The sequence below is a fragment of the Streptomyces sp. NBC_00691 genome (assembly GCF_036226665.1).
In the GTDB taxonomy this organism is placed as follows: Bacteria; Actinomycetota; Actinomycetes; order Streptomycetales; family Streptomycetaceae; genus Streptomyces.
Genome location: NZ_CP109007.1, coordinates 8,245,219 through 8,302,280 on the forward strand (window position 1 = coordinate 8,245,219; position 57,062 = coordinate 8,302,280).

The 57,062-nt window shown below is 69.7% G+C and carries 46 protein-coding genes and 7 pseudogenes; 29 read left to right on the forward strand and 24 right to left on the reverse strand.

Annotation, left to right across the window (positions count from 1 at the left end):
* Nucleotides 1-115: 115 nt before the first annotated feature.
* Entirely contained in the window at nucleotides 116-292 is a 177-nt protein-coding gene (locus OG392_RS36980; protein ID WP_329286899.1) for a CsbD family protein, read from the reverse strand.
* Nucleotides 293-563: 271 nt separating this feature from the next.
* Here OG392_RS36980 and OG392_RS36985 point away from each other — a divergent pair, with 271 nt between their 5' ends.
* From OG392_RS36985 to cutA, 3 genes are all read left to right on the forward strand, one after another.
* A complete protein-coding gene (locus OG392_RS36985) occupies nucleotides 564-725 on the forward strand; it encodes a hypothetical protein (RefSeq protein ID WP_055599699.1) in 162 nt (53 codons plus the stop codon).
* A 368-nt stretch (nucleotides 726-1,093) separates the two neighbouring features.
* On the forward strand, nucleotides 1,094-1,450 hold the full coding sequence (locus tag OG392_RS36990; RefSeq protein ID WP_329286902.1) for a PRC-barrel domain containing protein: 357 nt from the start codon (nucleotides 1,094-1,096) through the stop codon (nucleotides 1,448-1,450).
* Between the two features lie 322 nt (nucleotides 1,451-1,772).
* The gene (gene cutA, locus OG392_RS36995; RefSeq protein WP_329286904.1) at nucleotides 1,773-2,027 is read left to right on the forward strand and encodes a divalent cation tolerance protein CutA; all 255 of its coding nucleotides are present in this window, start codon (nucleotides 1,773-1,775) and stop codon (nucleotides 2,025-2,027) included.
* Nucleotides 2,028-2,109: 82 nt separating this feature from the next.
* Here cutA and OG392_RS37000 read toward each other — a convergent pair whose 3' ends face one another.
* From OG392_RS37000 to OG392_RS37015, 4 genes and pseudogenes are all read right to left on the reverse strand, one after another.
* The gene (locus OG392_RS37000; RefSeq protein WP_443055038.1) at nucleotides 2,110-4,320 is read right to left on the reverse strand and encodes an IPT/TIG domain-containing protein; all 2,211 of its coding nucleotides are present in this window, start codon (nucleotides 4,318-4,320) and stop codon (nucleotides 2,110-2,112) included.
* Between the two features lie 86 nt (nucleotides 4,321-4,406).
* Nucleotides 4,407-4,634: a helix-turn-helix domain-containing protein gene (locus OG392_RS37650; protein ID WP_443055039.1), complete on the reverse strand. Its 228-nt coding sequence runs from the start codon at nucleotides 4,632-4,634 to the stop codon at nucleotides 4,407-4,409.
* Between the two features lie 99 nt (nucleotides 4,635-4,733).
* Nucleotides 4,734-5,581, reverse strand: a pseudogene (locus OG392_RS37010) (IS5 family transposase).
* Nucleotides 5,582-5,869: 288 nt separating this feature from the next.
* A complete protein-coding gene (locus OG392_RS37015) occupies nucleotides 5,870-6,235 on the reverse strand; it encodes a DoxX family protein (RefSeq protein WP_329286908.1) in 366 nt (121 codons plus the stop codon).
* Between the two features lie 60 nt (nucleotides 6,236-6,295).
* Here OG392_RS37015 and OG392_RS37020 point away from each other — a divergent pair, with 60 nt between their 5' ends.
* From OG392_RS37020 to OG392_RS37035, 4 genes and pseudogenes are all read left to right on the forward strand, one after another.
* Nucleotides 6,296-7,177, forward strand: a complete 882-nt coding sequence (locus OG392_RS37020; protein ID WP_329286910.1) for a LysR family transcriptional regulator — start codon at nucleotides 6,296-6,298, stop codon at nucleotides 7,175-7,177.
* An 87-nt stretch (nucleotides 7,178-7,264) separates the two neighbouring features.
* Nucleotides 7,265-7,620: pseudogene (locus tag OG392_RS37025) on the forward strand (PRC-barrel domain containing protein).
* Nucleotides 7,621-9,132: 1,512 nt separating this feature from the next.
* A complete protein-coding gene (locus OG392_RS37030; protein ID WP_329286912.1) occupies nucleotides 9,133-11,553 on the forward strand; it encodes a glycosyl hydrolase family 8 in 2,421 nt (806 codons plus the stop codon).
* Nucleotides 11,554-11,660: 107 nt separating this feature from the next.
* Nucleotides 11,661-12,746, forward strand: coding sequence for an aldose epimerase family protein (locus tag OG392_RS37035; protein ID WP_329286914.1), 1,086 nt, complete (start codon nucleotides 11,661-11,663; stop codon nucleotides 12,744-12,746).
* Nucleotides 12,747-12,835: 89 nt separating this feature from the next.
* Here the strand turns inward: OG392_RS37035 and OG392_RS37040 are convergent, their stop codons facing one another.
* Nucleotides 12,836-13,921: an endo-1,4-beta-xylanase gene (locus OG392_RS37040; RefSeq protein WP_329286916.1), complete on the reverse strand. Its 1,086-nt coding sequence runs from the start codon at nucleotides 13,919-13,921 to the stop codon at nucleotides 12,836-12,838.
* 345 nt (nucleotides 13,922-14,266) lie between these two features.
* Complete coding sequence (gene xylB / locus OG392_RS37045; protein ID WP_329286918.1) at nucleotides 14,267-15,748, reverse strand: xylulokinase; 1,482 nt, start codon at nucleotides 15,746-15,748, stop codon at nucleotides 14,267-14,269.
* 201 nt (nucleotides 15,749-15,949) lie between these two features.
* On the opposite strand from xylB, the gene xylA reads away from it, so the two are divergent.
* Both xylA and OG392_RS37055 read left to right on the forward strand, forming a co-directional pair.
* Nucleotides 15,950-17,119, forward strand: coding sequence for a xylose isomerase (gene xylA, locus OG392_RS37050; protein WP_329286919.1), 1,170 nt, complete (start codon nucleotides 15,950-15,952; stop codon nucleotides 17,117-17,119).
* Nucleotides 17,120-17,205: 86 nt separating this feature from the next.
* Nucleotides 17,206-18,465, forward strand: coding sequence for an ROK family transcriptional regulator (locus tag OG392_RS37055; protein WP_329286920.1), 1,260 nt, complete (start codon nucleotides 17,206-17,208; stop codon nucleotides 18,463-18,465).
* 74 nt (nucleotides 18,466-18,539) lie between these two features.
* Here OG392_RS37055 and OG392_RS37060 read toward each other — a convergent pair whose 3' ends face one another.
* Entirely contained in the window at nucleotides 18,540-19,601 is a 1,062-nt protein-coding gene (locus OG392_RS37060; protein WP_329286922.1) for a LacI family DNA-binding transcriptional regulator, read from the reverse strand.
* A 152-nt stretch (nucleotides 19,602-19,753) separates the two neighbouring features.
* Between OG392_RS37060 and OG392_RS37065 the strand changes: the two genes are divergently transcribed.
* From OG392_RS37065 to OG392_RS37100, 7 genes and pseudogenes are all read left to right on the forward strand, one after another.
* Nucleotides 19,754-21,058: an ABC transporter substrate-binding protein gene (locus OG392_RS37065; RefSeq protein WP_329286923.1), complete on the forward strand. Its 1,305-nt coding sequence runs from the start codon at nucleotides 19,754-19,756 to the stop codon at nucleotides 21,056-21,058.
* 17 nt (nucleotides 21,059-21,075) lie between these two features.
* Nucleotides 21,076-22,023: a carbohydrate ABC transporter permease gene (locus OG392_RS37070; protein ID WP_329286924.1), complete on the forward strand. Its 948-nt coding sequence runs from the start codon at nucleotides 21,076-21,078 to the stop codon at nucleotides 22,021-22,023.
* Nucleotides 22,023-22,841, forward strand: a complete 819-nt coding sequence (locus OG392_RS37075) for a carbohydrate ABC transporter permease (protein ID WP_329286926.1) — start codon at nucleotides 22,023-22,025, stop codon at nucleotides 22,839-22,841. Before OG392_RS37070 ends, OG392_RS37075 begins: the two co-directional genes overlap by 1 nt.
* An 8-nt stretch (nucleotides 22,842-22,849) precedes the next feature.
* Nucleotides 22,850-25,228, forward strand: coding sequence for a beta-glucosidase family protein (locus OG392_RS37080; protein ID WP_329286927.1), 2,379 nt, complete (start codon nucleotides 22,850-22,852; stop codon nucleotides 25,226-25,228).
* A 65-nt stretch (nucleotides 25,229-25,293) separates the two neighbouring features.
* Nucleotides 25,294-26,580: an FAD-binding protein gene (locus OG392_RS37085; protein ID WP_329286929.1), complete on the forward strand. Its 1,287-nt coding sequence runs from the start codon at nucleotides 25,294-25,296 to the stop codon at nucleotides 26,578-26,580.
* A 57-nt stretch (nucleotides 26,581-26,637) separates the two neighbouring features.
* Nucleotides 26,638-26,792 (forward strand): annotated as a pseudogene (locus tag OG392_RS37090) (IS5/IS1182 family transposase); the annotation flags it as partial.
* Nucleotides 26,793-27,351: 559 nt separating this feature from the next.
* A pseudogene (locus OG392_RS37100) lies at nucleotides 27,352-27,474 on the forward strand (ATP-binding protein); the annotation flags it as partial.
* 10 nt (nucleotides 27,475-27,484) lie between these two features.
* Here OG392_RS37100 and OG392_RS37105 read toward each other — a convergent pair.
* From OG392_RS37105 to OG392_RS37655, 7 genes and pseudogenes are all read right to left on the reverse strand, one after another.
* Nucleotides 27,485-27,886: a hypothetical protein gene (locus tag OG392_RS37105; protein ID WP_329286930.1), complete on the reverse strand. Its 402-nt coding sequence runs from the start codon at nucleotides 27,884-27,886 to the stop codon at nucleotides 27,485-27,487.
* Nucleotides 27,887-28,086: 200 nt separating this feature from the next.
* Nucleotides 28,087-28,668: an NADPH-dependent FMN reductase gene (locus tag OG392_RS37110; RefSeq protein ID WP_329286932.1), complete on the reverse strand. Its 582-nt coding sequence runs from the start codon at nucleotides 28,666-28,668 to the stop codon at nucleotides 28,087-28,089.
* A gap of 97 nt (nucleotides 28,669-28,765) precedes the next feature.
* Nucleotides 28,766-29,905 carry an FAD-dependent oxidoreductase gene (locus OG392_RS37115; protein ID WP_329286934.1) on the reverse strand — a complete coding sequence of 380 codons (1,140 nt, stop codon included), beginning with the start codon at nucleotides 29,903-29,905 and terminating at the stop codon, nucleotides 28,766-28,768.
* Between the two features lie 194 nt (nucleotides 29,906-30,099).
* Complete coding sequence (locus OG392_RS37120; protein WP_329286935.1) at nucleotides 30,100-30,795, reverse strand: TetR/AcrR family transcriptional regulator; 696 nt, start codon at nucleotides 30,793-30,795, stop codon at nucleotides 30,100-30,102.
* A 43-nt stretch (nucleotides 30,796-30,838) separates the two neighbouring features.
* Entirely contained in the window at nucleotides 30,839-31,123 is a 285-nt protein-coding gene (locus OG392_RS37125; protein WP_329286937.1) for a hypothetical protein, read from the reverse strand.
* Between the two features lie 31 nt (nucleotides 31,124-31,154).
* Nucleotides 31,155-31,775 carry a low temperature requirement protein A gene (locus OG392_RS37130; RefSeq protein ID WP_329286938.1) on the reverse strand — a complete coding sequence of 207 codons (621 nt, stop codon included), beginning with the start codon at nucleotides 31,773-31,775 and terminating at the stop codon, nucleotides 31,155-31,157.
* A gap of 70 nt (nucleotides 31,776-31,845) precedes the next feature.
* A pseudogene (locus OG392_RS37655) lies at nucleotides 31,846-32,496 on the reverse strand (low temperature requirement protein A); the annotation flags it as partial.
* 256 nt (nucleotides 32,497-32,752) lie between these two features.
* Between OG392_RS37655 and OG392_RS37145 the strand changes: the two are divergent.
* From OG392_RS37145 to OG392_RS37165, 5 genes and pseudogenes are all read left to right on the forward strand, one after another.
* On the forward strand, nucleotides 32,753-35,503 hold the full coding sequence (locus OG392_RS37145; protein ID WP_329286941.1) for an AAA family ATPase: 2,751 nt from the start codon (nucleotides 32,753-32,755) through the stop codon (nucleotides 35,501-35,503).
* 129 nt (nucleotides 35,504-35,632) lie between these two features.
* Nucleotides 35,633-36,466 carry an alpha/beta fold hydrolase gene (locus OG392_RS37150; RefSeq protein WP_329286943.1) on the forward strand — a complete coding sequence of 278 codons (834 nt, stop codon included), beginning with the start codon at nucleotides 35,633-35,635 and terminating at the stop codon, nucleotides 36,464-36,466.
* 34 nt (nucleotides 36,467-36,500) lie between these two features.
* A complete protein-coding gene (locus OG392_RS37155) occupies nucleotides 36,501-36,974 on the forward strand; it encodes a Dps family protein (protein ID WP_329286946.1) in 474 nt (157 codons plus the stop codon).
* 14 nt (nucleotides 36,975-36,988) lie between these two features.
* A complete protein-coding gene (locus tag OG392_RS37160; protein ID WP_329286949.1) occupies nucleotides 36,989-38,134 on the forward strand; it encodes a serine hydrolase domain-containing protein in 1,146 nt (381 codons plus the stop codon).
* 409 nt (nucleotides 38,135-38,543) lie between these two features.
* Nucleotides 38,544-38,963: pseudogene (locus OG392_RS37165) on the forward strand (alpha/beta fold hydrolase); the annotation flags it as partial.
* Nucleotides 38,964-39,195: 232 nt separating this feature from the next.
* Here the strand turns inward: OG392_RS37165 and OG392_RS37170 are convergent.
* The 5 genes and pseudogenes from OG392_RS37170 to OG392_RS37185 form a co-directional block, all read right to left on the reverse strand.
* Nucleotides 39,196-40,164, reverse strand: a complete 969-nt coding sequence (locus OG392_RS37170; RefSeq protein WP_329287680.1) for an ATP-binding protein — start codon at nucleotides 40,162-40,164, stop codon at nucleotides 39,196-39,198.
* Nucleotides 40,165-40,238: 74 nt separating this feature from the next.
* Nucleotides 40,239-42,341 carry a Mu transposase C-terminal domain-containing protein gene (locus OG392_RS37175; RefSeq protein ID WP_443055040.1) on the reverse strand — a complete coding sequence of 701 codons (2,103 nt, stop codon included), beginning with the start codon at nucleotides 42,339-42,341 and terminating at the stop codon, nucleotides 40,239-40,241.
* Nucleotides 42,342-42,444: 103 nt separating this feature from the next.
* Nucleotides 42,445-42,792 (reverse strand): annotated as a pseudogene (locus tag OG392_RS37660) (TnsA-like heteromeric transposase endonuclease subunit); the annotation flags it as partial.
* A gap of 27 nt (nucleotides 42,793-42,819) precedes the next feature.
* Complete coding sequence (locus tag OG392_RS37665; RefSeq protein WP_443055041.1) at nucleotides 42,820-43,014, reverse strand: hypothetical protein; 195 nt, start codon at nucleotides 43,012-43,014, stop codon at nucleotides 42,820-42,822.
* Between the two features lie 234 nt (nucleotides 43,015-43,248).
* Nucleotides 43,249-44,646: a DNA-binding protein gene (locus tag OG392_RS37185; RefSeq protein ID WP_329286955.1), complete on the reverse strand. Its 1,398-nt coding sequence runs from the start codon at nucleotides 44,644-44,646 to the stop codon at nucleotides 43,249-43,251.
* 425 nt (nucleotides 44,647-45,071) lie between these two features.
* Here OG392_RS37185 and OG392_RS37190 point away from each other — a divergent pair, with 425 nt between their 5' ends.
* The 5 genes from OG392_RS37190 to OG392_RS37210 all read left to right on the forward strand — a co-directional run bounded on the left by OG392_RS37190 (nucleotide 45,072) and on the right by OG392_RS37210 (nucleotide 49,853).
* A complete protein-coding gene (locus tag OG392_RS37190) occupies nucleotides 45,072-45,326 on the forward strand; it encodes a hypothetical protein (protein ID WP_329286957.1) in 255 nt (84 codons plus the stop codon).
* A 311-nt stretch (nucleotides 45,327-45,637) separates the two neighbouring features.
* A complete protein-coding gene (locus tag OG392_RS37195; RefSeq protein ID WP_329286959.1) occupies nucleotides 45,638-45,955 on the forward strand; it encodes a helix-turn-helix domain-containing protein in 318 nt (105 codons plus the stop codon).
* Complete coding sequence (locus OG392_RS37200; protein WP_329286960.1) at nucleotides 45,942-46,460, forward strand: ImmA/IrrE family metallo-endopeptidase; 519 nt, start codon at nucleotides 45,942-45,944, stop codon at nucleotides 46,458-46,460. Before OG392_RS37195 ends, OG392_RS37200 begins: the two co-directional genes overlap by 14 nt.
* 652 nt (nucleotides 46,461-47,112) lie before the next feature.
* Nucleotides 47,113-48,117, forward strand: coding sequence for an SMODS domain-containing nucleotidyltransferase (locus OG392_RS37205; protein WP_329286962.1), 1,005 nt, complete (start codon nucleotides 47,113-47,115; stop codon nucleotides 48,115-48,117).
* Nucleotides 48,114-49,853, forward strand: coding sequence for a ThiF family adenylyltransferase (locus OG392_RS37210; RefSeq protein ID WP_329286964.1), 1,740 nt, complete (start codon nucleotides 48,114-48,116; stop codon nucleotides 49,851-49,853). Before OG392_RS37205 ends, OG392_RS37210 begins: the two co-directional genes overlap by 4 nt.
* A 197-nt stretch (nucleotides 49,854-50,050) precedes the next feature.
* Here the strand turns inward: OG392_RS37210 and OG392_RS37215 are convergent, their stop codons facing one another.
* On the reverse strand, nucleotides 50,051-51,184 hold the full coding sequence (locus OG392_RS37215; protein ID WP_329286966.1) for an SAVED domain-containing protein: 1,134 nt from the start codon (nucleotides 51,182-51,184) through the stop codon (nucleotides 50,051-50,053).
* Nucleotides 51,185-51,333: 149 nt separating this feature from the next.
* Between OG392_RS37215 and OG392_RS37220 the strand changes: the two genes are divergently transcribed.
* Nucleotides 51,334-51,618, forward strand: a complete 285-nt coding sequence (locus tag OG392_RS37220; RefSeq protein ID WP_329286968.1) for a hypothetical protein — start codon at nucleotides 51,334-51,336, stop codon at nucleotides 51,616-51,618.
* A 73-nt stretch (nucleotides 51,619-51,691) separates the two neighbouring features.
* On the opposite strand, the gene OG392_RS37225 is transcribed toward OG392_RS37220, so the two are convergent.
* From OG392_RS37225 to OG392_RS37235, 3 genes are all read right to left on the reverse strand, one after another.
* Nucleotides 51,692-51,913 (reverse strand): hypothetical protein, encoded by a 222-nt coding sequence (locus OG392_RS37225; protein WP_329286969.1) that lies wholly within the window; start codon nucleotides 51,911-51,913, stop codon nucleotides 51,692-51,694.
* Nucleotides 51,914-52,348: 435 nt separating this feature from the next.
* Nucleotides 52,349-54,994, reverse strand: coding sequence for a DEAD/DEAH box helicase (locus OG392_RS37230; RefSeq protein WP_329286972.1), 2,646 nt, complete (start codon nucleotides 54,992-54,994; stop codon nucleotides 52,349-52,351).
* Between the two features lie 26 nt (nucleotides 54,995-55,020).
* A complete protein-coding gene (locus OG392_RS37235; RefSeq protein ID WP_329286974.1) occupies nucleotides 55,021-55,578 on the reverse strand; it encodes a hypothetical protein in 558 nt (185 codons plus the stop codon).
* Between the two features lie 635 nt (nucleotides 55,579-56,213).
* Here OG392_RS37235 and OG392_RS37240 point away from each other — a divergent pair.
* Both OG392_RS37240 and OG392_RS37245 read left to right on the forward strand, forming a co-directional pair.
* A complete protein-coding gene (locus tag OG392_RS37240) occupies nucleotides 56,214-56,474 on the forward strand; it encodes a hypothetical protein (RefSeq protein ID WP_329286976.1) in 261 nt (86 codons plus the stop codon).
* A gap of 89 nt (nucleotides 56,475-56,563) precedes the next feature.
* Nucleotides 56,564-56,764: a hypothetical protein gene (locus OG392_RS37245; RefSeq protein ID WP_329286978.1), complete on the forward strand. Its 201-nt coding sequence runs from the start codon at nucleotides 56,564-56,566 to the stop codon at nucleotides 56,762-56,764.
* The last annotated feature ends 298 nt before the right edge of the window (nucleotides 56,765-57,062 follow it).

The following is a 57,062-nucleotide window of genomic DNA, read 5'->3' on the forward strand; positions in this document are numbered from 1 at the left end:
CTTGGGCCTGTCCGATGGCGTGCGGGGCGGCCGGGAACGCGAATGGACCCCGACCCTGGGGGAGAGGGTCGGGGTCCATCCGAGCCGCGGGCCGTGGTCGGCGGCGGGTGTGTGGTCAGTGGTGGCGGAAGGTGTCCTTGACGTCTTCCTTGGCCTGGCGGGCGTTGCCCTTGGCCTGATCGGCATGGCCGTCAGCGGTCATCCGCTCGTTGCCGAGTGCCCGGCCCGTCATCTCCTTGGCCTTGCCCTTGGCCTGCTCGGCCTGCGCCCTGGTCTTCTCGGTGCCCGACATGGGACCTCCTCGTTGTGGTACCGGATTGGTCGTGACCACCGCCTGCTCACGATTCCGCGGACCAAACCCCGCACGGCTCGCCGACGCCAGATCTCCCGATTTCCGCGGCGGCCAGTCGGTACGAGGCACGCTCCGGCGGGAAAGGCAGGCACCGTCGGGGAGTGATGAGTCAGGCGTGCGCGATGCCCGCCCGCACTGATAAGAAACAAATAAGATTCATATGCATGGGTGAGGACTACCAGGGCATCCGGTGTCTCGGAGGTTGATAACTATGGTTCCCCTGCTTCTTGTTCTTCTGCTCGCTCTGATCCTGTTCGGTGCCGGTTTCGCGGTGAAGGTTCTCTGGTGGGTCGCGATCGCCGTGCTGGTGATCTGGCTGATCGGCTTCGTTGCCCGGCCGAAGAACAGCAGCGGCCGCTGGTACCGCTGGTAGCACGCCGCTCCTGGCACGGTTCAGGGTCGGCATGACGGTGGCCGTCCACCCCCGCTCGACCGGGGGTGGACGGCCACCGTCATGCCCGGAAAAGGGTTTCTGCTCCTGCTTCCGGTGAAACCGGTTCCCGCGGGTAGCCGTATGAGTTCCGGGGCGGCGGCCGTGACGCAGCAGGGAACCTGCGCACCTCCACAGAGCGGCGGCAGCCCCGGTTGAACGGAAGAATTTCGGATGTGTGAGGTCGAGACCACGGGGCAATCGGAGCCCAGGACGAAACACAAGTTTCGCCGCAAGTTTGATGAAGTCGCAGGGGGCCGGTCGCAAGATTCGATTGCCGATCAGGTCCCCGTTCACGGAAGGACTTTCGAATGACTGAGAATGTGTGGGGTTACCGCGAGACGTCCGGCCGTACGGCCGGAGCCGACCTGACGGGCTACAAGGTCGAGGCGGCCGACGGTTCTATCGGCAAGGTCGACAAGCACTCCGACGAGGTCGGCTCCTCCTACATCGTGGTCGACACGGGCCCGTGGATCTTCGGCAAGGAGGTCCTTCTGCCCGCGGGCACCATCGACCGGGTCGACGCCCAGGAGGAGAAGGTCTACGTCGGCTGGACCAAGGACCAGATCAAGGCCGCCCCTGAGTTCGAGAAGGACAGGCACCTCGGCAACGAGGACTACCACCGCCAGGTCGGCGGCTACTACGCCGACCCCTCGAACCGCCTCTGAGACAGCCGCAGCGGTGCGGGTGTGGGGCGGCAGCCACCAGGCTGCCGCCCCACACCCATGTCGTATCAACGCCCGCGCACAGCGCGCGCAGGCGTTGATACGACTCGATGGTCGGCATCGCTGTGGTGGGCACGGTGACCGCCTGCAGGGCGCCTGGGCGGGCCCGGGATACGAGAAGGACCCCACCGCTGAGCTGCGGTGGGATTCTGGTGTTCATCGAGCTTTCGGAGGGGGCCACCCTCTCGTTCGGACTCCTCGGAGCGGGTATCGACCGCCACGGAAAACCAGCAGGACCCCCTGGCCCACGCCGGCTCAGTGGTCAATGAACGGCTCGCGGCCGGGGGCCCAGGTCATCGGGCCCGTCACGTCGGTGTTCTGGCACCTGGGGGTGTACCGGACGGGCCAGGAGTGGAAAGTGCTGATGACGGTGACTGCCGAGCGGTATCCGGCGCTGGAGGCGCACCTCCTCGCTCTGCACCCGTGGGGCAACCGGGAGCTTGTCGCCGTCCCGATCGTCGCGGCTGCCGAGCCGTGCAAGAGGTGGATCTGTGCATTGGTCGTGCCGGTCGAAGGCTAGAACGTCGATTGCTTCTGGGGTGGGTACGCGGAAGGCCGGCGTTGGGAATCTTCGACGGCGGCCTCCTCTGTTTTGCGGAGCGTCAGCCGATGCGGATGAGGCTGGCGGTCGCGGTGGCGGGCTCCAGGACGGCTGAGCCGGTGTAGGTGGCGGTGTAGCCGAGGCCCAGCAGGACCGAGATAACCGGGCAAGGGCCGGTGCAGGTGGCGGTGCCGACAGCGTTGGTGACGGCGGTGCACACGGTGGTGGTGCCGACGGTGAACTTGATCGTGGTGCCGGGGACGGGCTTGCCGGTGGTGGTGTCGGTGAGCGTGGCCGACAGCGCGAGGTTGACGATCAGCTGGCCGGGGGCGATGGACAGCAGTACCGGACTTGCCGTGAGTTGGGTGGTGCCCTTCGCGTAGGTGTACCGGTCGGCGGCTGTGGTGGTGCTGGTGCCGCCGGGGGTGGCGACAGTGATGTCGACCGGTCCGGCCGCGGTGGCGGCGGGGGCCGTGGCGGTGATCGTGGTGTTGTTGACGACGTTGAACGAGGTGGCGGCCACGGTGCCGAAGCTCACCGCGGTGGCGCCGGTGAGGTGAGCGCCGGTGAGGGTGACGGTCGTGCCCCCCGCGGCGGGGCCGGTGGCCGGGTCGATGCCGGTGATGCCAGGGGCCGGGGTGTCGTAGGTGTAGGTGCCGGCGGGGGTGGTGCGGCCCTTGGCGGTCAGGGTGACGTCGACGGAACCGGCCGCGCGCGGCGGGGCGACTGCGGTGACCGTGGTGTCGTCGACCACCAAGACGCGGCTCGCGGGACGGCCACCGAAGTCGACGGTGGTGGTACCGGTGAGGTTGCTGCCGGTCAGGGTGAGGGTGGTGGCCCCCGTGGTCGGTCCGTGGTCGGGGGTGAGGGCAGTGACGGTGGGCAGGGCGGCCTTGCCGATCGCCATGCCGTACGGGCGGGAGCCAGTGGCGACAGTGGAGACGACCGTGCGCGTAGCGGTGTCGATCACTGACATGTTGTCGGAGAAGGAGTTGCTGGCGTACACGCGGGTGCCGTCCGGGTCGGCCAGGACGGCGTTCGTTCCGGCTCCGACGCCGATCGTGGCGGTCACGGTGTTGGTCGCGGTGTCCAGGACGGAGACCGAGTTGCCCAGCCGGTTCCCGACGTAGACGTGGGCGCCGTCGGGAGTGACGGCGATCCCGACCGGGTCGCTGGTGGGGATGGTGGCGGTGACGGTGTTGCTGGCGGTATCGACCACGGCCACCGAGTTGCTGTTGAAGTCACCGACGTAGAGCCGGCCGCCGTCCGGGGAGAGGGCGAGCGCGCTCGGATAGGTGCCGGTGGGGATGGTGCCGGCGACTACCAGCGCAAGCGTGTCGATCACCTCGATCCCGGCGGGGCTGCCGGTATGGGCTACGTAGACCCACCTGCCGTCCGGCGAGATGGTCAGCATGCGGGGAGAGGCGCCGACAGGGACGGTGGCGGCGACCGCATTGGCACCGGTGTCGATCACCGACACGGTGTTGCTGCCGTTGTTGGTGACCCACGCCTGGGAGCCGTCTGGCGTGAGGGCGAGGCCGATCGGTGCGGTGCCGACCGTGATGGTGGCTGTCGTCGCCCCGCTCGCTGAATCGAGGGCGGTGACGGAGTTGCCGTTCTGGTTCGCCACATAGATGAGCTGTCCCGGGCCGGCCGCGTGCGCGGGGGCGGACGGCAGGACTGCGGCGACGGTGCTGAGCAGTGCGGTATTCGATGGGTTTGGCCCAGGACCTTGTTCTTCGTCGCCCACCTGCGGATCTTCCAGTTCAGGTGGGCGGAAAGGTTGTCCAGGATCATGTAGATCGGGGCGCCGTCCGGACGGGCGGCTCGGATCGACCGCAGGGCGGCCCAGGTGCGGTCGATGCCCTTGCGGCGCCGGTTGACACCCCACGGCTTGTCGTCGCCGACCGAGTAGCAGTCGTGGAAGTAGGTGATTCCATGGGTGCGGCGGTAGGTGGCCGGTAACCGGTCCGGGCGGCTCTGTTCGGCCCAGCAGGAGCCGGCGGTGGGGCGGATGCCCAGAGGCCCGAACTCGCCGAAGGCGAACGTGCGGGCCGGACGCTCGTTGACCGCGTACTCGATCCGCTCCAGCTCGGTGTCGAAGGCCGGGTCCGGGGATTCGTTCCAGGTCTTCGTCCGCTGGAAGGTGATCCCCGGCGGGCCAGTAAGCACCGCAGTGCCGCACGGCCGATCTGAACGGTCGGTCGATGTTGCGGCGTAGATGGTCGACCAGTTTGCGGACCGACCAGCGGGTGAAGGGCTTGCCCAGCACGGTGGGTCGGGTGGTGGCCGTCTGGATGACGAAGTCCTCGTCGTCACGGTTCAGCAGGCGGGGACGGCCTCCCGCCCACTGAGGGTTCAGGTATCGAGCCCGATCTCGTTGAAGCGGTGGATCACGTCACGGACGGTGTCCTCGTCCGCCTGGACCAGATGCGCGATCACCGGAACATTGCTGCCGCCGGCCGAGGCCAGCATCATCATCGCCCGCCGAAACCGCACCGAGTGGGTACTGCCCCGCCGCACGACCTGCTGGAGCTTCTGGCCCTCCTGCTCCGTCAGCCTGCGGACCCTCACCGGTGATGCCATCCCGCCTCCCCTGCTGGTTGGAAGTGCTCACCTCCAACCAGCACAACGAGCAACCCGGTGAACCTATGCGGTCACAGCACTAGGTTCTGTCGTCAAATGTCACGCCCACATCAGGACTGATGCGAGAGTGACGGCTGCTTCGTAGGACTGAGCGGTCTTGTCGTAGCGGGTGGCGATGCCACGCCACTGCTTCAGTCGGTTGAAGCACCGTTCCACGACGTTGCGGTGCTTGTAGGTCTCACGGTCGAAGGCCGGCGGGCGGCCACCGCGGCTGCCTCGCCGGGCACGGTTGCGGGCCTGGTCGGCCCGCTCGGGAATCGTGTGCGGTATGCCCCGGCGGCGGAGCCAGGCGCGGATCGCCTTCGAGCTGTAGCCCTTGTCGCCCAGGACGTGATCGGGCCGGATCCGGGGGCGTCCCGGTCCGATCCGGGGCACCCGGATCGCTTCCATCACGGTGGTGAACCGGGTGCAGTCGTTGGTGTTGCCGCCCGTGACGACGAAGGCGAGCGGACGGCCTCTGCCGTCACAGGCCAGGTGAATCTTGCTGGTCAGACCGCCTCTGGACCGTCCGAGGGCCGGGTCGCGGAGCCCCCTTTTCGAGCCCCGGCCGCGTGCTGGTGAGCCCGGACGATCGTGGAATCGACGGAAACCAGCCACTCGATGGCGCCCGCCGCGTCAGCCTTCGCCTGCGCGGCCCGCAGCATGCGGTCGAACGTGCCGTCCGCCGCCCACCTGCGAAAACGCGTGTGCAGCGTGGCCCACGGACCATAGCGCTCGGGTACATCCCGCCAGGCCGTCCCGGTCCGGAACTTCCACACGATCCCGTTCAGGACCCGGCGGTCGTCCAGCCGCTTCCGTCCCCGCAGTGACTCGGGCAGCAACGGCCGGACGAAGTCCCACTCGGCCTCGGACAGTTCATGACGACGTATCACGACACCATGATCCATCAGTGATGATCATTTGAAGACACTGCCTAGGGCCTGTCGTCAAACTCCCGTCTGCCCCGCGACGCCTGGCACGCACTCTCGCCGCACCGGGCGAAAGCCCGAGTACGTCCAGTACGAGGGCTTCCTCCCGGCACACCGAGAGCACGCACCAGACGCCGCAGGGCCGCCCTCCGGGCGACGACGGGAGTTTGACGACAGGCCCTAGGTGCGGGCGCGCAAGGTTCGGCGTCACATGACCTGTTGCAGCGAAGGTTGAGTTTTGCTCATCGAGATTGAGTGGTGCCGCCATCAGGAGGACACGGTCAAGGTCAGCGAGGCGGCGGCGGTGGCGAAGTAGAGACCGGGAAACGCGAGGTTGTAGAGCACCCGGGCGCGCAGATGGAAGGCGAGCGCACCCAGATAGAGCACGCCGAGACCGAAGGCGGCGGCTGCGCCGACGGTGCGTAGTGCGGCGTCGCAGAGACCGAGGAGGAGGCCCGCCGCACCAGCCAGCTTGAGGACGGCCAGCCAAGGCAGCCAAGATCGAGGAACGCCCACCTCCGCTGAGTTGGCCAGCACGAAGCGCGCCCTGGCGAGGTCGGCGGCGGCGATACCTACGTTGATGGCGGCGGTGAACAGGGTGACGACAAGGAGCGCAAGCTGGTTACCGGTCATGCCTTCAGGGTCTGCGGGCACTTCGGCACCGTCCAATACCTGCTTCTATAACCTGGTGGCATGGACGGGAACACGTGCTTGCTTCGGTACTTCGTCGCAGTGGCGGAGGAGGGCAGCCTGACCGGGGCAGCGGAGCGGCTGTTCGTCTCGCAGCCTGCGCTGACGAAGCAGATCCGGCGGCTGGAGGACGATCTCGGGGTACGGCTCTTCGTGCGTTCGCGGTCCGGGATGGCGCCGACCGAGGCTGGTCGTGAGTTCGCCTCGCGGGTGCCCGCGCTGCTGGACAGCTGGGACGAGGCGGTGCGGGCAACCGGTGGGGCGGCGCAGGTGCTGCGCTTGGGCTTCCTGGACGCGGGCGCAGTAGGTGCCATTCCCGAGGTCATCGCCGAGTTCCGCCAGGCGCAGCCGAAGTGGCGGGTGGAACTGCGACAGTTCGACTGGTCGGACCCGAGCGTCGGCCTGGCCCGGGGGGAAGTAGACGCGGCAGTGGTGCGTTTGCCGTTTCCGGGGCAGGAGAGGTTGGTAGTGGGGGAGTTGTTCGTTGAGGAGCGTGGGGTGCTGCTACCAGCCCGGCATCCGCTGGCGAACAACAAAACGGTGGAGTTCTGGGAGCTGTGGGACGAGTCGTTCGTCGCGGCCGGAGCCGAGACCGGAGCCTGGCGGGACCACTGGCTGGCGGCGGAGGAGCGGGACGGACACCCCGTGCGGGTTGGCGCGGTCACCAGCCGTCCCGACGAGTGGCTCGGAGCGGTTGCTGGCGGCTGCGTGGCGCTGGCCCCGGCGTCGGTGGCTCGTTTCCACTCCCACCCGGACGTAGTCTTCCGTCCAGTCCGCGGGGTCTCACCGAGCCGGGTGGGGCTGGCCCGGCCTCGGGAGCGGATGCACGAGGCGGCACTGGATGAGCTGCTGGAGGCCATCGTGCGGCGACTGATACGGAGTTGACGACGGGGCCTCTCAACGGCCTCTCAGTTCTCCCCGGAGGCGGCCAGCAAATCCCGCTCAGGTCACCGTTCTCGGAGGGACTTTCGAATGACTGAGAATGTGCGGGGTTACCGCGAGACGTCGGGCCGTGCGGCCAGAGCCGACCTGACGGGTTCCCAGGTCAAGGCGGCCGACGGTTCGATCGGCAAGGTCGACAAGCATTCCGCCGAGGTCGGCTCTTCGTACATCGTGGTCGGCACCGGCCCGTGCATCTTCGGCAGGGAGGTTCTTCTGCCGGCGGGACGATCGACCGGGTGGGCGTCCGGGAGGAGAAGGTGTACCTCGGCTGGACCAAGGACCAGATCAAGGCCGCTCCGGTGTCCGAGATGGACAGGCACCTCGGCAACGAGGACGACCACCGTCAGGTCGGCGGCTACTACGCCGACCCCTCGAACCGCCTGTGAGGCTGCCGCAGACGCACCATGAGCGCGTCGCGGGCGAAGTCCCGAGTGAAGCCCCGGACCCGATCCTCAAGGCCGGGGCCACTTCACTCGGGTTCACGGGGGTCGGCGCAGGGAGGGCGGGAGGCTGGCTTCGGCCCGGAGTGGTTCGGACGCTTCCACGAATCTGCTGGGTGTGTCAGGCACTTGGGTGGCCTGTGGGCGGTTGAGCCAGCGGCGGGGCGGCGGGGCGGCGGGGCGGCGGGGCGGCGGGGCGGCGGGGCGGCGGGGCGGCGGTGCGGCGGTGCGTGGCTGCGGTGGCTCTGCTGTGTCGCTGTGGGCGCAGGGGAGCAGCTGGTGGTGCCGGCGGGGCGAAGCGCTGCTGGAGGGCGGGGCAGCGTGCCCACCAGGGGCATTCGGAAGTCCTGCCGGCGGGCGTTGGTCAGGGTGTCGAGCAGGACGCGGATGACGCCGTCCTTACGGGCATCGGCCAGCGCCTGGCGCAGGCAGTCGACGGTATCCATGTCAACTCTCCGGTTGCCCCCGGCAACGCAGTCCCGTCGAAGCGCGCGGCCTGCCGGTACACCTCGGCTGCGAGGGTGCTGTAGAGGTGGCCGCCGATGGTGGTGGTGGTGCGACCACTGCGGTGCGGTCGTTGCTCATCACGATGCACCTCACCCGAGGCAGGGGTCGATCGCCTCAGGCCCGGTGGTCCGTACGGGGGCATGCGGGGCGGGGCTGGGGGGCCGGGCGGTGAGCATCGGGGGGAGGCCTTCGCACAGTCGGAGCACGCGCGCGAGCACGCTGAGCGAGGCGCCGGTGGCGGGGCCGGACGGCACGTGTCGATACCCCGTCAGAGCCGGCGTGAGGTGGTAGTAGGACGAGTCCGGCTCGGCCCCGAGCAACGTGCAGTCACGATGAGGACAGTCACCCCGCGGGGCTCCGCAATCGGCCGCACTGTGACTGCTCCTTGTACGCGTGGGGGAGGGTCCCGCAGCGACGTCGGCCTCGGCGTCACGGATGGCCTGCCCCCTGCGCCGGCAGGGCTGGCCCCTTCTCGACGGTTGCGCGGGTGATGCAGCCGACCCGCTTCCTGTGGGGGATGGTCTCCTGGCTGATCTTCCGGGGGAGCACGCGCAGACGGCTGCTCCCTTGCCGGCCTGCGGGGGCTGCTGGGCAGGGCAGCGGCATGGTGTAGGCGGAGGTGATCCGCCCCGGTGCTCTGACCGGACGGCTTCGGGTCGTCCGTGTCGCCGGCGTCGCGACCGATGCGGCGGGGAGTAAGAGCGTCGCCATCGACATTGTTTCGATCAGAAAGGCGCCAGTACAGGGGGCGCACCTCCTAGTTGGTCGATGGACCTCGGTCATACGTGTGCCCACTGAGCTGTGGGTATTTCAGATGAGCAGGATCGAAACTCTTTCGTAAAACAAACCGAACATGGGGATTGACCTGGGTTACGCGCAGGTTTCAGAATCGCTCGCGGCTGCCGGGATCTGGCCTGGATCGGCCTTGCCGAACCCTCAAGGAGGAGAACGGTGCTCACCACCCCGTCGCGACGCGACGCACTTTCATGGCGGATTCGCGCCATCGCCCCACTGGCCCTGCTTGCCCTGGGCGCGGGCCTGCTGTCGCCGGCCCTCATGGCGGCGCCTTCCGCTCGGGCGGCGACCCTTCTGTCGACGTCGCAGGCCGAGACGATGACGAAGGACGGCGGCTGCACGAGCCTGCAGGCCACATACGCCGAGTACTACTGCAACAACGACTCCACCTCCGCCGAGCACACCTTCGGCCAGGCGGGCCGCTACCGGATCGAGGTGACGGGAGCGTCGAGCGCCGCCGACACGGCCGGCATCAGCGTCTTCGTCGGCGGCCAGAAGGTGGCGGCGTTGCGCTTCACGGGTACCGCGTGGTCCTCGAAGGAGGCCGTCTTCGACATCGCCGCGCCGGGCGCCTCGCGGGTCCGCTTCACCTTGGAGACGGACAACGGCAGCAACGACACCCGGATCGACCGGTACACACTCTCGTACGAAGGCTCCTCGCCCACCACGCCACCGGCGCCGTCGCCCTCCGCGACGGGTGCGTACGCCAGCGGGAAGTACCGCAACCTGTTCCGGGAGTGGAACCCCACCCTGACCGACGCCGCGGTCGACGCCAAGGTCGACGCGTACTGGGACGCCTTCTTCGGGAACACCGACGACGATCGAAGGCTCTACTATGCCTCCGGTTCCAACGGCAACGGGCCCCTGGCCTACATCAAGGACACCGGCAACGACGACGTCCGCTCCGAGGGCATCAGCTACGGCATGATGATCGCCGTCCAACTCGACAAGAAGTCCGAGTTCGACGCCCTGTGGAACTGGGCGAAGACGCACATGCAGCACAAGAGCGGTGCCCGCACCGGCTACTTCTGCTGGCAGGCCTCGTACGCCGGCTCCTGTCTGGACAACAACCCGGCGACCGACGGCGAGGAGTACTTCGCCACCGCGCTCTTCTTCGCCGGCCACCGCTGGGGCGACGGCACGGGCATCTACGACTACACGGGTGAGGCCGACACCATCCTCGACGTCATGCTCCACAAGGAGGACATGAACGGCGGCGTCGTCGACAGCGTCACCAACATGTTCGACCGCACCCACAAGATGCCAGTCTTCGTGCCCTACAGCACCGCCGCGCAGTTCTCCGATCCCTCCTACCACCTGCCCGCCTTCTATGAGCTGTGGGCCCGGTGGGCCGACGGCTATCAGGGCAGGCAGGCCGAGGACCGGCAGTTCTGGAGGGACGCAGCCCAGGCCAGCCGCGCCTACTTTGCGAAGTCGACCCACCCCGAAACGGGCCTGAACCCCGATTATGCCGAGTTCGGCGGCGCGCCGAACAACACCGGCAACCACGGCGACTTCCGCTTCGACGCCTGGCGGACCTCAGTCAACTGGGCCGTTGACCACGCGTGGTGGGCCGCTGACTCCGCCGCGACGTCGCGCACCGACCGCCTGCAGAGTTTCTTCGTCTCCCAGGGCCCCCACGCCTACGTGAACCAGTACTCCCTCTCCGGCCGCCCGCTGTCCTCCGACCGGTCCCCGGGGCTGATCGCGTCCAACGGCGCGGCCTCGCTCGCCGCGACCCATGCGCGGGCCTGGGGCTTCGTCGAGGAGCTGTGGAACCTCGAACCGCCCACGGGCAGGTACCGCTACTACGACGGCCTGCTCAGCTTCATGGGCCTGCTGCACGCCAGCGGCAACTTCCGGATCCACGGACCCCGCGAGACCACCCCGACGCCGACGCCCACCGATTCGCCCGCCGCCACCATCCCCGCCGATCCCTCCGGCCTCACCGCCACCGCCGGAGCGGGACAGATCGCGCTGGCCTGGACCGACAACTCCTCCAACGAGACCGTCTTCCGCATCGAGCGGCGCACGGTCGGCGGCACCTGGGCGGTGCTGGCCACGCCAGGGGCTGGCACGACCTCCTACACCGACACCGGTCTGGCGGCCGGAACCTCGTACACCTACCGGGTCCGGGCCGGCAACGCCGCCGGGGTCTCGGCCTGGACGAACGAGGCCACGGGGCGGACGCCCGCCGGCGTGAGCCGGGACCCGTACACCGTCATCGAGGCGGAGTCCTACGACAGTGCCGCCTACGTGACGACCCGGTCCGCCGCCAGCGGCACCGTCGTCGACCTCACCGGCAGAACGAGCGTTCTCGTGCTCGACGGGGTCCAGTTCGGCACAGCCGGGGCAGCGGGCGTCGGCTTCCGGGCCTCCACCACCACCCCCGGCGTCAACGTCCATGTCCGGATCGGCAGCGCGACGGCCTCCCCCGCCTGCACGGTGTATCCCGACAGCAACGGCGCCTGGCACCTGAAGTCCAACAGCTGCTACCCGCGCCCGGCCGGGACCACGAGGGTGTACATCACTTCCACCGGACCGGTGTCACTCGACAACCTCTCCTTTACCTCCTGAGCACCACCTCGCACCACACCCCCGGGGAAGCCGTCTTCCCCGGGGGCCTCTCGCCATCCAGGCACTCACTTCGCCCGGGTACCGCCGACTCTCCGAGAGACACGAGCATGACGACCAAGCACCCTCATCAGATCCTCCCGCCCGTCTCGGAGCCCTTCGGCCGGCTGGCCGACGGCACCGAGATCCGCCGCTGGTCCCTGGGGAACGGTGGCACGAGACTCTCCGTACTCAGCTACGGGGGCATCGTGCAGTCTCTGGAGACACCCGACCGGCACGGGCGGCACGCGAACGTGTCCCTCGGGTTCGGCAGTCTCGACGGCTACCTCGCCTCCGACGGCTTCCTCGGCGCGCTCGTCGGCCGCTACGGCAACCGCATCGCGGAGAGCCAGTTCAAGCTCGACGGGACCCGCCACTTCCTGTCCGCCGCCGGAGGCAAGCACACGCTTCACGGCGGAGCGGACGGTTTCGACCGACGAGTGTGGACGGTCCACGGCTTCGCCAGGGGCGGCGACGTCGGTCTCATCCTGACCCTGACCAGCCCCGACGGGGACATGGGCTTTCCCGGCGCCCTCCGGGTCCGGGTGGTGTACACCCTCACCGCGTCCGGCGCCTGGCGCGTCGACTACGAGGCCGTCACCGACAAGCCCACCGTCGTGAACCTCACCAGCCACGTGTACTGGAATCTCGCCGGTGAATCCTCCGGATCCGCTCTCGACCACGAGCTGTCACTCGCCGCGTCCAGGATGACCCCCGTCCGCACCGGACTGATACCGACCGGGCGGCTGGCGCCCGTGGCCGGCACGCCCTTCGACTTCCGCAGGCCCACACCGGTCGGGTCGAGGATCGACGCCGACTCGCCGCAACTGCGGCACGCCGGCGGTTACGACCACAACTGGGTGCTGGACAAGGGGGTCACGGCCACACCCCGGCCCGCGGCCACGCTGAGGGATCCCGGATCGGGGCGCGTCATGCGCGTCTCGACCACCGAGCCCGGGATCCAGTTCTACTCCGGCAACTCCCTCGACGGCTCGCCCGTGGGCAGCGGTGGGCGGGCATACCGGCGCCGCGACGGCCTGTGCCTGGAAACCCAGCACTTCCCCGACGCCCCCAACCAGCCCGCGTTCCCGAGCACGGTGCTGCGGCCGGGCGAGGCCTACCGGTCCTCCACCGTGCACGCCTTCGCCGTGACGTGAGGGGTCTGCCGTGGGGCATGGAGGCGCCCCGCCGGGAATCCCGGCGGGGCGCCTCCATGCCCGGAGAGCGGCGGCTCGCCGCCGCGCGGTCACCGGCGGCGGCGCTCGGCGAGCTCGTCGCGGACCGCCTCGAACGCCGGCTTGGCGGCGTACTCCTCGTCCATCAGGTTCGCGGCGCCCTGCCCGTCGAACGTGTCCGGAACCCACGAGTACTTGTCCGTGAAGCCCCAGACGGTGAAGGAAGTGCAGCGGCGCACGTTCAGGCAGGCGTCGAGCAGCCTGCGGTAGTCGTCGGCCTGGCGGGCGAGCTTGGCCGCGTCGGCCGGGAGCGTCATCCGGATGTCGACCTCGGTGAAGGCCGACTGCATGCCGAGCCCGGCGAAGCGCTCCAGGTTGGCCTGCACGTCGCTGGGGAAGCCGTACCCGATGTCCAGGTGACCCTGGATGCCGAAGCCGTGGACGGGCACACCCTCGCGACGGAGTCGGACCGCCAGGTCGTAGTACGCGGTGGACTTGGGGTTGATGCCCTCGACGTTGTAGTCGTTGAAGAAGAGCTTGGCCTGAGGGTCGGCGGCATGTGCCCAGCGGAACGCGTCGGCGATGTAGGAAGGACCGAGCTTCTCCAGCCACAGCGACTTGCGCAGCGTCCCGTCCTCGTCGAAGACCTCGTTGACGACGTCCCACTGGTAGATCTTGCCCCTGAAATGCTTCATCTGCGTGGTGATGTGGGCGCGCAGGACCTGCCGCAGCTCGGCGGCGTCGATCGAGCCGTCGGCGACGCCCTGGGTGAGCCAGGCGGGGAGCTGGTTGTGCCACAGCAGGGTGTGCCCCCGCACGGCCTGCCCGTTGTGCTGGGCGAAGTTCACCAGGGCATCGGCCGCGGCCCAGTCGTAGACGCCGCGCTCGGGCTCCACCGCCTCCCACTTCATGACGTTCTCGGCAGTTACGGAGTCGAACTGGCGGGCGGTGAGAGTGCGGTAGCGGTCGTCCGACGCGAGGGCCGCGGTGTCGACGGCCGTGCCGATCCGCAGATCCTGGCGCGCGGCGAGCTTGCGCAAGGTGGTGCCGTGACCGGCCGGGGGACCGCCGAACGCCGACGCGGACGGAGCAGCGCCGAGCACGATGAGGACGGCGGTGGCCGCCGAGGCGGCGCGCCGGAACGATCTTGACGCCATGGATGGCTCCTTCGTGAGAGGGATCGGCCGGGGGAGGACCGTCGGCGACGGGGAGGCCGACACGGCCCTGGCCCGCTCCGCGAGCGGGCTGTGGCGGCGTGCCGACACGTCACCGAAACTTCCGCTGCTCCTCCCGGTTGTGGCGGAGGAGGTGCCGGCCGAGGACGGCCGACGGCGGGCTGGACCTTCACCTGCAGAGGTGGCTACCAGTCCGGAAATTCGGGCAGGGAGCCTCTGTGGTTCAGATCTTGAGGGATGCCACCGCTTCGAAACAATGGTGCGGATGAAACGAAAACCTTTCGGTTCACATGGGCTCCGCCCTCCTCGGATGTGAGGATCCCGCTCTCAGTGAACGTCGCGCACCAGGCCGGAGGCGCCGGCGAGGACGCCTTCCAGGCGGTGCCACGCGGCCTCGTCGCGTACCCGCGCGGGCAGCTCTGCTCCACGGCCGGCTCCCCATGAGGTGGCCACCCGCACGGGATCGTCTCCCCATGCGGCTCCCGCGGCGAGTGCGGCCGCGCCCGAGGCGACCAGCTCACCAGCCTGCGGAAGGACCAGCGGCCGCCCCGAGAGTCTGCGGATCGTCTCGACCCACGTGCGCCCCCTCGCCCCACCGCCGATCAGTCGCAGGGGCCGCTCGCGCACCGCCGGGCCCGCCGGATCGAGGTTCGCCACGGCGTGGAGGTCGTCCAGGGTCCGCAGGAGGCTGAACGCAGCCCCCTCGTAGGCGGCGCCGAGGATCTGCCGCGGCGTGGTGGCGTGGCGGAGGCCCGTGAGAAGGCCGGAGGCGTGGGGGAGGTCGGGGGAGCGCTCGCCGTCCAGGTAGGGCAGCATGACGGTCTCTCCGCCGGGCTCCGCGTCCTCGCGGCCGAGTCCGAGGAGGTCGGCGACCTTGTCGACCGCCAGCGTGCAGTTGAGCGTGCAGCCGAGCGGGAGGTACGTGCCGTCGGCGCCGGCGAAACCGGCGAGCGCGGCCGTGGCCGGCCGGTTCCGGGTCGAGGCGAAGACGGTGCCCGACGTCCCGAGGCTGATGACCGGGTGGTCGAGCAGGCCCTCGGCTCCCAGCCCCAGCCCCACGGCTGCCGCCATGTTGTCCCCCGTCCCCGCGGCTACCGCGATGCCGGGCCGCAATCCCAGGCACTCGGCTGCCCGTGCGGTCAGCGATCCGACCCGCTCAGCCCCGCCCGCGGCGACCGTGGGCAGCAGCGCGGCGTCCAGACCGATCAGGTCGAGCAGGTCGCGGTCGTAGGCGCGGATGCGTGTGGAGTACCAGCTCGTGCCCGAGGCGTCGCCCGGGTCGGTAGCCGCCGCGCCCGAGAGACGCTCGGTGAGGAAGTCGTGGGGGAGCCGGACGGCCGCCGCGCGGTCGGCCGTCTCGGGCTCGTGCTCACGGAGCCACTGCCACTTGGTCGCGGTCATGGACGCGACGGGAACGGACCCGGTCCGCTCCAGCCACGCGGCCGGGCCGCCCAGGGCCTCGGTCAGCGCCATCGCCTGCGGCGCGGAGCGCGTGTCGTTCCACAGCATCGCCGGCCTCAGCGGCCGGCCGGCGGCGTCGAGAACCACCAGGCCGTGCTGCTGTCCGGCCACCGCGATGCCGGCGACCGCGGACGGGGCGACTCCCGACTCGGTCAGGGCCGCGCCTACGGACGCGCGCAGCGCGTCCCACCAGCTCTCGGGATCCGACTCGCGGGCGCCGGCTTCGCCGCGTACGGCGTGCGGGGCGCGGCCGACGGCCAGGATCCGGCCGCTATGGGCGTCGACGACAGCGGTCTTCGTGGACTGCGTCGAGCTGTCCACACCGAGAACTACAGGAGTGATCGGCACGGGGTACCTCGCAGGGGAAGCGAATTTGGAAGGTGGAACAACAAATTAGGCTGCATGCATCGGTGCACGTCAAGGGGGTGTCCGAGGCTGTTCGAGGCTCTGTTGGGGGCGGTCAGGGCTTGCCCACGCCTCCGAGGTCGACTATTAGTTTGGCGACACAACAAATCCGCGCGCTGCGGCAGTACGTCACGGGAGCACCCCATGTCGAACCCCTTCACCCCCACCCCTGAGGACCGTTTCACCTTCGGCCTGTGGACCGTCGGCTGGCAGGGCCGCGATCCCTTCGGCGACGCCACCCGCCCCGCGCTCGACCCGGTCGAGTCGGTCGAGCGGCTGGCCGGGCTCGGGGCGTACGGCGTCACCTTCCACGACGACGACCTGATCCCCTTCGGCGCGTCCGACGCCGAGCGCGACGCGGTCGTGAAGCGGTTCCGGGACGCCCTCGACCGCACCGGCCTGACGGTCCCGATGGCCACGACGAACCTCTTCACCCACCCGGTCTTCAAGGACGGCGGCCTTACCGCCAATGACCGGGACGTGCGCCGTTACGCGCTGCGCAAGACGATCCGCAACATCGACCTGGCCGTCGAGCTCGGCGCCACCACTTACGTCGCCTGGGGCGGGCGCGAGGGCGCCGAGTCGGGCGCGGCCAAGGACGTGCGGGTGGCCCTGGACCGGATGAAGGAAGCCTTCGACCTGCTGGGCCAGTACGTCACCGAGCAGGGGTACGACCTGCGGTTCGCGATCGAGCCGAAGCCGAACGAGCCGCGGGGCGACATCCTCCTGCCCACCATCGGTCACGCCCTGGCCTTCATCGAGCGCCTGGAGCGGCCCGAGCTGGTCGGCGTCAACCCGGAGACGGGCCATGAGCAGATGGCGGGGCTCAACTTCCCGCACGGGATCGCGCAGGCGCTGTGGGCGGGCAAGCTCTTCCACATCGACCTGAACGGCCAGTCCGGCATCAAGTACGACCAGGACTTCCGCTTCGGGGCGGGCGATCTGCGTCAGGCGTTCTGGCTGGTGGACCTGCTGGAGTCGGCCGGGTACGAGGGTCCGCGCCACTTCGACTTCAAGCCGGTGCGGACGGACGGCTTCGACGGCGTGTGGGAGTCCGCGAAGAACTGCATGCGCAACTACCTGATCCTCAAGGAGCGCGCGGCGGCCTTCCGCGCCGACCCGGACGTCCAGGAGGCCCTGGCCGCCTCGGGTCTGCCCGAACTCGCCGTCCCCACGGCCGCCGACGGCCTCGCGGGGCTGCTCGCCGACCCGACCGCGTTCGAGACCTTTGACGTGAACGCGGCCGCGAGCCGCTCGATGGCCTTCGAGCGGCTCGACCAGCTGGCCCTGGAGCACCTGCTCGGCGTCCGCTGATCAGCCGGGACAATCGAAGCCGAGGCAGGCCCGGGGAAGAGGCAGGCCTCGGCGTTCCCCGTCCAGTCGCCCCCCGGGAGTCCACCGTGTCCTCAAGCGCCGACAAGACGATCCCTTCCTCGGGCGGCCCGATGGACCAGCTGGCGGTGCGGCGCGCCAACCTCGCTCTGGTCCTGAGGGAGGTCTGGTCGTCCGACGCCTCCTCCCGCGCCGCCGTGGCCCGGCGCACCGGTCTGACCCGCCCCACGGTCTCCAGCCTCGTGAACGAACTGTTCGAACGCGGCCTGGTGCGGGAAACGGACCTTCAGCAGGACGGTTCGGTGGGCCGGCCCGGACGGAAGCTCGAACTCGACGGCAGTACGGTCGCTGCTCTGGGCCTGGAGATCAACTCCCGTTACCTGGCTGCCTGCACCGTCGACCTGGCAGGACGGACGATCCAGGAAAGACGGATCGTCCACGACGGAACCCGGGAGAGTGCCGCCGACACGATCCGCGCCGTCGCCTGGCTCACGGCCCGGCTCATCGAGCGTGCCGGGCGTTCCGGGATCCGCGTGGTCGGCGTGGGCGTCGCTGTTCCGGGTCCGGTGGAAGTCACCACCGGCCGGGTTCGCGCCGCCCCCAACCTGCGCTGGAACGATGTTCCCGTCGGCGACCTGCTGCGCACCGAGGCAGGACTGGCCGACGGCATGAGCGTCGTGGTCGACAACGAGGCGAACCTCGCCGCCCTCGCCGAGTGGGAGCGGGCGCATCCCGGCGTCAGCGACCTCATGTACGTGACGGGTGAGGCGGGCATGGGGGCCGGCATCGTCGCGGGCGGACAGCTGCTGCGGGGCGCGTCAGGCTTCAGTGGTGAGCTGGGGCACGTGCAGATCGACCCGGCAGGAGCTCGCTGTGCCTGCGGGCGCGCAGGATGCGTGGAGACGAAGGTCGCACTGCCCGCGGCCCTGGACCTGGCCGCGCCGGACCTCGTGCGACCTGCGGCTGGTACCCCCGACGCGGCCTGGGGGCCGCAGGAGCAGACCGTGGAGCTGGCACGCCGGGCAGCCGCGGGTGACCCCAAGGCCCTGGCGGGCCTGGACGAGATCGGACGGTGGCTCGGGAAGGGGCTCTCAATCCCCGTGAACCTCCTCAACCCGGAGGTCGTCGTCCTCGGCGGCTACTTCGCCGCAGTCGCGCCTTACCTCCTGCCTGCGGCCATGCGGGAGATGCGGAGCCGGGTCGTGGCCGGTGACGCGGCCCTGTGCCGCGTCACCGGATCGACGCTCGGCTTCACCGCCGCCGTGCGCGGTGCCGCCGGCGTCATCGTGAAGGAGGTCTTCGCCGACCCGACCCGCGTGTCCCGGTGATGTGCGGCCCGCGCCCGTCCACGTCGTGCTCACCGCGGCGCGGGCGGGCTGGGTTGACCGACCGGGCCGGATCGTCAGACCGCGCCGCGGGCGGAGGGTAGGGACGAGGCGGCGGCCGGGTTCTCGGGCGGCGGGGCCGTGCTGTTCCTGACGACGAGGCTGGTCGCGAGTTCCAGGCGGGTGACCACGGGCTCGCCCGCCCGCAGGTGCAACAGCATCTGCACGGCCTCCTCACCCATCGCGCGCAGCGGCTGGTGGACGGTGGTGAGGGCGGGGCTCGACCAGCGCGCGACCATCACGTCGTCGTACCCGACCACGGACAGGTCCTCGGGGACGCGCAGGCCGCGGACTCGGGCCGCCTCCAGGACGCCCAGCGCCTGGAGGTCGCTGCCGGCGAAGATCGCCGTGGGCCGGTCCGGCAGTGCCAGCAGCTCCAGGGCGTGGGCGTAGCCGCCCTCGACGTGGAAGTCGCCGAAGCGGATCAGAGCCGCATCGACGGGAATCCCGGCCATGCCGAGGGCCGAGCGGTAGCCGTCGAGGCGCGCGAGGGAGCAGAGAATGTCCTCGGGGCCGGTGATGATGCCGATGCGGCGGTGTTGGAGGTCGATGAGGTGGCGGGTGGCGGCAACGCCACCCGCCCAGTTCGCCGAGCCCACGGAGGGCACGTCGGGTTCGGGGTCGCCCGCCGGGTCGATGATCACGAAGGGGATGGAGCGGGACCCCAACTGCTGTTTGACCTCGTCGGGGAGAGAGGAGAAGACGAGCACGACGCCGATGGGGCGGCGCTGCAGCACGCCCTCGATCCAGTCGGCCGACGGGGCGTGCCGCGTGCCGCTCTCGGTGAGGACCACGCTGGCCTGGTGCGCCTTGGCGAGGTTCTCGACGCCCCGGATCAGCTCCATCGACCAGACGCTGTCGAGCTCGTGGAAGACGAGCTCGATGAGGGGCGCCTCGCCGGCCGCGCGGGTGGTCCTGCGGTACGAGTGCGCCTCAAGCAGCGACTCCACCTTGCTCCGGGTGCGGGGCGAGACGTCCTGCCGTCCGTTGAGGACTTTCGAAACTGTCGAAAGAGATACTCCGGCCTTCTGAGCCACCTCGGCCAGGGTGATCCGCCTGTGCCCCTCGTCATCACGCATCCGAGCAGCATAAAGCACACTCTCGACGACCCTCGGCGTCACGTTTCCATAACGCCCCTACGGAGGGTTGACCTGTTCGGGACCCCCGGCTTAGCGTCCCGCACATGAAGTTTCGGAAACAGAACCGAAACTGTTTCGAAAAGTGAGGCGCGATGAAGCGACACACACAGCTCCTGAGAACCGCTGCCGTCGGTGGGGCGTCGCTGGCCATGACCCTCTCCCTGGCCGCCTGCGGCGGCTCCGACGACGCGTCGGGCGACTCCGGCACGATCCACGTGCTGGTGTACGGCGACGCGACGAACAAGGTGGAGGAGCAGCTGGTCGACACCTTCAACAAGACCTCGAAGGTCAAGGCGGTCCTCGACACCATCCCCGGTGCCGACTACCAGTCGAAGCTGCAGACGATCATCAGTGGCAAGCAGGCGCCGGACGTGTTCTTCAACTGGGGCGGCGGCAGCATCAAGCCCTACGTCGACGCCGGGCTCCTCATGCCGCTCGACGACTTCATCTCGAAGAACCCCAGGCTCAAGTCCGATTTTCTCCCCTCGGTCTTCAACACCGCGGTCGTCGACGGCAAGCCGTACGGCGTCCCCATGCGCGGCACCCAGCCCGTCCTGCTCTTCAGCAACGAGAAGGTCCTCAAGGACGCGGGCGTGAGCGCCCCTCGCACCTGGGCCGAGCTGCTGACCGCCGTCAAGGCCCTCAAGGCCAAGGGCGTCACCCCGATCGCCCTGGGCGGCGGCGACAAGTGGCCGACCCAGATGTGGTTCCAGTACCTCTACGACCGGGTCGCCGGCCCCGAGCTCTTCCAGAAGGCCGTCGGCGGCGACAAGGACGTGTGGGCGAGCGAGGACAGCAAGAAGGCGCTGGGCAAGCTCAAGGAGCTGATCGACGCCGGTGGCTTCGGCACCAACTACGACTCGGTGAAGTTCACCGACGGCGGCTCCCCCGCCCTGCTCGCCACCGGCAAGGCCGCCTTCGAGCTGATGGGCTCATGGGAGTACTCCACCCTCCAGGACGCCCACCCGGACTTCGTGAAGAACGACCTGGGCTATGGCGCCTTCCCGACCGTCGAGGGCGGCAAGGGCGACCCCAACAACATCGCCGGCAACACCAACAACTTCTACTCGGTGCTCAAGACCACCAAGCACCCCGAGGCCGTCGCCGAGTTCCTGAAACTCATGTACTCCGACGAGTTCGTCAACGCCCAGCTCGCGGTCGGCAACCTGCCGACCACCACCAACACCGCGAAGTTCCTCGACGCCTCGGCCAACCCCGCCTACTCCACCTTCCAGTACGACCTGGTGAAGAAGGCCCCCGCCTTCCAGCTCTCCTGGGACCAGGCCTTCCCCCCGGCCGCCACGACCACCCTCCACCAGGCTGTCCAGCAGTTCTTCAACGGACAGATGGACACCGACGCCTTCATCGCCGCCATGCAGAGCCTGCCCGCGGCCTGACGACCGGACCAACCGACATGACCACTGCCACAGCCCCCGCCGTGGACAGCGTCGAGAAGCCCGGCACCCGGAGGCGGCCGAGCCGCCCCGGCACCGGGGTGGGCCGCCCGGGCTTCGCCTGGGCGGCGCCCGCCGCCGTCTTCTTCGGCCTGTTCGCCCTCGTCCCGCTCGCCCTGGTCGTCGTGCTCTCCTTCACCCGCTGGAACGGTCTCGGCTCCCCCGAGTTCGCCGGCCTGGAGAACTGGAGCAAGCTCCTCGACGACCCCGTGATGGTCAAGAGCCTCTGGCTCAGCCTGCTCCTCACCGTCCTCGGCGTCCTCGTCCAGACCCCCCTCAGCATCCTGCTCGGCGTCTGGGCCGCCGGCCACCAGCGCAACCGGGCCGTCCTCTCCGCGATCTACTTCGTCCCGCTGCTGCTCTCCATCACCGCCGTGTCCGTCCTGTGGCGGGCCGTGCTCGACCCCAACTTCGGCGTCCCCTCCCAGGCGACGTGGCTGTTCGGCGACGGCAACCTCTTCGGCGTCCAGTCCAGCGCCCTCGGCGTCCTGGTCTTCGTCAGCACGTGGCAGTTCACCCCCCTGCACACCTTGCTCTACCAGGGCGCGGCCCGGGCCGTTCCCCAGGTCCTCTACCAGGCCGCCCAGATCGACGGCGCCGGCCGGTACCGCCAGTTCTTCCACATCACCCTGCCGCAGCTGCGCAACACCGTCATCACCTCGACGATCCTGATGGTGGTCGGCGGACTCACGACCTTCGACACCGTGCTGATCCTCACCCAGGGCGGTCCCGGCACCGACACCACGAACAGCGCCTACTACATGTACCAGAAGGCCTTCAAGAGCTTCGACTTCGGAGGAGCCTCCGCGATCGCGCTCCTCCTCGTCCTCGTCGCCACCCTCGTCTCCCTCGTCATGGTCAGGCTGAGCGGCTACGACAAGATGCGCAGCACCATGGAGGGCGTGTGATGCGGAAGCGTCCCCACTACCTCGCCGGATTCGGCTCGCTGGTCTGGCTGTTCGTCGTCGGCCTGCCGCTGTACGTGATGCTGGTCGCCACGTTCCAGACCCGGGCGGACTACGCGGCGAACGGACCCCTCGGGCTCCCGACGAACTTCACCCTCGACAACTACGTCAACGACCTGAACGACGGCTTCGCGCAGTACTTCCTCAACACGGTCATCGTAACCGTCGCCGTCGTGGGGCTCGTCCTGCTGCTCGTCCCGCCGCTCGCGTACGCGATCGTGCGCAGCGACGGCAAGGCGACGGGAAGGGTCTTCCGGCTCTTCCTGCTCGGACTCGCCATCCCGTCCCAGGCCGTGATCGTGCCGATGTTCTACCTGATCAACGAGGCCGGCCTCTACGACAACCTCCTCGGCGTCATCCTGCCGACCGCGGCCTTCGCCATGCCCGTCTGCGCCCTGATCCTCACCGGCGTCATGCGCGACATCACCTCCGAGCTGTACGAGGCGATGACCGTCGACGGCGCCTCCTCCTGGCGGATCTTCCTCCAGCTGGTGCTGCCCCTGTCGAAGAGCGGCCTGTCGACGATCGTCGTCTTCTCCTCGCTCCAGGCGTGGAACGGCTTCCTGTTCCCGCTCGTGCTCACCCAGTCCTCGGAGAACAAGGTCATCACCATGGGCCTCTACGACTTCCAGACCGAGCACGGCGTCGACATCCCCGGTCTACTCGCGGCCGTCGTCCTGTCCATGCTCCCCATCCTGCTCGTCTATCTGTTCGCCCGTCGCGCCCTGGTCCAGGGCCTGATGGGAGTCGGAGGAAAGTGACCGCACACATGGCCACGCCGCCTCACACCGCACTCGCTCCCTGGAGGGATCCCGCGCTGGACCCCGAGACCCGCGTCAACGCGCTGATCCGCGAGATGACGCTCCAGGAGAAGATCGCCCAGCTCTTCGGCGTCTGGGTCGGCGCGTCCGACGAAGGCGCCGAAGTCGCCCCGCATCAACACGACATGGAGGATCCGGTCGGCCTCGACGACCTGATCCCCCACGGACTCGGCCAGCTCACCCGGCCCTTCGGCACGGCCCCCGTCGACCCGGCACTCGGCGCCCTGTCTTTGATGCGGACGCAGGCGAGGATCACCGCCGGCAACCGCTTCGGCATCCCCGCCGTGGCGCACGAGGAGTGCCTCGCCGGCTTCGCCGCCTGGGGCGCCACCGCCTACCCCGTCCCGCTGTCCTGGGGCGCGACCTTCGACCCGGAGCTCGTACGGGAGATGGCCAGCGCGATCGGGCGGGACATGCGCGCGGTCGGCGTCCACCAGGGCCTGGCGCCGGTCCTCGATGTCGTGCGCGACGCCCGCTGGGGCCGCGTCGAGGAGACCATCGGCGAGGACCCCTACCTCGTCGGCACCGTCGCCACCGCCTATGTCCAGGGCCTGGAGTCCGCAGGGATCGTCGCCACCCTCAAGCACTTCGCCGGCTACTCCGCCTCCCGCGCGGGCCGCAACCTCGCCCCAGTCGCCATGGGCCGCCGCGAACTCGCCGACGTGATCCTCCCGCCGTTCGAGATGGCCGTCCGTGAGAGCGGTATCCGGTCGGTGATGCACGCCTACACCGACACCGACGGCATCCCCTCCGCAGCCGACGCGGATCTGCTCACCGGGCTGCTCCGCGACACCTGGGGCTTCACCGGCACCGTCGTCGCCGACTACTTCGGCATCGCCTTCCTCAAGACCCTGCACGGCGTGACCGGCACCTTCGGCGAGGCCGCCGCCGCGGCCCTCACCGCCGGCGTCGACGTCGAACTGCCCACCGTGAAGACCTTCGGCGCCCCGCTCCTCGACGCCGTCACGAAGGGCGAGGTGCCCGAGGACCTGGTGGACCGCGCGGTACGCAGGGTCCTCAGCCAGAAGATCGCGCTCGGCCTCCTCGACCCCGGCTGGAACCCCGTCCCGCCCGCACTCGAGAACGCCGACACCACCACCGACCCCGAGCTCCTGCGCGGTACCATCGACCTCGACCCCCCCGCCAACCGCGAACTTGCACGCCGGATTGCGGAACGGGCCGTCGTCCTCCTCCACAACGACGGCGCCCTGCCCCTCGACCCGGCCGCGCCCCGCCGGATCGCGCTGATCGGTCCTACAGCCGAAGCCGCCACAGCCGTCCTCGGCTGCTACTCCTTCCCCGTCCACGTCGGCGGACAGCACCCGGATATTGCCCTCGGCATCGACCTGCCCACCCTCCACGAAGCGCTCCGGGCGGAATTCCCCGCCGCCGACATCGTCGTCGCGCAGGGCACGGGCATCGATGACGGGGCGACCGAAGGCATCCCTGCGGCCGTCGCGCTCGCCCGCGACGCCGACCTCGTCATTGCCGCGCTGGGGGACCGCGCCGGCCTCTTCGGCCGCGGCACCAGCGGCGAAGGCTGCGACGCCGAATCCCTCAGCCTCCCCGGGGCCCAGCAACAGCTCCTCGACGCTCTCCTCGACACCGGCACCCCCGTGATCGGCACGCTGCTGGCCGGACGCCCCTACGTCCTGGGCCGTGCCACCGACGAGGCAGCCGCCATCGTCCAGTCCTTCTTCCCCGGCGAATCCGGAACGGGTGCCGTCGCCTCCGTCCTCAGCGGCCGCACCAACCCCAGCGGACGTCTGCCCGTCAGCATTCCCCGCCACCCCGGCGCCCAGCCCTCCACCTACCTCGCCGCCCGTCTGGGCCACGCCAGCGAGGTCTCCAGCATCGACCCCGCTCCCGCGTTCGGCTTCGGCCACGGCCTCACCTACACCACCTTCGCCTGGTCCGGCCTCACCATCGAGGCAGCCGAGGCTCCGACGGACGGCGAGTTCCATCTCACCTTCACCGTCGAGAACACCGGAGACCGCAGTGGCACCGAACTCGTCCAGCTCTACCTCCACGACCCGGTCGCCTCCGTCGTCCAACCCGTGCAGAGACTCATCGGCTACGTGCGGCTCGACCTGGCCGCCGGCGAGAAGAAGCTCGTCGCCGTGGACGTACCCGCCGACCTCGCCTCCTTCACCGGCCGCGACAGCAGGCGCGCGGTCGAACCGGGAGAGCTGGAACTCCGGTTCGCCTCCTCCAGCACCACACCCAGGCTCACCACCCGCGTCACCCTCACCGGCCCCGTGCGCCACGTCGACCACCACCGACACCTGCACGCCCACTTCCAGACCACCCCGCACACCTCCTACTGATCACATGGCTCCGGCCGGCTTCCAGGCCGGCCGGAGCCATTACTGTCACGAGCGAAGGAGCCGCCATGACCAGCCCCCTGACGAACTGGGCCGGGAACGTCACCTTCGGTATGCGGCGCTTCCACGCCCCGACCTCTGTCACGGAACTCAGGCAGATCGTGGCCCAGGCCGACGCCGTGCGCGCACTGGGCACCGGACATTCGTTCAACGCCCTCGCCGACACGACAGGCGACCTCGTCTCCACCGCCGACCTCCCGCGGACGATCGACATCGACCCCGCCGCCCGCACCGTCACCGTCAGCGGCGGCACCCGCTTCGGAACCCTCGCCTCCGCCCTCCACGGCGCCGGGTACGCCCTTCATAACCTCGGCTCGCTCCCGCACATCTCCATCGCCGGAGCCTGCGCTACCGGAACGCACGGATCGGGCGACACCAACGGCAACCTGTCCTCCGCCGTCCGCGTCCTCCACTACGTCGATGCCGCGGGCGAACTGGTGACGCTCGACCGCAGCTCCGCCGAGTTCGCCGGCTCGGTCGTGGCGCTCGGCGCCCTCGGTATCGTCACCCACCTCACCCTCGACGTGGTACCCGCCTTCGACATCCAGCAGTGGGTGTACGAAGGCCTTCCCACCGAGATCCTGAGGGCCCGGTTTCCCGAGGTGATGTCCGCCGCCTACAGCGTCAGCGTGTTCACTCGGTGGCGCGGCGAGTCCGTCGACCAGGTCTGGCTCAGGCGCAAGGTGGACGACGACGGGCCGGTCCCCGGCCCCGCACGCTGGCACGGAGCGACGAGAGCCGACAAACAGCGCCACCCCGTCCCGGGCATGACCGCCGACGCCTGCACTCTTCAACTGGGCATCAGCGGACCCTCCCACCTCAGGCTTCCCCACTTCCGCCTGGACGCGGCCCCCAGCAGCCGCGGCGACGAGTTCCAGTCCGAGTACTTCGTCGCTCGCGAGGATGCTGTGGCTGCCTTCGATGCCCTCCACGACATCCGGAAACGCTTCGCCCCATGCCTCCGGATCAGCGAGATCCGCACGATAGCCGCCGACGATCTCTGGCTCAGCCCGGCCCACCACCGCGACTCTGTCGCCTTCCACTTCACCTGGCTCCCCGACCAGAGGGCCGTCACCGCAGCACTGCGGCACATCGAGAACGCTCTGGCTCCCTTCGCTGCCCGCCCCCACTGGGGAAAACTGTTCACCCTCGAACCCGACGCGCTGCGTGCCCTCTATCCGGCCTACGGCCCCTTCGAACAGCTCCTGAGCGCTCGCGATCCGGAAGGTGTCTTCCGGAACAACCTGCTCCGACGACTCTTCGCCCTTGAGGCCGGCCCCAAAACGCCTAACTGATCGTTTCAAAATGAGTTCGGCGTGAGGGCTTGGTCTGGTGGCGGCAGACTGGTGCGGGTGTCGGATGATCTGGTGCCTGATGATCTGTGGGAACGCATCGCCCCACTGCTGCCCCCCGCCCGCCGAGGCGCCCTCGGTACCCCGGACGCCTGCCGGCGGACGACCGTGCGGCCCTGAGGAGCATCGTCTACGTCCTGCTGTCGGCGTACACGTGAACGTGCATGGCCGCGTACGGATGAACGTGCAGAGTTCCTGATGTGCTGAAGTTCAGGGTTCGGCACTCTGCTGCCTGTTGGTCGAGGTCGCAGAGATGGGGTGGCCGTGGTCCTGGATCCGCAGCGCTGGCGGGAACTACGGCGCTTTCGTGGCCTGGGGGAGTCCGGAGCGATGAGCCTGACCGAGGTCGCGAAGGAAACGGGCCTGAACTGGCGGACGGTCAGCAAGTACCTGGCAGGCGACGGACCCGCCGCACCTCCGCGCCGGTCGCCGAACGGCAGGTCACGGGTCAGGGTGATCGACGAGTTCGCGCCGCTGGTCGACTCGATGCTGCGGGCGGAGATCTTGATGAAGGCCGCCGTGATCCACGGGCGACTTGTGGCGGAGTACGGGTTCACCGGCAACTACCAGCGGACCAAGCTCTACGTCCAGGAAGCCCGGCCTCGGATTGCCGAGGAACTCGGCATCACGCCGAATGAGTTGGCGGGCATGCACCGCCGTTTCGAGGCGATCCCGGGCGCCCAGGCCCAGGTGGACTGGGGCGACGAGGGCAAGATCCTCGCCACCGCGATCCTCGACCGGCTCCTCCACCACTGCGAAGTGATCTCCATCAACGGCCCCAGCTACCGGCTCAAGTACCGCCTCCAGGCCATCGAGCGAGAGAACGACGTGGCCTGACCAGCTGCGATCAGGACACCAGGTCGTCGCCCGGCGCGATGAAGGCGTCGGCACTATCAGCATCCTCGACATGCCCTTGGGCATCGACCGTGATGGCTGTCGCCCGCCCCTGCGACGTGATGAGCCAGGCCAGCACCTGTTCCGTCAGCGGCGTTCCACCCGGGCCCTCGTCCTTCCAATGCACCCGCCACCCTCCGCCAGGCACCGCGGCCACGACCTGGTCGGCCCGCTCCAGGTGGGAGAAGTCCTCGTAGTCCGTCACCGGACGCAGGGCACCACGCTTGGGATCGACGACCAGGGCTGTCCCGGGCGCCTGGTCCCAGCCCTCCACACGGACCATGCGGCCGATCTCGGTGTCGGTGCCGTTGAAGATCGCGGTCCAGCCGGTCTGATTGAAATGGCGAAGAGTCACCGCTCCATCATCTCGAACACGACGCTCGCGCTTCAGAGGTCTCCTTGCACTGCGCGTTCATCCGTACGCGGCTCTGCACATAGGCGAGTACGCAGACAGCTCTGCGATCGGGTGAAAGGCGGCGGCACTGTGGTCGGCGATCACCCGGTCTCTGCCCGGGGTGTGCACGAGCCGAGGGCTGGCGGGCGCAGTGGGGGAGGTCAGGCCGTAACGGCGGCCTGCGTGTTGTGGGTAGGGGCGAGTGCCTCAGTCCAGGTGAGCAGCTGGTCGAGCATCTGGGTGAGGGCGGGGCCCTGGTGTTCGCCGGGGGTGAAGGAGGCGCCGAAGTCGGCGAAGTCGGTGCGCAGGTTGAGGGTGACGGTGGCGGAGACGTCGGCGATCTGCGGTGCGCCGAGGACGGGGCGCAGGGCCTCGGCGGCGCGGACGCCGCCGTCGACGCCGTAGGAGACGAGGCCGGCGGCCTTGTTGTTCCACTCGGCGTAGACGCGGTCGAGGGCGTTCTTGAGCGCGCCGGGGAAGGAGTGGTTGTACTCGGGGGTGACTATGACGTAGCCGTCGAAGGCGGCGACCGTGGCGGCCCACTGCTGGGTGTAGGGGTGGGTGTAGCGGCCCATCGCGGGCGGCAAGGGCTCGTCGATCTGCGGCAGGTCGGCTTCGGCGAGGTCGACGAGTTCGTAGTCGGCGTCGCCGCGTCGGCGGGCCTGTTCCAGGACCCACTGGGCGACGTTAGCTCCGGCGCGGCCGGTGCGGGTGCTGCTGAGAATGATCGCGATCTTCGGCAACGTGACTCCTGTGGGTGAGAGGTTTCCGGGCGGCGGGCGCACCGGCCTTGTGGGGAAGGTCGGTGGGGCCCGCAGCTGTGTGGTTGTGGGGGTGGGGTTACGGGGCTGCCGGGCCGGTGGTGAAGAACGCCGTCATCTGCTCCAGGCCCTGCGGGCCGAACATCGTGTCCAGGCTCTGGGCGGAGTCGGCGGCGGAGGCTTCGCTGCGCGGGAAGAGGGCTTCCTCGTAGGCGGTCAGGGCGGCCTCGGTGTCGCCGGGGCGGGCGGCGATGGCCAGGGCGAGTTCGGCGCCGTCGAACATGGCGAGGTTCGCGCCTTCGCCGGCGAAGGGCGACATCACGTGGGCGGCGTCGCCGAGCAGGGTCACGCCGGGCACGCGGTCCCAGCGGTGGCCCACCGGCAGGGCATGGATGCGGCGCGGGGTCATGGTGTCCGCGTCGGCGATCAGGCCGCGCAGGGCCTCGTCCCAGCCCTCGAAGCGGGCGAGGACGGCCTGCTTGGCCGCCGGCAGGTCGGTGAAGTCGACGGTGTCCAGCCAGTCCTCGTCCGCCTTGAGGGCGGTGTAGACGTGCAGGCTGCCGTCGTTCTCCTTGTGGGCGAGAAAGCCGCGTTCCTCGCCGAGGCAGATGAAGAACCCTCCGCCGATCACGGCCGCGCTGCGCGGGTGACGGGTGTCCGCGTTCAGCAGGTCGGTCTCGACGAAGGAGATGCCGGTGTAGGCGGGCGTGGCGTCGGAGAGCAGGGGGCGCACGCGTGACCAGGCGCCGTCGGCGCCGATCAGCAGGTCGGTGGTGATGGCGGAGCCGTCGGCAAAGGTCACCTTGTGGCGTCCGCCCGACAGGGCGCGGACCCCGGTGACCTTCTTTCCCCAGTGGACGGTGCCGTCGGGGAGGGCGTCGAGGAGCAGGTCGCGCAGGTCGCCGCGGTCGACCTCGGGCCGGCCGCCGGTGCCGTCGTCCTCCTCCGAGACGTGGACGGTGCCGTCGGGGCCTAGCAGGCGCATGGCCTGACCGCCCTCATGAATGATCTTGAGGAAGCCGTCGTGGAGGTCGGCGGTGTGCAGGGCCTTCTGGCCGTTCTCCTCGTGGATGTCGAGCATGCCGCCCTGGGTGCGGGCCTCCCTCGACGCCTCCAGCTCGAAGACGGCCGCCTCGATGCCGTGGACGTGGAGGACACGGGCGGCGGTGAGGCCGCCGAGACCTCCGCCGATGATCGCGATGGGGTGATGCGTGTTCATGGGGTGCTCCTAGAGGTGTGGGGGATGACGCTGCGGCCGCCCTTGCCGACTCACCTCTCCACCGTAACGAACATGTTCGTAGCGAACAAGTTCGTTCGGGGGTTTGTTGCGTCCCTTCTGCGCGGTATGGGCGCGGGCCGAAACGCGAACGGCGCCCCGAACGGAACGCCGCAGCCCTTGGAACCTCCCGCAGATCAGCCGGTGGCGCCCGGAACGGGGGTGTGGAGGATGCCGTTGATCACAAGGTCGAAGCCCCAGGACAGCCGTGCGTCTTGCGTGCCGGACAGCAGCGCCGGCAAGTGCGCCTTGATCATCGGGTGCTCGGCCTCGTCCACGCCGTACGCGGCGCGGGTGAGCGCGTCCCAGTCGTCCTGGCTCATCGGGTCGCGTTCCTGGCTCCCGTGCTCGGCGGCGGTGGCGGTCGCGTACTGCAGGAGGTTGTCCACGCCCCAGGCGACCTGCTCGCGCGGGGCGCCGCTGCGGGAGAGCAGCAGCAGGAGGCGTTCGACCAGGTCGAGGTAGTTCGCGCCGCTCGGGCGGGCGACCAGGGCGGAACGGGCGAGCTGCGGGTGCTGGAAGAGCAGGCGGGTGTAAGAGGTCAGGACCGCGACGAGTTCTTCGCGCCAGTCAGCCCCCGGCCGGTCGGCGGGCAGGTCCACCTCGCCCAGGAGCGCGTCCAGGACGGCGGCGTGCAGCTCGGCGGTGTTGGCAACGTAGACGTAGAGCGAGGCCGGACCGGTGTCCAGCTCCTGGGCCAGGCGCCGCATGGTCACCTTCTCCAGCCCCTCGGACCGCATGACCCGCACCGCCACCTCGACGATCCCCCGCCGCGTCAGGGCCGGCTTCGCGGGGCGTTCACGCCGGCTGATCGGTTCTCGCTTCACAGTCATACACCGATCGTAACGAACATGTTCGCCATTCGGGGGTGCGGGATCACACCTTGCCCGGCCCGCCAGCGGGGCCGGCATCCTGCGCGAGCTCCTTCGCCCTGAGAATCCGGCTGCCGGACTGGTACGCCTGCCAGGCCACCGGCCAGGCGAGGGCGAGCACCGCCAGCGCCACCACGGTGCCGAACCCCTCCGGGTCCCGCGCCCCCGGGGACCCCGTCAGGCCACCCACGACCACCAGCCCTGGTCCGACCGCCCCCGCCGTCCAGCCCGTGCCCCGACCGGACACGAGCGCGCACACGGCCGCGGCGAGAAGGATTAATGCCAGCACGCCGGCCTCGGCGGCCGGCCGGGCTGCGGCATCACGTCACCGGCCTGCTCCACCGCCCGCCCCAGCGCAGCGCCGCCACCACCCCGGCGAACAAACAGCGCAGCGCCAGCACCAGCCGCACCGGCAGCGCCCGCGGCGCCAGCAGCGGCAGCCCGTACGAGCCGGTGCGCAGCGCCAGCGACCAGACCAGCACCAAGACCGCGAACACCCCGACTCCGACCGCGCGCACCCCGCCGTCCCACTCCTCCTCGCTCGCCGCGGACACCGACTGCACCAGCCCCTCACCCAGCACGATCAGCACGAACAGCCCCAGACGCTCTGACAGATGCTCGATGTCTGCGGCCACGACCTGCGGCTTCCGCCGCATCCTGCTCCGGACGCGGTCGACCCGCGCATGGGCCTCCTCAGGCGGCAGGGCGGCATTGCGCCGCTCCTCGCGCCGCAGCCAGTGCTCCGCCCGCTCCTCCGCGTCCGCCCACTTCTGGTCGACCTCCGCCTGGAGTGCCTCCCGGCTGACGCGCACCATGACCGCCATGTCGATCACCAGCCCCGCCGCCCACAGCCACAACCGGCCATCTCCGTGCACCCACAACGACACCACCCGCGGCGTGAGACCGACCCCCAGCTGGATGATCGGCAGGTCCGCGACCACATGTCCGCGCCCGCTCCGCCACCCGGGACGCGATGAGCCGCACCACGATGTACGCGAGAGCGAAGGCACGGGCCTTCTCGTCCGACTCGTGGACCCCCGGCACGGCGGCCGCCATCACCGCCATCCCGAACATCGCCGCGACGACCGCCACTACCCGGGCCCGCTCCCCCGCCACGTTCCCGTACATGGTCGACATGACCCAGGTGAACCAGAACGCCAGGAACAGCACCGCGTACTGACCCAACGACGTCCAGCTCGGCCCCGCATGCAGCAGGTGCGCCAGCTGCCCCACCCCCGCGACCGCGATCAGGTCGAAAGACAACTCCAACCACGAGGCGTGCCGCTCACCACCCCCCGGCCCGGAGGTGGGAGAACTGCTCATCGAAGTAGATATAAAAGAATTATGTTCACTAAATGATCGTTTCAGAATGCCGCTGCGGAGACGCCGGCGGTCCATGGAATAATCCCTTCCACGCTGTGACACCGGAGCAGCCCACAGTCTCCGCCGGGACATCCCGCCACGCGACACCCGTCCGCAGCACGAACAGGACGCCGACGAGTGCCGCCGGTCCGGAATACGCAGCCGCCCGGGGTGGCGATGGCGCCGTTCGGGAGCGGGCGGCAGCAACGGGGCCACCCGCTCCCACAGGCGGTCAGGAACAAGATCGGCGCGCACCCCGGACTCCCTGCCGATGAAGGTCGCTGAGCATGAGTCCCGCATCTCAACTCATTCAGGGCGTTCAGCGTCTCGTCGACGTGCCGCCAAGCGGTGGCCTGGGACATCCCGGCGGCGGCTCGGTTCCGCCCATGCTGACAGCGGTCATTCCCGCTCGGCGGCATGCATACCATTGCATGAACGGCATCCAGGCCGGGCTTCCAGGTCCGCTCACCAGCGGCGATGCCGCCAGTTCGCCTGGTTCCGCAAGGACGCGGAGCAGTGGGGTGCTGGGGAGGTACAGAGAGAAACGGGGGGCGGCATGCATCTGCGGGTGCTACTGGGGCGCGATACGGAGCGCCGCGCGCTGGCTGCCCTGGTCGAGCAGGGGGCCGCCGGTTCGGGCGGCGCTACGGTGATCACCGGGGCGCCGGGGATCGGCAAGTCGGCGCTGGTCGCGGAGGCCGCAGGCGCGGCGGCACGCGGTGGGACCCGTGTGATCACCGCTGTGGGGGTCCAGTCGGAGGAAGACCTGCCTTGTGCGGGTCTTCACCAGTTGGTTCACCAACTGAGGGACGGAATCGACGACTTGCCGGGACGTCAGCGCAGCGCGCTGCTCGCGGCCGTCGGGCTGGTCGACGAGGCCGTACCCGATCTGTACCTCGTCGGCTTGGCCGCGCTGACCCTGCTGACGGACTCGGCGGCGAAGACGCCATTGCTGGTGGTCGTCGAGGACGCCCACTGGATGGACCGTGCCAGCCTCGATGTGCTCGGGTTCGTGGCGCGGCGGATCGAATCAGACCCCCTCGTTCTGCTCGCCATCACCCGGCGCCTCGACGACCGCCTCAGCAGTGCCGGCCTGCCCGTGCTGCACCTGGGCCCTCTGACGGACGAGGTGTCGGGTGAGGTGCTGGATGCGGTGGCCCCCGGACTGGGGCAGCAGGTCAGACGGCGGCTGTTGGAGGAGGCCGCCGGAAACCCGCTGGCGCTGACCGAACTGCCGGTCGCGCTGCAGTCGGTCGGCGGGGCGTACGCGCTCAATCCGGGTCCGCTGCCGCTGACCGCGCGGCTGGAGCGGACGTTCACGGCACGGGTCTCCCGTCTGCCGGCCGACACCCGCGCGGTCCTGCTCCTCTCGGCCCTCAACGGTGACGGGACGATGGAGGAATGCCTCGACGCGGCGACCCGGATGCTTGGGACGGCCGTCGGCGTCGGTGCTTTCGAGGCGGCGATCGACGCGGGCCTGGTGGAGGCCCAGGGGTTGATCTTCAGGCACCCCCTCGTCCGCTCGGCGATGCACCACGCCGCCACCGCCGTGGAACGCCAAGCCGCGCACGCCGCGCTGGCCGCCGCGCTCCAGGGACAGCCCGATCGGCAGGCATGGCACCGTGCCGCCGCCACCGCCGGTCTCGACGAGAGAGTGGCACGGGATCTGGACTCCACTGCCGGCAGAGCCCTGCGGCGAGGCGGTGTCGCCGCGGCTCTCGCCGCGCTGAGGCGGGCGGCGGAGCTGACGAAGGACCCCTCCGCGCGGGCGGACCGGCTGCTCCGGGCGGCGGAGCTCGCACTGGAGTCGGGCCAAGGAGACGATGCGGCGCACCTGCTGATTCAGGCACGCTCACTGGACCTTTCGGTCCGGGACCGAGGCCGCGCGGCCTGGGTCAGCATCGCTCTGGCCGAGGGGACGCGGGGCGAGGGCGCCGCGACCGCCGAGCTGGCCGAACTGGCGGTCGAGATCGCCGCCGGCGGCGAGTCGACACTGGGGCTGCGCATGCTGTGGAGCGCGGTCTTGCAGTGCTTCTGGGGGGAGCCGGGCCCGGCCGCCCGCGAGCGGGTGGCCGCCGCCGCCGACCGGATGCCCGTGCCTGCCGACAACGCCGACCTGGTCGCTCTGCGGGCGTACTCGGCGCCGGTCGAGCGTGGGGAAGGAGTCATGGAGGGCCTGGCGGGTCAGCTGGAGCGCTCATCGGAGAACGCGGAGGGGGACCAGCTCCTAGGCGCCGCCGCCGTGACGGTGGGCGCTCCCGCCCTGGCGAGCCGGCTGACGGCAAGGTCGCTGGACGCCCTGCGAGCACAGGGCAGGCTGTCGATGCTGGCCCGCGCCCTCTGCGTCCAGGCGGGGAGCGCCGCACGGCTGGGTGACGTGCGTGCCGGCTCCCTCGCCGTGGAGGAAGCCTCGTCGCTCGCCCGTGAGACCGGTCAGCCCCTCGTGCACGCGATGGTGAACGCCATCCGCGCGCAGCTTGCCGCCGTCAGCGGCGATCCGGCGGCAGAGGCATGGGCGGCGGAAGCCGAACGCGAGGCCCTTCCCAGCGGAGGACGCCCGGTGCTGGCCATCATGCAGATGGCCCGCGGGCAGGCGGCCCTCTGCCAGGGCCGCTACGGCGACGCGTTCGGCCACCTGCACCGCGTCTTCGACCCGGCCGACCCCGCCTTCCATCCCTGGCTGCGCTTCTACGCGGTCGCGGAGCTGGCCGAGGCGGCGGTGCGCAGCGAATCCGCGGAGGTGGCACGCGACATCGTGCGGGAGCTGACCCCGCTCGGCGACTCGACGTCCTCGCCCGCCCTGCTCTGCGGGTTGCGACTGGGCCGGGCCCTGCTGAGCCCGCAGGACGCCGCCGAGCCGCTGTACAGGGCGGCCCTCGACGCCGTCCCCACGGACTGGCCGTTCGAGGGCGCGCGGGCACGCCTCGCCCTGGGCGAGTGGCTGCGGCGTCACCGGCGGCCAGCGGAGTCCCGCGTCGCCCTCCAGGCCGCACGCGAGATCTTCGACGCCCTCGGCGCGTCGGCATGGGCGGAGCGGGCACGACAGGAGCTGCGCGCCGCGGGCGCGTCGTCCCCGCGCCAGGATCCGGCCGCGGCCGACCGGCTGACCTCGACCGAGCTGCACGTCGCGCAGCTCGCCGCGCAGGGTCTGACGAACCGTGAGATCGGCGAGCGGTTGTACGTCTCGCCCCGGACGGTGAGTACCCATCTCCAGCGGATGTTCCCCAAACTGGGGGTCACGTCCCGCGGCGAACTCGCCGGGGTGCTCGGCGGCACGACGACATACCCCGAAAGCGCAGCGTCATGACGTACGCGGAAGACGCGGCACCATGACGTACGTCGGAGCCGTAGTCCGACGGACGCGGACCGACCCGCTTGATTCCTAGGTTTGTGCCATGCCCGGTACGCACACGGCGGACGGGCGGGAAGGCACACCATGGGAACCATCACCGTCGGCACCGAGGGCTCGACCGGCATCGACCTCTACTACGAGGACCACGGGTCGGGCCAGCCGGTCGTCCTGATCCACGGCTACCCGCTGGACGGGCAGTCGTGGGAGAAGCAGACCGATGCGCTGGTCAAGGCCGGCTACCGCGTCATCACCTACGACCGCCGTGGCTTCGGCCGGTCGAGCAAGACTATGACGGGCTACGACTACGACACCTTCGCCGCCGACCTGGACACCGTACTGACCCAGCTGGACCTGCGTGACGTGGTTCTCGTCGGGTTCTCGATGGGCTCGGGCGAGGTCGCCCGCTACCTCGGTACCTACGGCTCGGAGCGGGTGGCGAAGGCGGCGTTCCTCGGTTCGCTCCAGCCGTTCCTTCTGCAGACGCCGGACAACCCCACCGGTGTGCCGCTGAGCGTCTTCGACGGCATCGCGGAGCAGGCGGAGGCCGACCGCTACGCCTGGTACGAGAGCTTCTTCGTCGACTTCTTCAACACCGACGAGACGCTTGAGTCGCGGCTCAGCGAGGCCGCGCTGCGGGCGAACTGGGTCACCGCCGTCGACTCGGCGCCCATGGCCGCGTACGCGTGCGTCCCGGCGTGGCTGACGGACTTCCGGGCCGACGTGGAGCGCATCGACGTGCCGTCGCTGATCCTGCACGGGACCGCCGACCGCATCCTGCCGATCGACGCCACGGCCCGCGAGTTCCGACGCCACCTGCCCGAAGCGCGGTACGTCGAGATCGACGGCGCTCCGCACGGTCTGCTGCTCACCCACGCGGCCGAGGTCAACGCCGCCCTGCTCGACTTCCTCGCCGCCTGAGAGCCGGCGCTTGTCACGAAAGGACCGCACTCCTGTGCCGGTTGTGAACAACCCCCTGCCGCAGCGCGACCGCGAGACCGCGGGTGCGGCGCTGCAGGCGACCCTGACCGACCTCCTCGGCCTGTCCCTGGTGGCCAAGCAGGCCCACTGGAATGTGTACGGCCCGCGCTTCCGCTCGGTCCACCTCCAGCTCGACGAGGCCGCCACCATCGCCCGGAACCACGCCGACACGGTGGCCGAGCGCGCGGCCGCCCTGGGCGTCAGCCCGGACGGACGGGCCGGGACCATCGCGAACACCAGTGGCGTGCCCGTCTTTCCGCCGGGCTGGACCAAGGACAGCGACGCCGTTGACGCCTTGGTGCACGCGCTCTCCGCCGTGACCGAGAGGCTGCGTGAGCGCATCGTCGCGATGGGCCCGGTGGATGTCGTCACCGAGGACCTCCTCGTCGGACTCACGGCCGATCTCGAGAAGCAGAGCTGGATGTTCCAGGCGGAGAACCGGGTCTGATGGGGGAGAAGGGCATGGGTGTCGAGGGCACGAGCACCGCCCGGTTCGAGCCGGTACGGGCGGCGCTGGCGGCACACCTCGAAGCCGGCGAGGAGCTGGGCGCGTCGATCGCCGTCGATGTGGACGGGGTCATGGAAGTCGATCTCTGGGGTGGCCACGCGGACGAAGCACGGACCGTTCCGTGGCACCGGGACACTTTGGTGAGCCTGTGGTCGACCACGAAGACCCTCACCAATCTCGCGGCCCTCATCCTCGTCGACCGGGGCGCGCTGGATCTGCACCGCCCGGTGGCGCACTACTGGCCCGAGTTCGCCGCCCAGGGAAAAAAACACATCGAGGTGCGTCACGTCCTGGCCCACACCTCGGGACTGTCCGGCTGGGAGCAGCCCTTCTCCATGGAGGACCTCTACGACCGGCCCACCGCGAGTGCCCGGCTGGCCGCACAGGCACCCTGGTGGGAGCCGGGCTCCGCGTCCGGCTACCACGTCCAGACCCAGGGGCAGTTGGTGGGAGAGCTCGTCCGGCGGGTCAGCGGCCGCAGCCTGACAGAGTTCGTCGCCACCGAGATCGCCGAGCCGGCGCAGGCTGATGTCCAGATCGGCGCGCGACGGGCCGACTGGCCGCGTATCGCCGATCTGGTGGCCCCCTCGCAGCCAATCGGCATGCCCACGGGTCTTGATCCCGAGGGGATCTTCATCAGGACGTTGCTCGGAAGCCCCGCGCGTGACGAGCACGTCGACACCCCGCAGTGGCGCTCCGCCGAACTCGGAGCCGTCAACGGACACGGCAACGCACGTGGCCTGGCCCGAGCGCTCTCCGTCGTCTCGCGGCGCGGCGAGGTCAACGGCCGCCGGCTTCTCTCCGAGGAGACGGTGGACAAGGTGTTCGACGTCCAGGCCGACGGAGTCGACCTGTTTCTGGGCGTCCCCGTCCGCTGGGGCGTCGGCTACGCCCTCGCCGATCCGAGGACGATGCCGCACATGCCCACTGGGAGAATCTGCTTCTGGGTCGGCAGGGGCGGGTCGATCGTCATGATGGACCTCGACCGGCGCGTCACGTTCTCGTACACCATGAACCGGGTGGGCGACGGGCTCCTCGGTTCGGAGCGCACGCACATCTACCTCAGGCACGTCTACGAAGTCCTGGAGGGTACCGGCTGAGGTGTGGCCGTAGGCTCCGCGCGGGGGAGCCTACGGCCCACCGCCGAACGTGCCGTCAACCGCCTCAAGGTCTTTCGCCCGGTCGCCACACGCTGCGGGAAACGGCTCCGTATCCGCCTCGACGCCGTCGCACGCGCAGCACTCGTGATCTGGCGCCGCACACCGACCCCGGACCGGGAAACATCGCGTAGGAACGCGAGTGAGCTGCCGTCATCTGACTGAAGGGGAGCTCGCTCCCTCATCCGGTCGAGGCTTCCGCGCCCTCCGATCCGCGCTGCTCACGCGGCGCGGACGGACGCCCGTCCATCACGTACCGGCCAAATGATCCGGGCCCCGTTCCTCGAGTCACCCAGCTGCCTCGCCTTTCGGTCCGTCGAACACTATTCATTGAACAAGAGGGATTTCACCCATGCGCAAGACCCACCTCGTCCGTCCGGGCGGCAGATCCGTACTGCTCGGTGTCACCGCGGCCGTCGGACTGTCCGTCGCCGCCGTCACCCTGCCCGCCGCGGCAGGCGCCACGCCCCACCACCCCGTACGTCCGACGATCGTGCTGGAACATGGGGCGTTCGCCGACGCCGCGAGCTGGGACGGTGTCGTCGCCCGGCTGCAGAGCGCGGGCTACCCGGTGGTGTCCGCCGCCAACCCGCTGCGTGGTCCGGCGAGCGATGCCGCTTACCTGCGCAGCGTCCTCGACCACATCGACGGGCCCGTGGTCCTGGTCGGCCACTCCTACGGCGGCACCGTCATCAGCCAGGCCGCGGCGGGCCTCGAAGGCAAGGTGAAGGCACTGGTCTACATCGCGGCGTTCCTGCCGGACGAGGGCGAATAACGCTCGGTGGGGGGTTTGTTGGTGTGCTGGGTTGTTGAGGTCCTGGGGGTGTTGTGGGTGTGTTGAGAGGCGGTGTCGGGAGCTCGGTGAGGGTGGGCGGGGTGTTTGGGCTGGGGTTTTGCGTTCTGTGTTGAGCGGGACCGGGCTCGTTGTGGGTTTCACCAGCGTGTAAAGGCCTGTTTGGTGTTTGTGCTGTTCAGGGCTGTTTGGCCTGGTCGGTGGGCAGGGGTTAGCGGCTTCGGTGGGGGCGCCTGTGTTGTTTGGCGAGGTGGTCGAGTTGTACTGCGTCGAGGGCGGTTTTGGTGATGCGTTCGGGGCCGTCGTGGATAGCGGTGATGGCGGCCTGGCGGATCAGTCTGGTGAGGGATCCGATCCGGCCGGCAGTGCGCTGGTGGAGGTATTGTGCGTGGCGGGAGAGGGCGCCGGGTGTGTGCCGTTGCAGGTCGAGATTGTTTTCGATGTCGGTGATGACGTCGCGGAAGGGTTCACGCTTGCCGTGGCGGGCGGGGAGGGGACCGCAGTGGACGAGGGTGGCGCGTCCGGCGAGTTGAGCACCCCGTGTCCCGCTGAAGAGGGGTGTGTCGGTGACGTTGATGCCGGCGTAGACGAACGTGGCGGGGAGGCGTTCGGTGAGGTCTTTGATGAGGTCGGCGGTTTGGGCGCCGGTGGTGGTGCGGGGGTTGAGGCGGTGGATCTCGTCGATGAGGACGAGTTGGATGCCGGCTTGGGTGTAGGTGTGGCAGACGGCGTCGGTGATCTGGGTCTGGGTCATGCGTGTGGTTGTGGGGATGCCGAGGTAGCGGGCGAACTCGGTGACGAGGGTTTTCGCGGTCGCGCCGGGCGGGACCAGGACATACGCGACGGGTACCACCGCGTGGGCTGATCCGGGTGGTGCGGGGTTCTTCCGGGTGTGGGCGAGGTGGCAGGTGCGGCCGACGTTGAGGAGCGCGGTCGTTTTCCCGGCTGTGGCGGGTCCGGTGACGATCAGTGAGGGTCGGGCGGTGGTCTGCTGGTGGCGGCCGAGGATCATCAGGGTGCGGACCTGGGCGGCGAGGGTGTGGAGGGCGGGGGTGCGGATGGTGACGAAGCTGGAGTGGTAGGCGAGGCGTTCCTCTGTGCTGCGGGGCGGGTCGCCAGGGCGGGGAGGGGCGGGCGGGTCAGTGGTGGCGAAGCGGTGCCAGCCCTGCCAGGTGGTCAGGGGCCAAGGCGGCCCGGTCTCGCCGCTTTCGTCGGTGCCGCCTTGTGTGCTGCTTGCGCTTGTCTGGCTGGGGTTCACCATGTGGCGGCCTCCTCGTGCGCGTCGTAGAGCCCGAATCCGGCGGCCGGGGAGGGGCTGACGCCGTCGGGCAGGTCGTCGATGGTGTCTTCGTCGTCTTCGTCGCCTTGCTGCGCCGGGCTGTCAGTGGGTGCTTCGGTGTCGTGGTTTCCGTCGTGGACTGCGGGGAGTGGGATGTGAGCGGTGCGGGCCAGGAGGGCCTGCTCTGTTCTGGTGGCGTGGCCGCTGTGGACGCGGCGCATGAGCTGGTCGAGTGCGTCGGCGAGGCCGGCTTCGTACTGCTCGGTGTCACCGTGGTTGCCGTCAACGGCCTGGGTGCGGATGTGCTGCCAGGTGCGTTCGTCGAAGGGCCGGTGGACGTGGTCGCGGTGGATCCACGGGATCTCGGTGAGTTCGCCGTCGGGCAGGCGCACCCAGATCTGGCGGACGTCGTGGGGGTTGTAGTGGATCTCCCATTTCCCGCCGCGGCCGGCGACGGGGGAGGCCTGGCCGCGGTGCGGGGCGAGGAGATCCGCGTCGTAGGTGCGGTGGTGGATGGTGATGCCGGCGGGGGTGATGGCCTGCCAGCGCACGGGCAGCAGTTCGAGGTAGTCGCGCCCGGTCAACGGGACAGGGACATAGCCGGCGACGGCGACGAGCGCGGCCCACATCTCATTCGGAGTAAGGGCCTTCCTGGGCATCATCGGGTGGCGCAGCCCTTCGTGGGGCCGGTGGTGGTAATGCACCAGCCACTCATCGAGGAGGTCCTGGAGCTGGGCGACGCTGTAGCGGGCGTCGTTCCCGATGTCGGGGCCGCGGCGGGTGACGTCGGAGCCGGTGTAGCCAGGCAGGTGCTGGCAGAACAGGGCGTTGATGGAGCCGAAGGTCCGCTCGACGATGCCCTTCGCGGTGGGGGCGCGGGGCGGAGCGGGCTGGACGCTGATGCCGAGGGTCTCGCAGGCGGCGGTGAACGCGGCGGAGACGAAGACTTTGCCCCGGTCGACGACGATCGTCTCGGGCAGCACGACCGGCCGGGCAGCCGCCCCGGCCAGGCGCTCGTCCAGCGTGGCCAGCCGCTGGTGGGGGAGCGCGCGGGCGTGGTCCATGCGCAGGATGTCCGGCCAGGTCGGCCTGGCCGGGTGCGGGACGGCCATCTCCGCCAGCAGCAGGGCCGCGTCCACGGCCTTGGTCGCGCTCGGGCACAGCACGGCGGCCAGGATGGCGCGGGTGGCGACGTCGACGGCGATGGTCAGCTCGGGCCGGGCCAGGCGCCCGTCGTCGAAGAGGGCCAGGACGTCCAGGCGGGTGGTGTCGATCTGGACCTGCTCGCCCGGCCGCAGCGCGACGGCGGGAGTGAAAGCCCGCCCCTCGACGCTGGCGGGCACCCGCCGCACCGGACCACTGGGCAGTTCACCGGGGCGGGCGAGAGAGGTGACGAGACGGTACAGCGTGGCCTGGGACGGCACGGGCACCGTACCGGGGCCGTGCCGGTCGGCAAGGATCTGGTTGATCAGCGGGAACAGGCCGTTGACGGTGCCCTTGGAACGCCCGCGCCGGCGGCGCAGCGCCTCACGGACGGCTGCGACGACCCGTTCGTCGGAGCGCCCGGTGGGGCTGGAGGCGCGGGTGGTGCGGTGGTCGAGGAGCCCCCACAGGCCCTGTTTGCGGTAGGCCAGGCGCATGCGTTGCACCGTGGTGCGCGATACACGCCCGAAGCCGAGTGCGGTCAGCTCTTCGGCTTTGGCCTGCTCCCGCTCGGCCAGCGTGTGCGCTGCGGGGTCGTACTGCTCCCGCACCACTCCACCGCTGCCGGGCCCGTCGGCAAGGCCGTATTCGACTTCCCGCACGTGCCGCTGCCAGGCCATGGCCTTGTTCCGCGCCGCGGCGGGCGCGGTCTCGAACAGCCCCCACTGCGGGGCCGCCTGCGGCACGTCGGCTCCGATGACGCTGAAGCCGGGATCGGCGAACAGGTACCCGGCGAGCACCGCCTCGCCACCGCCGTCCGGGCCGATGAGGTGAACGGTCTGCCCGGACAGAGCGACCACCTGCCACTTCACGCCGCGGAAGCGGACATGCGCCCCGACCTTCACCGCCGGCCGCGCATTGCGCCGCGCGCTCACTTGGCACTTCCCGTCTCGCCCAGACCGTCCCAGCCCCTGGGCTGACGAGAACGCACTCGTGCAGCGGCGCCTCCAGGTCCGTCGTGAGCTGTCCGTGCCACAGGGCATGGAAGACGGCGGGGAGGACCTCGATCGGGTCGCCGGCCGCTTCGGCACCTTCGATCAGTGGCCGCGGCCGCGTGAACGCCTCCACAACCGTGCGCGTCAGACCGGGGCGGCCGGCGTTGCGGGGATGGCGGTAGCCGGCCAGCCATTTCAAGTTGGCGGCCAGGACGTCGTCGAGCGGCGCAAGGCGCCGGTAGGCCCAGCCGAGTTCCTCACATGCTGCGCTTACCGCTTCGGCAGCCTTCACCGCGCGTTCGCCGCCGGCTTCCTGGTGGCTGGGGCAGTCGGCCAGCAGACCCGTGCCGTCGCGGTACCGGGCGAACAGCTGCGGCACCCAGGAACGCACCCGCCCCCGAGGGTCCCGCCACAGCAGCTACACCGGTCGCCCTGCCAGTCCTGTCACCCGCGGATCACGGTCCAGGACCATCAGTTGGGTACGCATCGCGTTCGACCCCGCAGCCACGTGCCGTCCGGTGGTCGCCGACCACCACAGGCCCGGCCCCCAGCGCCGTCCCGGGATCACCGGGAACGCCGACACCGGCGGCAACTCCTCGAACGCCACGGTCATGGCGGCATCCGTCCACCGTTGGTGGACCCGTTGACCGACCGGGTCGAGGAACACGGCCTCGAAATCGCTCCGACGCTCTACGGCCGCTCGCCCTGCCCGGCCTCCAGGCCGGGTCGCCCCTGTGCTGCTCACCTGCGTCAGCCAAGTCGCTCCCGTCGGCAGCTGTCCCTGTTTTCAGGATTTCTGCCACAAACGAGTGCCCTGTCAGTTAACAGTCGACGCACGTCCCCATGCTCAGCCTCCGTCCTCCCGCTTACCTGCGGTCATCATCCTCCTGAGCGTCTCGGCAGGCATGTCCACCCACCGGGCCATGTCCTCCAAGGGCACTCCGCCGTTCACCGCCGCCACCGCGGTCCGCTTCCAGGCCGCCTCGATCAGCCCGGCACTGTGACCGAGGCCGCGCAGTAGCAGCCGGGTGACCTCGGCGGTCGGCCCGGTCTGCGATCCGCGCAGCTGGATCAGCTGCTCCTCAGCGCTCTCGATCGTCCGGGTGATCAGCATCCGCTGCTCGGCGGGCACCGTAGCCCGCCACATCGTCCCCGAGCCGGGTGCCTTCTTCTCCTTGCCCAGGACCCGCAGCCGGCCGGCCATGGTGGCGGCCTGGTGTTCCTGCCGCAGCCACCACGGGTCGTTGTCGTATCCGGGCGGCCCTCCGACGCCGCGACGCCGGCGGATGACACCGCCCATCCACGCGATCAGCGGACCACCGTGATCCGTCGCCGCCAACGGCCCCAGCCACGGCCGCCCCACCCGCTCACCGAGCCGGCGGCAGAACAACCCGTCGGCCGGCAGCGCCCGCGGCCGCCCGGCACCACTGTCCGCCCACACCAGCTCGGCCATGCCCGGATCCAGCAGCACCTCGGCGACCGCCACCACCTCCGGGAAGACGACCGCGTCCCGCCCCACGATCCGCCACCACTCCAGATCACCCCCAGCATCCCCGCCCGCGACCAGATGCAGACGCCGCGGCCAGACCGTCTCCCGCTCCCAGCCATAGGCCCCCTCCCACCACCGGGCGACCACCGCCCGCGCCAGCGCGAACACCCGCGCCGGCTCGGCCCCGGCCCGCACCGCCCGCCGCCCCACCGACGCCCACCGCCGCTGCGCCGCCACCACCTCCGGAAGACGCCGCACGTCCAGGTACTCACGGGGCTGGTCGGCGTCCGCGTCCAGGAGCCACCGCCCATGCCGCACACACACCCGATCCCACCGCGGGACGTACCGCACCGCACGCACGACCGTCCCTGTGCGCTGCGCCGTGCACAGCCCGCAGCCGAACGCCACCGGCCCAACAACCACGCCGCCGATCCGCCACACAGCCGACGGCACTCCGTCCTTTTCAGCCGGCAGCTTGGCGTCCTGCTGTCCCCAGGACGGCAACGCCCGTGCCGCCACGTCCTCTCCGGTGCCGCACAGGCTCGTCAGAAGTCGCCGTCCGGCAGTGTTCAGCACTACCTCGGCGTCAGCCCGGCAGGCGCCGCCCTCGTGCTTGGGCTGCTGGTTAGGCCACTGCCAGTACGACCGCAGCCCCTTCGCCTCCAACCCGTAGCGGCTGGCGGTGCGGCAGATCAGCGACGAGGTCGTCTCCCCCTGCAGGGGCGCGATCCGCAGGAGGCCGGGGTAAGGGGTCACTCCACCACGGTCTCGTGCTCACCGCCTTGGCGGGCGTTTTCGCAGAAGACGCTCAGCAGACCGCGACCACCTCACCCCAGCCGACCGCATTCGTCGCGATCAAGCCCAGGCGGCCGCCCCGGTGCCGACTCGTCCCACAGCGTCAGACGCCCGCCCAGCCCGCGCGCCCCTCAGGGACCCGGATGCGACACGCGCATCCCTCCTGTCTGCATCAGACTTCCAGCCCAGCGCAGCCGTGTGACCTGGGGAAACAGTGCTTCGCATGCGCCGGGAGGAGGAGTTGGGAAATGTTTCTTCCGTTCGGCATCCGGATCGGGCCCTCCTGCTGCGTGTAGGGGATGAGGGCCTCGTGCCTTCATCAACGAGTTCGTCACTACTGGAAGGCCTGGTCGATGACTTGGTCGTACTGGGTAGGAGCGGGCGGGGTGTCACTTCCAGTACTGGTCCTGCTGTTCTTCGCGATGCGCCGCGCCAAGGGTGTCGTGGAGATGCTTGTGAAGGCGCATATCGAGACCCGGGCGGAGCGCGAGCAGCGCGCCACCATGGTCGCGATGGCGCAGTCCCTGCCCGACGGCGGCGCCGCGGCCCGCTTCGAGCAGGGACGGCCGGCATGGCTGTTCCGCAAGGACTCGGCTGAGCCGGAAAGCCACCGGGCCATCGCCACGCGGGAGGCTGCGTGAGTGAGGCCGTCCCGGGAGCGGACTTCGAGTCCTTCGTCCTCGAGACCATCGAGGCGTTCTCCCGACTGGCCCGGGCCCAGGCAGGCGACTTGCACAGCGCCCTTGAAGGGCGATGTCTCCGGCGCGGTGACGGTGGCTGGGACCCAGGGGTGAAGAGGGTGTACCGCCGGCTCGGCATCGGCGGTGTGCTGACGAATCTTGCGTTCTGGCGGCAAGCAGGTGAAGTAGAGGGGACGGGGCAGCGTAGGGCTGGTCGGGCACAAAGCGGGGGGGCTAGGTTGTCAGCGAGACTGGCGGCGTTTGGGGGATAGGTGGACGAGCGGGAGTTCAACGAAGCCGTATCCGAGCGGGTCCGTGAGGCGCGAAGGCGTGCCGGGGTGACGCAGGAGTACGTGGCGCGACGAGCGGGGCTGACGCGCGGTTCGATCACGAACATCGAGTCCGGAACCCAGACCCCGCCTCTTTACCGGCTTGCCCTGATCGCCGCGGCGGTCGGTGCGGAACCTGCCGACCTGCTTCCGTCGCTCCACTTGGACGAAGCGTCTGGCCTTGCCGCGCGTCACGCCGCCGATGTCGCCGCGGTGTGGGCGCAGGCCTCGAAGAGCAGGAGTGCCGGTGGCGAAGGCTGACCTGGCGGCTCGCGGGCTGCTGCGGGAATTCCGGATCGACGCCCCGCCGGTCGACCCCTTCGCTCTGGCCGAGCATCTCGGCGTCCTGGTCGTCCCGCAGCGCATGGACGACGACGTCTCCGGCATGCTCCTGCGCAAAGACGGCGCCTGTGTCATCGGCGTCAACGAGGCGCACTCCTTTGAGCGGCGGCGTTTCACAGTGGCACACGAACTGGGACACCTGCGCCTTCACGAGGGACGTCCGCTGATTCTGGACACCGATGCCCGCGTGAACTACCGCGACACGGTTTCGAGCATGGCCACGGACCGTGAGGAGATCGACGCCAACCGGTTCGCCGCGGCGCTGCTTGCCCCGGAGGACATGGTCCGCCGGGCGGCGCAGCACATCAGCTTCCGTACGACGGATGACCTCGTGCGGGTCCTGGCGAAGCGTTTCCAGCTGAGTGAGATGGCCATGACCTACCGTCTGATGAACCTCGGCATCGTCTCCGGCCCCGCTCACTGACACCGCCGGGCCGGGTAGCCGGCCCGGCCCCGCCCCCACCGCCCACCGCCGGCACCGCTCTGCTGCGGACCCTTGGGAGCCACGCCCTTTCCCGCTCCCGCCCCGGCTTCCCCAGCAGCGGCCAAGGAGGAACTGGACCTGCCTCTCTCAGAACCACGCTGAAAGTATGTCAGCCTGACTGACCTTCAAAAAGTGTCTTGCGTCAGTGTCGCTGTGTGTGGTGCACTGGTTACCGCAGAGAGTGAACAATCTCTGCGTGTAAAGGGTGGTTCCTGCTCGGCGTGAGGCCGACGGGACAAGTACACCCCCGGGCGGTACCGCGTACGCGTGCCAGGCCATGCTGGCTGGCAGCGTCGACCGGACCGCACTGGCCCCTTCGATGGTCAGCCGTCACCTGCGGCCCCATCCGCTGATGCCGCGCATCGGCCGACCCTCTGCCCTGTGCCATGGCCGGCCCCCTCCGCGAGGTCACACCAGGCCCTCGCGCATGCACTCACCCTGCCCGCACCCGTGTGCTCTGTCTCGTGGGCAAGCCCCGCGTGCCTTCCCGGTCGCGTCCACATCCCATGCCGTCACAGCTCCCTTCGGCATGCCCCCACACCCCTCCCACCCCCGGGCCTCCAGCAGGCTCGCCGCAGAAAGGAACCCCGTCATGCATTGCCGTAAGAACTTCGAGGCTTTCCTCAAGAACACCGTGAACCTCAGCCAGGCCAAGCTCGCCCTCCTCGACTTCCGCGTCGAGGCCATCTACAAGGCCCTCCAGGCCGATGCCGAACTCGGCCCGCTCGTCCGCGGCAAGAAACCCCAGGGCTCCTGGGCGCAGCGCACCATCATCAACCCCGTCGGCGACAGCGAGTTCGACGCCGACTTCATGCTCCACCTCACCGAGAACACCGAATGGGCTAACAGCCCCAAGACCTACATCGACAAGGTCTACGCAGCGCTCCACCGCCACAGCACCTACGGCACCATGCCCCACACCCGCAAGTGCCGTTGCGTGCAGCTCAGCTACGCCAACTCCATGCACGTCGACATCGTCCCCTACCTCCAGCTGGCCGACGGCCGCGAGGTGATCGTCAACCGTGACGCCAACACCTGGGAGCAGACCGACCCGGCCGGCTTCACCGCCTGGATGCAGACCAAGGACGGCATCGCCAACAGCAACCTGCGCAAGGTCATCCGCCTGATGAAGTATCTGCGCAACCACCGCGGCTCCTTCACCGGCACCCGCTCCATCATCCTCACCACCCTGCTCGGCGAGCGCGTCGAGGAGATCAAGAAGCTCATGGATCCCGGCTGCTACAGCGACGTGCCCACCACCTTGCTCACCATCGTCGAGGACCTCGATCGCTGGCTGCAGGAGCGCCCCTACAAGCCCTCCATTGCTGATCCCTCCGGATCGGGCGTCACCTTCGACCACCGCTGGGACCAGACGACCTACAGCTACTTCCGGGCCCGCATCCATACCCACGCCCGCGAGATCCGCGAAGCCTACGACGAGCCGGACTACGACCGCAGCGTGCGGCTGTGGCGCAAGCTGTTCGGCGACGCCTTCCCCGACCAGCCACGTGCCACCGCCTCCCTCACCCCCACGGCGGCCAAGTTCGCCACCCCCCTGCTGGTCACCACGACCTCCCGCACCGGTCGCGCAGGATGAGCAAGCACAAGCCGCCCGCGGCCCGCCCCACCAGCTCCCAGCGCCGCCTTCTGAAGGAGCTCACCGCGCTGGCAACCGCGCACGAGCCGGACCTACGCCTCACCGGCCGCCCCCGAACCGACGCCGACGGCCTGGTCACCATCCCCCTCAGCGTCCGCACCGACACCATGCCGCACGCTCCAGGAGGACTGCAGCTCAAGCAGAGTGAGGACTTCCTTCTCATTCTGCCCGCCACACCGATGGCGCCGCCCCAGGTGCGCACTACTCACCTACGGTTCGCCGGCACCCCGCATGTCCTGCAGGGTGATCGGCTGTGCCTCTACCTCGACCCGACCCGCGAATGGGACCCCGCCGCCGGAATCACCCCCGTCATTAACCGCCTGTGGCAGTGGCTCACCGATGCCGCAGCCGGCACCTTCGATCCCGCCACCGCGCTCTACCATCCCGTCGGCGGCGTCCTGCACCACACCCCGGGCACTCCCACCGTCGTCGTACGAGAACCCGTCTCCCACCGGCCCGCCACCGCCTGGCTCACCCCGCGCACCACCGACCGGCTCGACCTAACCAACGTCCCCACAGAGTCCCATAGCCACCGCACTCCGATTCTTCCCGTCGACACGCTGCCCTTGGGCGCGGGCAGCACCCTGGCCGAACTCCTCACGCTCGCCCACCCCGACATGGCCCCCGACCCGACAGCCGCCGACACCGCACCCCCAGCGCTGCTGACCGCACTCGCCGCCAGCGCCCTGCGCAACCCGGAAGGCACCGCCCAGCACTTTGTCCTGGCCGTCCGGCATCCAGCCACCCCCGCCGCACCCCCCTTCCTCCTCGCCGGCCGCCTGTCACCCCAGGCCACCGACACGCTGCGCCGCCTCGCCCGCCGCGCGACCCCCAGCCGCCTGGGCACCATGCCCGACGACCTGGCCCACGCCCCCCTCGCCTGGTGCTACCTCTCCGACGAGCGCCCCGAAGTCACCACCCGTCGTGACACGCTCCGCCCCATCCGCGCCCTCCAGGACGCCCACATCCACATCTGGGGCTGCGGCGGCATCGGCTCCTGGGCAGCCGAGATGGCATCCCGATCCGGCGCTGCCCATCTCACCCTCAGCGACCCTGGCCGTGTCACCGGCGGCCTGCTGGTGCGGCAGAACTACACCGAAGAGCACATCGGCATGACCAAGGCGACCGCCCTGGCTTCCCGCCTGCGCTCCATCCGCGACGACATCCGCATCGACATTGCCACCCCGCCCCCTAACCCCGCCCTACTAGCCGCCGCAGACGAAGCTGACCTCATCATCGACGCCACCGTCAGCATCACTGTCGGACGCTTCCTCGACCTCCTCGCCCAGCGACCCCACCGCAAAGCCGTCCTGGCCCAGCTCGCCACAGACAGCCTCACTGCCAGCCTTGGCATCCTCACCCTCGCCGCCCCCGGCACCCCCACCCCCCTCTCTGCCATCGACCACACCGCTGGCGGGCACGTCCTCGACGACCCGGATCTGGAGGCGTACCACGCACTCTGGGACGAACCCGTCCCTGGCGACGAACTCCGCCCCACCCGAGGCTGCTCCACTCCCACCTTCCACGGCTCCGCCGCCGACCTGATGGCAACCACTGCCACCCTGGTCAACCTGGTGGCCACCCAGATGCGCCACCCCATATCCGGGACCCACCTGTGCGCTCAGCCCCACACCGGGACAGTCCCAGCGCACCGCTTCATCCCGTACTCCTGCTGATAACGAGCACTGGCCGCGCCGCTGCACCGTCGGTCCCGCCTTCCCTGGCAGGGCCGACGGACCCTTGAGGCTGCCGGGTGTCGGTACCCCTGGGCCACACCCGAGTGCAGCTCCCGCAGACCCGTGTCGCGGCCGCCTGCCTCCAAGCGTTGAGGAGAGGGCGCCCTACAGGGGGCCGGCGACCGGCCGTACCCAGGTCAGCCGGGAACCCGCCCCACCTCCAAGGTGGGCATGTAGCTGCCCGCCAAACGCTCGTAAATCACCAGCTGCGGATGCACCTGCGGATGGTGCACACGGCCCAGGGCGACAGCCGCGGAGAGGGGAACGGCAGGCAGGACATGCAGGCGGCGCAGCGACTTTGCCTCCCTTTCCAGCCGCGCGAGAAACAACCGCAGCGTTTCCTCCAGCTGCCGCAGGGACGCCCGGCACTGCAGTATGTCCGGGCCGGTTTGAGCGCCCGCTGGGGTGACCTCGTAGCGGCGCAGTGCCGAAAGCCCCTGCGGAATCTCGCAAGGCGCGATGACCCCTGACACGTTCACCACCACGACAGCCTCGCTCTCATCCCGCCCGGCCTGAACCTGGTGAGCTGTGAAATCGGTGACTGGGCCACTCTCGGCTGGCCACGCCCAGGACTGCTCGTATCGGTGGCGCTGGTAGATGTCCGTGGGCACGGTGTCGTCCAAGAGCGACCCGAGGTAGACCAACAACGGTAGCCGCGCGAACCCGAACACGCTCACATGCTGCACCGATTCCCGTTCTATCCCCGGCCGCAGCCGATGACGGACCGCGTCCTCGATGACCGTGGTCGCCTGCCGGTAATAGTGACGGCTTGCCTCAGCTGCAGCCTCCGCGTCCCAGGCAGCGGCTGCCTGCTCACCAGGAGTGTGCCGCAGATCGATCTCCACACCGTGTCGGTTGTAGGACTCCAAGTACAACGGAAACCGGCGGCCTGCCGTCACCGCGTCCGCAGCGGTCTCCCGCGACAGCTCCACCGCGTTGCCGTGCACCGACCCCACCATCCGCACCACCGTGGTGGCCTTCTCCGGCCCCAGCGCGGTCAGGTACCTGACGCGGTCTTCGTGTTCCTGCTTCGCACGGCGCAGCCACTCAACCGTGAACGCATCCAGCGCCGCCTTCGCATCGATCTCCATATGCTGCTGGGCACACAGCAACATGAGATTGTCCGCCTCGTCCCGCAGCGCCTTGTCCAATGGGTCTCCACCGCGCGGCGAGCGCGGATCAGTACTCTGCCCAACGATGTGCGCGACCTCCCCCAGAAGCAGTGTCCGTCCCGACATCGCCCCCTCCAGCAGATACGCGTTGCACAGCATGCACCTGCCTCCACTGCGCACCCATACGACCAGAACCGTATTGCGTGAAGGAATGCTGCGCTTCCCGCCGCCCCCGCTCATCACCACCGCTTCCGTCCCTCCCCGATAGAGCAGACGCTAGACGACATCCCCATGCGCAACACGGACATTTGACAGAGAGCAGCGCACCTCCCTTCCGGGCGACGCCGTGCGAGCTGAGCGGTGTGGTCGAACCTGCCGGGTTCGCCGCCGCAGCCGACTGCGACGTGATCTTTTCCTGCGTCGACAGGCCCTGCCCCCGCGCCGTCCTCAACCTCCTCGCCTACGCCCATCTCATCCCCGTCGTCGACGGCGGCATCGCCGTCGACGCCCGCGGCGGACCCCTGCGCGGCGCCGAATGGCGCGCCCACATCGCCGCCCCCGGCCGCGCCTGTATGGAATGCCTGGGCCAATAGGACCCCGCCCACGTCCAAGACGGACACGAAGAGGGGCCCCGGGTAGATACCCGGGGCCCCTCTTCCCCTGCCGTTAGCGGCGGATGCTGCCCCTGATACTGATGCCACCGCCGGCGAAGGCAATGCCGATGGCGGCGGCCGGTCCGGTCGCTTCGGGGTGGCCGGTCAGGGCGAGGACGACGACGGCGACCAGTGCGGCGATGCCGACGATCACCATGCCTGTCGCTACACGCTGAGACGAGGGCGTGGACGTGGGCTCAGGTTCGGGCGCGGGGGTGCTGGGGGTGCCAGTCACAGCGGTTCTCCTTGTGGGAGCAGGGGGGTGGGCGGCGGACACCTGCGTGGTGTCGTCCGCGTGGAGGTGGTCACCGCGCGGTCGGCTGTGTCTTCCCGGCTCCCTGCGTGAGAGCGTCCCTGAGGGGCCGTGGCCCCGCCTGGGTGGCGTACCAACAAGATAGCTGTGATCGGGGCATGCGATCCCCCGGGTGTCTGCTGGGTGTTCATGGAAGGTTCCTTCTCGGCGAGTTCGTGCGTGACGGCGCGGACTGTGACAGGACGCATGCGCTTACGTCGCGTGCTCACGGAGCCGGCCTGTTCGTGGCCCCGAAGCCGGACGAGAAGCGGGCAGGGGGAAGGCCCGGACCTTTTGGGCCCGGGCCTTCGGCCCTGCTACTGAGTTATGGGGCGGTGGCGCGGATCTGTGACGCCGATGTCCGAGGCGGGCCGGGCATCACGCCCACTCCACGCCGAGCTTCTGTAGCGCGTCGAGTTGTTCGGCGGTGAGTTTGTCCCGCCTCGCGCGGGTGTTGGATACCCACACGCCTAGCTTGATGATCACTGGTTCTGCGTCGCCATCGACTGCGATCTCTTCGGCGTGGCCGCGTGGTACGGGCCGGTCGGCGCCTTCGCGCTCGATCCACTGGGTGAGGGCTGTGAGTCCGCGCTGGAAGGCTTGCTGCGCCTTGCTCGGACCCCTTGCTCCGGGACGGGCCGCCGGGGCCGGAGACGGCGCCTGGGCAGGTTCCACGCCCACCCCGGTCAGCCGCCGCTGCTGCTCTTCGGAGAGCTGTTTCCAGGTGCCCGGCTGGGTTTGCCGCTGGAGCCATCGTCCGATGTCATCGCCGTCCATCAGTACCCCGGGTGAGATGTCGGGCAGGCTGCCGTCGGCGTCGACGAGGTCGGCCAGGACGCGGTGGTGCCGTTGCCAGTCGAGTGGCCAGGGGCAGTTCCAGTCCGGGTCGATCTCCGTCAGCTGCGCCGCGCGCTCCGTGGCCCGCTCTGCATCCTTCCCGAGGCCGTCTTTGCGGCGGAGGTTGGCGAGGAGTTGCCCGACAGCTAGCTGCTCCCCGTCTGCCGCGCCTTCGCCCCAGAGGGCGTCCTGTCGGGGTGCGAGGTGCCCGTGCGCACGGTGGTAGGAGCGGAGTGCGGCGAGTTTGGTTTCCCATGCTTCGTCGCCGGGTTCCCACACCATCCCGGCCTCTGGCATGTCGAGGAGGCTTTTGCGGTGAGGGTCGAGTTCACCTGCCCGCAGCGCTTTTCGCTGTTGATGGGCCCATCGCCCCAGCGGAAATGCCTTCGTCGTCCCGACTGCGGTCTCGGTGTCGTAGGGGACGGCGTGCAGCCCGGTGATGCCGTTCTCGGCCCGCCACCGCAGGAGGGCTTGGTAGCCCTCGAGCCAGACGAGGGACTGGGGGCGGATGACGCGGCAGCGTGTGAGGGCGGCGATGTCGGCGGCGTCGCGGGGAGAGGCGAAGTTGACCACGACCGCAGTGACCCGGTCGACGTCCTGCTGCGCCTCGCTGACCTCCTCGCCGTCCTCACGACGGTCTGCCCCTCCTGCGCCGCTGTCAGACCGGACGTGGATGCGCTGGCGTTCGGTGCCGCGGGTCAGGGCTCGGGAGGCGAGCTGGTCGACCATGCGCTCGGAGTGGGAGCGCATGGCTTGGAGGATGTCGACGAGGGGCTGGTAGCTGGCGGAGGCGACCATGTCCTTAGGGTCTTCCCCGGGCTGCAGGAAGACGGGGATGATGATCCGCGCCGTCTTCACACTGCCGTCGGGGTTGGGCCGCAGTGCCCGCCCGATGTTCTGGACGATGTCGACCTGGGAACTGCGTGACCCGACGATGCACACGGCCTCGACCCCGCGCAGCCCGGTGATGTCGACCCCGACCCCGAGAGCGCGTACGGAGGACAGGAACGCCCGGTGCACTCGCCGGCTCTCGGCGTCGATGCCGTTGGCGAACCGGTGGATCACTTCACGCCGGTGGGCGATGGGATGGTCTCCGCACAGCCAGTCCGCCCACACCCGCCCCGCAGGCACGTGACGCCCGTCCTCCAGCTCGTACAGCTCGGCGTCGATCGACGACGCGGGCAGCTCCTCCGCCCCGGCCAGCGCCGCCACGGAGACCTCAGCCGTATACAGCTCGGCGGCGGTCGCCGGCATCTGCCCGGCGAACGCCGCGGCTTCCTCGACCCGCTGGTGGAACACCATGGTGGTGTGCAGATTCCGCTGCGCCGCGTGCTCGAGCAGTGCGGCCTGGAGCAGGGCCGTGCGCCGGCCGCGCAGAGCGTCCTCGGACAGACCGAGGATCGGGTCGGGGTCACGGATCTCGAGCACGTCGATCTCGAACCCGGCGAGGATCGAGCGTTCCACCGCCTCCGCCAGCCCAAGATCGAAAATCCGGGTGCCGTACGTGCGGGAGTCGTCCTCCATCGACGCGATCACCACCTCCCGCCCGTCCCGCCCCCGCTGCGACCGGGGCGCGGCCAGGATCCGCGGGGTCGCGGTCAGGTAGAGCCGGAAGCCGACAGGGATCCGGCTGTTGTCGTGGATCGCCGCCCACGGCCGCCCCATATCCCCGGCCGTCATGTGCCCCTCATCCAGGACGGCCAGGTCGAACGGAGCCATCCGCTGCCCGTACAACCGCTCCCCGCCCGCCAGAGCGGCCTCCAACGGCCCGCGCACCATTCGCCGACCCGACGGGGCCACGGGATCTTCGCGATCCACGAGAGAGGCGTACGTGGCGAACACGACCACCGGACCGGTTCCAGCCCACAGGGCGAGCTGGATCGGGTTGGTCGTGGTGCGCACTCCGAGCTGCTCCAGGACCTCGTCCTTGTCCACCGAGCAGACCGCAACCATCAGCGCCCGGTGTCCGACCCGCCGCCAGGACTGGGCACTCTGCACGATCAGATCCAGGGTGGGCACCATGACGAGGATCCGGCCCTCGGGGAAGCACTCCAGGGCACTCGCAGCGACTGTGATCGTCTTCCCGGACCCTGTCGCGGACACCCCCATAGCCCGCGCCCCTCCAGCGGGCACAGAGGATCTTGCAGGGAATCCCACCCATTTCCGGAAGGCAGATTTCTGGTCCATCTGATGTTCTCGGAGCTTGATCAAAATTATTCTCCCGGCTGGGGAAGGATCTGCTCGACGGAGACGATCCGGTATCCGCCGTTCTGGTTCGTTCCGCTTTGGCGGCTGAACGAGCGCTGGGCGTGCGCGACGGCGGCGGCTTCTGAGCCGGCGAAGTAGTGCCGGACCATGGGCTGCTCTCCTGCGAGGGCGGCAGCCGGGCGTGCTGTAATCCGGTAGACGCGGTGCCCGAGCCTTTCGACGGGGTCCTGGCCGTCGGTCTGCCCGGCATCGGCACAGTCGTTCTCAAGGCGCTGCAGGCGCTCTTCTTGGTAGCGGACTGCGCGCGGGTCTTCCGACGGCTCGTACACAGACATCCGCTGCTCAGCCATCACACGAGCGATTCGCCGCCATTGATTGTGCTGGAAGGAGGCGATCCAAGCCTCGCTCAGGGCGTGTGGTTCATCCGGCCCAGCGCTCGCGAGAGTCTCGCGTGTCGCAGCGAGACGTACGAGCTCCATGACCTGGTCCAGGTCCAGACCCGTCGCTTTGCCCAGCACATCGAGGCGAGCCAGCTCATAGGGAAGATATTCATAGACAAGCACCGTGAAACCTCACTCGCAGCACTCTGAGGGTGTTGCTCAGTTTCTCCAACATTACATGCTGCATCACCTTGAAAGGCACATCCCCCGAAGCAGCGCACGACCAGCGATGGCAGGACCCGGCATACTGGCCAGTCATGGACAGACGCAGCACACGACGATTGACACTGACGGTCGACGGGGAAACGTTCGAGGTCACAGAGCGACCCGACGAGTTGGGTACATACGACTTCACCTGGCTGTCAGGCCCCAACCCCGGATACGGCTTCACCTCGGCCGTGCAGCCGGCCAGAGCCTTGAGCGAGCCGGAACTACAGTCGTCAGCCCGGGACTTCTTGCAGCAGGTGGACCCAACCACCGGACACATCGAATAACCACCCCCGGCACCCACCTCTGCAGCCAGCCAGACCCGCGTCAACACGCCGAACCAACAGCCGCATACCCCAACAAAAGAGTCCACCAAGGACAGGGAAGCGCAGCGACCTCCGCCACCCGTGGGCTGGAGCACAGCGAAGCCCCGCCCCCGCCCCGCCGCGCGGCTCCCCGGTGCGCAGCCCCCACCAAGCGCCCCTCCCGTTGCCTAAAGCCGCCTTGCCTCATGCTCGTTTCCGTCGTTCACTCCGGGGCACCCGGCGGTCATGGACACCTCAGCGCACACCGAAGAAGCGGTCGAGACTCAGGGCGATGAGCACCATGTCATCCTCAGCGCCGATACCAACGGTGACGGCAAGCCGGATGTGTGGATGACCGACACCACAGGTGACGGCAAAGCCGACCTGTACCAGTTCGACACCACCGGCGACGGACAGGTCGATGTCACCATCGTCGAACGCGCCGAACAGCCCGGCATCGATCGCCTGGTCGTCGAAGGCGACGCTGGCCACCCCCAACAAGCCTGAATTCACCCACCCCGGCCTCTCACACACCCCTGTGCACGCCAGAGCACCGAGGGACACGTGAGAAGCGTTCTCCGGAAAGGAACCCACCCATGCTCGCTATAGCCGCCGCCGTCCTGTTCTTCATCTCCTTCCTGATCAACGCAGCCGACATCGACACCAACGATGTCTTCTCCTCCACGAACATCATGCTCCTCGGCCTCACCGTCCTGGCCCTGCACCTCGCCGGCATCGGAGCCGCCCGCACCAGCCACACGACCACCAGCAGACGCCGACCCTGGTCCCGCTCCTGACCCCCCCGTAACCAGCCAGGCCCGCGACAGCGGGCCCCAAGGGCCTGAAGGCGCAGCCGGAAGGACCGCCAGGCGGGGGAGCGGAGCGGACCCGCCTCGCCAGACTGGAGCGAAGCGGAAGCCTGGCAGCGGGACGAAGTCCCGCAGCTCCGGAAGCGCAGCGGACGGAGCATCAACCCAACTGCGCAGCAGTCGGGTTGAGCGGGACGCGCAGCGTCCCGCCAGCGCTCCCGCGGAGCGGGAGCGCAACACCCGCGCGCAGCGCGGGTGTTCGCTCGCACATCGCGCAGCGATGTGG

Bases quoted from the DNA above. Each gene is read 5' to 3' on its own strand.
- OG392_RS36980 (WP_329286899.1), bottom strand. From the start codon at position 292: ATGTCGGGCACCGAGAAGACCAGGGCGCAGGCCGAGCAGGCCAAGGGC.
- OG392_RS36985 (WP_055599699.1), top strand. From the start codon at position 564: ATGGTTCCCCTGCTTCTTGTTCTTCTGCTCGCTCTGATCCTGTTCGGT.
- OG392_RS36990 (WP_329286902.1), top strand. From the start codon at position 1,094: ATGACTGAGAATGTGTGGGGTTACCGCGAGACGTCCGGCCGTACGGCC.
- cutA (WP_329286904.1), top strand. From the start codon at position 1,773: ATGAACGGCTCGCGGCCGGGGGCCCAGGTCATCGGGCCCGTCACGTCG.
- OG392_RS37650 (WP_443055039.1), bottom strand. From the start codon at position 4,634: ATGGCATCACCGGTGAGGGTCCGCAGGCTGACGGAGCAGGAGGGCCAG.
- OG392_RS37015 (WP_329286908.1), bottom strand. From the start codon at position 6,235: ATGACCGGTAACCAGCTTGCGCTCCTTGTCGTCACCCTGTTCACCGCC.
- OG392_RS37020 (WP_329286910.1), top strand. From the start codon at position 6,296: ATGGACGGGAACACGTGCTTGCTTCGGTACTTCGTCGCAGTGGCGGAG.
- OG392_RS37035 (WP_329286914.1), top strand. From the start codon at position 11,661: ATGACGACCAAGCACCCTCATCAGATCCTCCCGCCCGTCTCGGAGCCC.
- OG392_RS37040 (WP_329286916.1), bottom strand. From the start codon at position 13,921: ATGGCGTCAAGATCGTTCCGGCGCGCCGCCTCGGCGGCCACCGCCGTC.
- xylA (WP_329286919.1), top strand. From the start codon at position 15,950: ATGTCGAACCCCTTCACCCCCACCCCTGAGGACCGTTTCACCTTCGGC.
- OG392_RS37060 (WP_329286922.1), bottom strand. From the start codon at position 19,601: ATGCGTGATGACGAGGGGCACAGGCGGATCACCCTGGCCGAGGTGGCT.
- OG392_RS37065 (WP_329286923.1), top strand. From the start codon at position 19,754: ATGAAGCGACACACACAGCTCCTGAGAACCGCTGCCGTCGGTGGGGCG.
- OG392_RS37070 (WP_329286924.1), top strand. From the start codon at position 21,076: ATGACCACTGCCACAGCCCCCGCCGTGGACAGCGTCGAGAAGCCCGGC.
- OG392_RS37075 (WP_329286926.1), top strand. From the start codon at position 22,023: ATGCGGAAGCGTCCCCACTACCTCGCCGGATTCGGCTCGCTGGTCTGG.
- OG392_RS37080 (WP_329286927.1), top strand. From the start codon at position 22,850: ATGGCCACGCCGCCTCACACCGCACTCGCTCCCTGGAGGGATCCCGCG.
- OG392_RS37085 (WP_329286929.1), top strand. From the start codon at position 25,294: ATGACCAGCCCCCTGACGAACTGGGCCGGGAACGTCACCTTCGGTATG.
- OG392_RS37115 (WP_329286934.1), bottom strand. From the start codon at position 29,905: ATGAACACGCATCACCCCATCGCGATCATCGGCGGAGGTCTCGGCGGC.
- OG392_RS37120 (WP_329286935.1), bottom strand. From the start codon at position 30,795: ATGACTGTGAAGCGAGAACCGATCAGCCGGCGTGAACGCCCCGCGAAG.
- OG392_RS37145 (WP_329286941.1), top strand. From the start codon at position 32,753: ATGCATCTGCGGGTGCTACTGGGGCGCGATACGGAGCGCCGCGCGCTG.
- OG392_RS37150 (WP_329286943.1), top strand. From the start codon at position 35,633: ATGGGAACCATCACCGTCGGCACCGAGGGCTCGACCGGCATCGACCTC.
- OG392_RS37160 (WP_329286949.1), top strand. From the start codon at position 36,989: ATGGGTGTCGAGGGCACGAGCACCGCCCGGTTCGAGCCGGTACGGGCG.
- OG392_RS37665 (WP_443055041.1), bottom strand. From the start codon at position 43,014: ATGACCGTGGCGTTCGAGGAGTTGCCGCCGGTGTCGGCGTTCCCGGTG.
- OG392_RS37205 (WP_329286962.1), top strand. From the start codon at position 47,113: ATGCATTGCCGTAAGAACTTCGAGGCTTTCCTCAAGAACACCGTGAAC.
- OG392_RS37210 (WP_329286964.1), top strand. From the start codon at position 48,114: ATGAGCAAGCACAAGCCGCCCGCGGCCCGCCCCACCAGCTCCCAGCGC.
- OG392_RS37215 (WP_329286966.1), bottom strand. From the start codon at position 51,184: ATGCTGTGCAACGCGTATCTGCTGGAGGGGGCGATGTCGGGACGGACA.
- OG392_RS37230 (WP_329286972.1), bottom strand. From the start codon at position 54,994: ATGGACCAGAAATCTGCCTTCCGGAAATGGGTGGGATTCCCTGCAAGA.
- OG392_RS37240 (WP_329286976.1), top strand. From the start codon at position 56,214: ATGGACACCTCAGCGCACACCGAAGAAGCGGTCGAGACTCAGGGCGAT.
- OG392_RS37245 (WP_329286978.1), top strand. From the start codon at position 56,564: ATGCTCGCTATAGCCGCCGCCGTCCTGTTCTTCATCTCCTTCCTGATC.